General features: G+C 42.3%; 29 protein-coding genes and 1 pseudogene (1 of these 30 running past the window's edge). 18 read left to right on the forward strand and 12 right to left on the reverse strand.

The features are described 5' to 3' along the window. Positions 1 to 625, forward strand: a 625-nt coding sequence (locus V7K44_RS31145) for an acyl-CoA dehydrogenase family protein (RefSeq protein ID WP_334937639.1), incomplete at its 5' end; no start/stop codon positions are given. A gap of 221 nt (positions 626 to 846) precedes the next feature. On the opposite strand, the gene V7K44_RS31150 is transcribed toward V7K44_RS31145, so the two are convergent. From V7K44_RS31150 to V7K44_RS31165, 4 genes are all read right to left on the reverse strand, one after another. Next, on the reverse strand, positions 847 to 2,289 hold the full coding sequence (locus V7K44_RS31150; protein WP_334937641.1) for an NAD(P)/FAD-dependent oxidoreductase: 1,443 nt from the start codon (positions 2,287 to 2,289) through the stop codon (positions 847 to 849). Between the two features lie 743 nt (positions 2,290 to 3,032). Further along, positions 3,033 to 3,947: a TauD/TfdA dioxygenase family protein gene (locus V7K44_RS31155; RefSeq protein WP_334937643.1), complete on the reverse strand. Its 915-nt coding sequence runs from the start codon at positions 3,945 to 3,947 to the stop codon at positions 3,033 to 3,035. A 130-nt stretch (positions 3,948 to 4,077) separates the two neighbouring features. Continuing rightward, entirely contained in the window at positions 4,078 to 4,944 is an 867-nt protein-coding gene (locus tag V7K44_RS31160) for a CmcJ/NvfI family oxidoreductase (protein WP_334937645.1), read from the reverse strand. 48 nt (positions 4,945 to 4,992) lie between these two features. Next, on the reverse strand, positions 4,993 to 5,664 hold the full coding sequence (locus V7K44_RS31165; protein WP_334937647.1) for a glutathione S-transferase family protein: 672 nt from the start codon (positions 5,662 to 5,664) through the stop codon (positions 4,993 to 4,995). A gap of 275 nt (positions 5,665 to 5,939) precedes the next feature. Here V7K44_RS31165 and V7K44_RS31170 point away from each other — a divergent pair, with 275 nt between their 5' ends. Continuing rightward, positions 5,940 to 6,308: a hypothetical protein gene (locus tag V7K44_RS31170; RefSeq protein ID WP_334937649.1), complete on the forward strand. Its 369-nt coding sequence runs from the start codon at positions 5,940 to 5,942 to the stop codon at positions 6,306 to 6,308. An 89-nt stretch (positions 6,309 to 6,397) separates the two neighbouring features. Here V7K44_RS31170 and V7K44_RS31175 read toward each other — a convergent pair whose 3' ends face one another. Continuing rightward, positions 6,398 to 6,691 (reverse strand): hypothetical protein, encoded by a 294-nt coding sequence (locus V7K44_RS31175; RefSeq protein WP_334937651.1) that lies wholly within the window; start codon positions 6,689 to 6,691, stop codon positions 6,398 to 6,400. 807 nt (positions 6,692 to 7,498) lie between these two features. Here V7K44_RS31175 and V7K44_RS31180 point away from each other — a divergent pair. From V7K44_RS31180 to V7K44_RS31225, 10 genes and pseudogenes are all read left to right on the forward strand, one after another. Beyond that, entirely contained in the window at positions 7,499 to 8,038 is a 540-nt protein-coding gene (locus V7K44_RS31180; protein WP_334937653.1) for a chorismate--pyruvate lyase family protein, read from the forward strand. Positions 8,039 to 8,101: 63 nt separating this feature from the next. Next, positions 8,102 to 9,646, forward strand: coding sequence for a class I adenylate-forming enzyme family protein (locus V7K44_RS31185; RefSeq protein WP_334937655.1), 1,545 nt, complete (start codon positions 8,102 to 8,104; stop codon positions 9,644 to 9,646). Beyond that, positions 9,643 to 9,894, forward strand: coding sequence for an acyl carrier protein (locus tag V7K44_RS31190; RefSeq protein WP_334937657.1), 252 nt, complete (start codon positions 9,643 to 9,645; stop codon positions 9,892 to 9,894). The genes V7K44_RS31185 and V7K44_RS31190 overlap by 4 nt, the downstream gene beginning before the upstream one ends. 53 nt (positions 9,895 to 9,947) lie before the next feature. After that, the gene (locus V7K44_RS31195) at positions 9,948 to 17,717 is read left to right on the forward strand and encodes an amino acid adenylation domain-containing protein (RefSeq protein WP_334937659.1); all 7,770 of its coding nucleotides are present in this window, start codon (positions 9,948 to 9,950) and stop codon (positions 17,715 to 17,717) included. 2 nt (positions 17,718 to 17,719) lie between these two features. After that, complete coding sequence (locus V7K44_RS31200; RefSeq protein WP_334937661.1) at positions 17,720 to 36,394, forward strand: non-ribosomal peptide synthase/polyketide synthase; 18,675 nt, start codon at positions 17,720 to 17,722, stop codon at positions 36,392 to 36,394. A gap of 97 nt (positions 36,395 to 36,491) precedes the next feature. Beyond that, complete coding sequence (locus V7K44_RS31205) at positions 36,492 to 38,501, forward strand: ABC transporter ATP-binding protein/permease (protein WP_334937663.1); 2,010 nt, start codon at positions 36,492 to 36,494, stop codon at positions 38,499 to 38,501. 511 nt (positions 38,502 to 39,012) lie between these two features. After that, positions 39,013 to 39,558: pseudogene (locus V7K44_RS31210) on the forward strand (ISAs1 family transposase). A gap of 482 nt (positions 39,559 to 40,040) precedes the next feature. Beyond that, a complete protein-coding gene (locus tag V7K44_RS31215) occupies positions 40,041 to 42,473 on the forward strand; it encodes a dynamin-like GTPase family protein (RefSeq protein WP_334937666.1) in 2,433 nt (810 codons plus the stop codon). Positions 42,474 to 42,591: 118 nt separating this feature from the next. Continuing rightward, positions 42,592 to 42,972 carry a KGK domain-containing protein gene (locus tag V7K44_RS31220; protein ID WP_334937668.1) on the forward strand — a complete coding sequence of 127 codons (381 nt, stop codon included), beginning with the start codon at positions 42,592 to 42,594 and terminating at the stop codon, positions 42,970 to 42,972. Positions 42,973 to 43,586: 614 nt separating this feature from the next. Next, positions 43,587 to 44,615 carry a S66 peptidase family protein gene (locus V7K44_RS31225; protein ID WP_334937670.1) on the forward strand — a complete coding sequence of 343 codons (1,029 nt, stop codon included), beginning with the start codon at positions 43,587 to 43,589 and terminating at the stop codon, positions 44,613 to 44,615. 228 nt (positions 44,616 to 44,843) lie between these two features. Here the strand turns inward: V7K44_RS31225 and V7K44_RS31230 are convergent, their stop codons facing one another. Next, positions 44,844 to 45,497 (reverse strand): RNA ligase family protein, encoded by a 654-nt coding sequence (locus V7K44_RS31230; RefSeq protein ID WP_334937672.1) that lies wholly within the window; start codon positions 45,495 to 45,497, stop codon positions 44,844 to 44,846. 345 nt (positions 45,498 to 45,842) lie between these two features. Between V7K44_RS31230 and V7K44_RS31235 the strand changes: the two genes are divergently transcribed. Further along, positions 45,843 to 47,456, forward strand: coding sequence for an NAD(P)/FAD-dependent oxidoreductase (locus V7K44_RS31235; protein ID WP_334937674.1), 1,614 nt, complete (start codon positions 45,843 to 45,845; stop codon positions 47,454 to 47,456). A gap of 393 nt (positions 47,457 to 47,849) precedes the next feature. Here the strand turns inward: V7K44_RS31235 and V7K44_RS31240 are convergent, their stop codons facing one another. Further along, the gene (locus V7K44_RS31240; protein ID WP_334937676.1) at positions 47,850 to 48,947 is read right to left on the reverse strand and encodes an alkene reductase; all 1,098 of its coding nucleotides are present in this window, start codon (positions 48,945 to 48,947) and stop codon (positions 47,850 to 47,852) included. Positions 48,948 to 49,210: 263 nt separating this feature from the next. On the opposite strand from V7K44_RS31240, the gene V7K44_RS31245 reads away from it, so the two are divergent. Beyond that, the gene (locus tag V7K44_RS31245; RefSeq protein ID WP_334937678.1) at positions 49,211 to 49,792 is read left to right on the forward strand and encodes a thioredoxin family protein; all 582 of its coding nucleotides are present in this window, start codon (positions 49,211 to 49,213) and stop codon (positions 49,790 to 49,792) included. A gap of 108 nt (positions 49,793 to 49,900) precedes the next feature. On the opposite strand, the gene V7K44_RS31250 is transcribed toward V7K44_RS31245, so the two are convergent. Further along, positions 49,901 to 50,413, reverse strand: a complete 513-nt coding sequence (locus tag V7K44_RS31250; protein ID WP_094348271.1) for a hypothetical protein — start codon at positions 50,411 to 50,413, stop codon at positions 49,901 to 49,903. An 899-nt stretch (positions 50,414 to 51,312) separates the two neighbouring features. On the opposite strand from V7K44_RS31250, the gene V7K44_RS31255 reads away from it, so the two are divergent. Continuing rightward, a complete protein-coding gene (locus V7K44_RS31255; RefSeq protein WP_334937680.1) occupies positions 51,313 to 52,527 on the forward strand; it encodes a type I restriction endonuclease in 1,215 nt (404 codons plus the stop codon). A gap of 165 nt (positions 52,528 to 52,692) precedes the next feature. Here the strand turns inward: V7K44_RS31255 and acsF are convergent, their stop codons facing one another. Beyond that, complete coding sequence (gene acsF / locus V7K44_RS31260) at positions 52,693 to 53,769, reverse strand: magnesium-protoporphyrin IX monomethyl ester (oxidative) cyclase (protein WP_334937682.1); 1,077 nt, start codon at positions 53,767 to 53,769, stop codon at positions 52,693 to 52,695. Positions 53,770 to 53,815: 46 nt separating this feature from the next. On the opposite strand from acsF, the gene V7K44_RS31265 reads away from it, so the two are divergent. Both V7K44_RS31265 and V7K44_RS31270 read left to right on the forward strand, forming a co-directional pair. After that, the gene (locus V7K44_RS31265; RefSeq protein WP_334937684.1) at positions 53,816 to 53,953 is read left to right on the forward strand and encodes a hypothetical protein; all 138 of its coding nucleotides are present in this window, start codon (positions 53,816 to 53,818) and stop codon (positions 53,951 to 53,953) included. A 586-nt stretch (positions 53,954 to 54,539) separates the two neighbouring features. Then, positions 54,540 to 55,037 (forward strand): TM2 domain-containing protein, encoded by a 498-nt coding sequence (locus V7K44_RS31270; protein WP_334937685.1) that lies wholly within the window; start codon positions 54,540 to 54,542, stop codon positions 55,035 to 55,037. 59 nt (positions 55,038 to 55,096) lie between these two features. Here the strand turns inward: V7K44_RS31270 and V7K44_RS31275 are convergent, their stop codons facing one another. Genes V7K44_RS31275 through V7K44_RS31285 form a run of 3 tightly spaced genes read right to left on the reverse strand, consistent with a single transcriptional unit; the run spans position 55,097 to position 57,149 of the window. After that, complete coding sequence (locus tag V7K44_RS31275) at positions 55,097 to 55,792, reverse strand: DUF2996 domain-containing protein (RefSeq protein WP_334937687.1); 696 nt, start codon at positions 55,790 to 55,792, stop codon at positions 55,097 to 55,099. A gap of 21 nt (positions 55,793 to 55,813) precedes the next feature. Next, complete coding sequence (locus V7K44_RS31280) at positions 55,814 to 56,047, reverse strand: hypothetical protein (protein ID WP_334937689.1); 234 nt, start codon at positions 56,045 to 56,047, stop codon at positions 55,814 to 55,816. A gap of 28 nt (positions 56,048 to 56,075) precedes the next feature. Then, a complete protein-coding gene (locus V7K44_RS31285) occupies positions 56,076 to 57,149 on the reverse strand; it encodes a DMT family transporter (RefSeq protein WP_334937691.1) in 1,074 nt (357 codons plus the stop codon). Positions 57,150 to 57,405: 256 nt separating this feature from the next. Between V7K44_RS31285 and V7K44_RS31290 the strand changes: the two genes are divergently transcribed. Continuing rightward, on the forward strand, positions 57,406 to 57,671 hold the 5' portion of the coding sequence (locus V7K44_RS31290; protein ID WP_104906199.1) for a hypothetical protein. 97 nt of this gene lie beyond the right edge of the window; the window shows 266 of its 363 coding nt (coding positions 1-266); its start codon is at positions 57,406 to 57,408; its stop codon lies off the right edge, out of view.

Below are 57,671 nucleotides of genomic sequence, written 5' to 3' on the forward strand. Positions count from 1 at the left end.
AGATACAGATACAGATACAGATACAGATACAGATACAGATACAGATACAGATACAGATACAGATACAGATACAGATACAGATACAGATACAGATACAGATAACCTACCCTACAACATTGTGCCGCAATTGTTTCTGACTGCAATTAACGCTGGGATTATTCGCAGCGTCTTGCGCGATGCAACAAACCTTGTCCGTAAAAGACCTAGAATCTTCTACCATGCCGTAACCGAGCAAGCAGCAGATGACCCGCTATTGCAGCAGACCGTCGGTCAGATTGCCGCCAATGCCTTTGCCGCCGAAGCGATCGTGCTGGCCGCCGCTGATGCTCTCGATCGCCTCTCTGGTGCCCAAGCCCAGGGTGAAGAGTCGGAAACAGCAGCGGCGCTAGCAGCTTCTTTAAGTGCAGCCAAAGCCAAATTGATTGTCGATGACTTGGCACTACGTTCTGCTACCCTACTATTTGAAGTTGGTGGAGCTTCAACGACCAAGCAAAGCTACAACTACGATCGTCATTGGCGAAACGCCCGGACTTTGGCATCACATAACCCCAGTCACTTCAAAGCCCGTGCAATCGCAGACTACGAAATTAACGGCACGCCTCTGCCGACAAGAGGATTCTTCTAAGGTTTTGTATAGGGTATGGAGAAGATGAGGAGATGGGGCAGAAAACTCCCCACACTCCCAATACTGCTTGGGTTTTGTATTCTTAACTCGGAATTGGGTTTGGGGAAAAGGTTAAAGGTTTTTTCTTTCCCTTTTCCCCAAAACCCGACAAGTATTGCCCACACTCCGTTCGGCTACACTCACGGCAAGCCTGTCCCTGTGCTTCTTAATCCTACGCAGACTTAGCTAACTGAAGCCTTGACCGGCTGCTTCCACACTGCGGCGGCGTATAGTGAGTCCTTAAAGTCCGGTGCAATGTTGTCGCTGGTGATGCGTGCCTCGTGCTGCTCCCAGTCAGTGAAGAACAAGTCGTGACTGATGCGAGATACTATTACAGGCACGTCGCGGCGAATGCTGGGTACATCACCAATGGGTAGCCCAAAGCTGACGAAACCAGCTGGATTGAAGATGTGGATGTCTTTGAGGTAGGGCGCAGTGCCAGGTACTTTTTCTAGATATTCGTGGGCACTACCCAGGTAGGGGTGCGTTCCTAATTCATCATCGCGCTGATTGGCTGGTGGTTCGTAGCGATCGCGCCACAGGGCAATGTGTTGGGCAAAGTCGGCTAGTTCGGGGCGCTTTGTCGGGTCAACGAAATAACCAGTACCAGCGATCGCAAAATCAAACTCGAAAACATCATCTTTCACCTGGGCAACGATACGTCCACCTTTTTCCTGTGCCGATTTCCAAGGTGCAGATAAATGTAAGTGAAAATTGGGGAAGGCGATGGCTCGCTCAACCGCATCCGGTGGCGGTGTGGAACCTACTTGGCGAAAGCGCCAAGCTTGGAACCAGCGAGCTGCATCAGGCAGTTGTGGATAGTTGTAGTAAGCGCCAGGATATCCCCGCACCCGTAACACTGGTAGAGATGCGATCGCCGAACGCCGTGCGAACAAATGTACTGCCTTTGCTCCCGATTCCAGGGCTACCCCTGCTGCGTCGAAAGCTGAAGCCGCCGCACCCAACACTGCTACAGTTTTACCGCGCAGCACTTCAAAATCGATGGCATCGGCGGTATGTGCGTACAGGGTGCGTGGTAAGTCAGCCAATACTGGAGGGATGTTTGGGCCACCAGTACCCGCGACACCGTTAGCAAAGATAATCTTACGTGTGGTTTCCACCTGCGGGACACCGTTTACCTCAAGGTGCAGGCGAAAGAAACCTGCGGCTGGCTCTATCTGTACTAACTTTGTTTGGTAACGAACTGAAATGCCGAGGATCTGCCGATACCAGCTAAGGTACTCAGCCCAAGTCACTCGTGGAATCCGGTCTATAGCTGCGTATGCTTCAGCGCCGTGCCGTGCTTCGTACCATGCTTGAAAAGATAGTTCTGGGATGCCTAATTCGGGGCCGGGCAGGTTCTTTGGCGTGCGGAGCTTTTTCATCCGCGCTCGTGTCAGCCACACGCCTGCAAGGCTCTCGTCCTCGGCTGCATCGATTACTGTCACGCGACCGATACCTGCACGCCGTAGCGCAAATGCAAAGACACTACCGCTGCCACTACCACCTACTATTGCCACATTGTGGTCGATGCCTGGGCGATCGCTCACCCAGTTTTCCGGATGAGGACCGATTAGGCGTAGTGCCTCAAGAGCCTTGAAATCGGGGTTAGTTGTTGTTGTCATATTGATAGTTTTGGCGAATAGGAAGGATCGAGAAGATGAGGAAGATATTTCTCTCTCATCTCGCTTTGTATGCTACTACCAGGGCGACCGCATCATGTCAACAAGCAAAGTCTATTCTCAATAGAACTAAAATTAATGTCATTAACTCTTGCTTATTGCGAAAATTTTAGGCGATCGCTTTGGGGCTTAAAAAATAATCAAGCGCGAAATCCTGATTTTTTCGTTGGTTTTTAACCTTCGTTGCGATAAAGAGTAATTTAGATGCGTTCGCCCTAGTTGAATCTAGCCTGAAGTAGTGAGTCAGGAGGCATCTTTATTCTGGCTCCTGACTCCTCAAAACTTTAAAAGTGAAACTTAAATGCAATACCTTTGCCAAAATAAGAGCCTACAAAAATTTTGGCAAAAATGGCAAAATGACCTATACATAAGTTTTTAGCTTATCAGGTAGCAATGAAAGTTAAACCCTTGATGCTGTGGGCAGTACGTTAAAAAAAGCCTTGTGGGAAACCTTAAAGGAATTTTTAGGACAAAATGATTTTGCCAAGCATCAGCAGATATGGAAGTTCAGACATCAACTCACCCTCGTAAATTGGCGAAGGTATTGTAAAAAGTATACTATTCAAACAAAATTACATTTTTTAGATAGAAATCAGGAGTCTGAATACACAAGTCTCCTGACTTCTGAATTATCTTACTGTCTTTAAGAGCAACAGGAACTAAGAAAAACTCCGATCCAATTCCTCCTAAACTAAAGCAGGTTCACGTCGGTTATATGCAGAAGAATCTCCCTTGATAGCCTCACTCTGCTTACCATCAATACCAACAGGAATATCACCCACAAGTGTAACTCGTTGAACGTGACGAGGTTGATTACCGTAGTCTGCGATCGCATAATGTTGAGTAGCGCGATTATCCCAGAAAGCCACATCACCAACTTTCCAGCGCCACCGGACTGTGTTCTCAGGACGTGTGATGTAAGCTTGGAACAATTTCACGATTTCATCAGATTCATTCTGTGATAAACCACGCAGACGGCGCACAAACCCACCAATAAATAACCCACGTTCACCAGATTCAGGATGGATGCGGACAACTGGATGCAGGGTTTCGTATACAGTCGAGGTGAAAACAGCCCGATGCTTTAAGACTTCTTCTGGCAAGTCAATTGTAGCTGCTGCATAATCGTAGGCATTGCTGTGTACTGCCCAGAGTTGGTCAGCAAGATTACGCAGGTGAGTTGGTAAATCTTCGTAGGCAGTTACGGAGTTTGCCCAAATCGTATCACCTCCTGATGGTGGGATGACAAGGGCCCGCAAAATAGAACCAAGAGGGGGACGATCTACAAATGTCACATCAGTGTGCCAATTATTGGCACGGCTCACAGTCTTACCGTAATTGAGATCAAGAACTTCTGGGTTTTCTGGCAATGAGGGAACGGTGGGATGGGCTGTGGTGACTTCTCCAAAGCGTCGGGCGAAGGCTACTTGTCCTTGAGCGTCAAGGTTCTGCTCTCGGAAGAAGATGACTTTGTGTTTAACTAAAGCTTTACGGATATCGCTGATGATTTCATTGCTGAGGTTACTGCTCAAGTCAACACCAATGATTTTTGCACCGATACGTCCGGCGATTGGTTTGATGTCAAAGTGTTGGGAAGTCATGATATTTACTCCAAGTTGAATAAGATTGTGGATTTACCTCACGTAGAGGAGGACACTTGCGTGGGCGGCTCTGCCGACTTGAGCAAAGTGTCCGTCACGCAAAGGCGCAGAGAATAAGAATTGGAGGAATCTATGCTGGGTAAAAGACGAATGTCCTTAGTTCGATGCTTTCTCGTGGAGGAGCGTTGGCTGGGCTGGTGGGGTCTTCAAAAGCTGTATGGGCTGCAAAACGGGCGTGTCCGTCTTCTGCGGAGTCGAAGCATTTAATAAATAGTGCTTCGTCTCTGTGCATTTGCGGAAAGTAGAACCATTTATGTTTAGAGTTATACGTGACTCCGTATGTTTCACCGACGCGATCGCGGTAGACTAAATCACCAGCCACAATGTCTGTGGGTGCGATACTTTGTGCGTCACACACTGCTAAGGGTGACTCTTGAATTGGTGTTGCGATTGATCGCCAAACATTGATGATGGCGAATCGTTGTTTTAGTAGCGCATCAATATCATCTATGCCTCGTGCTGCGAGTTCCAAACGGGCGCGAGTATAGCCAGATTTGGCGGTGAAGTCGTTGTGTACGCGCAAGGCAGGTTCTTTAATGTTATTCTCACCGGGCTTTGACAGACCAGCGTTACGCAGGGTGTGATCAAATATTACTACCTTCGTTGCACCTGTCACTTCTTTTAACAATTGCTCGGCTTCTAGATAGTAGACGCGACGTACTTCGTCTTCATCGTAAAAGTTGCGGACATTAGTATTATGTCCAGTAAACGCAAAACCTTCTCTATCTAACGAGATATTCTCTGAGATAGAACGAGCATTGTAAATTGGCAGTTTATGCGTCTGATAAGTTGCATTCGTGCGGGGAATCCCTGGCGGTGGTTCATAAGTATAGTTAACAGGTTTTTCTGCCATCGGAACCAGGTAACTGAGGTTAGCCTCTACGTATGGCAGTTCTGCGGAAATTGGTTTGTCTAGAACTTGGTTATTTAAGCTCATAGGTTATCCCATTTTGGATTTTGGTTAATTTCTGTCAATCTCTGTGTCCTATTTTTGAACTGCACCAACCGGAACAGGTTCACCGAGAATTTTGGCGAATCTTTGTAAATAGAAGTCCACAGGGTTTGCTACTGCTTGAATTGAGGAGCGATCGCTTAAGCTGTTCCACCATGTCTGCAAACGAGGTGTTTCGGCCGGTAGTGTGAATTTACGGAAGTGTTCTAAGAGTGGTAAACGTTCAAACCAAGGATAGAAGCTGATATCAACAAGGCTAAACTGATCTCCTAATAAGTAATCACCTTTGCCTAATCCTTCTTGTTCAATATATAGAAGTGCTTCTGTGAACTCTTTTCGTCCTTGTTCTTGTTCGGTGCTATCTTTACCGCGCAGAAATTTGTTAAAAGCTGGGACAAGGCGAGTATTGGCGTAGTCTATCCAAATCCGAGCGATCGCTTTATTTGCGGGATCGCGGGGTAACAATGGTGGTTCGGGAAAAACCTCATCTAGATATTCATTGATGATAGCGGACTCGTAAATTTCAACATCCCCATGTTTGATAGCTGGAACTTTGCCATAGCGGGAAATCTGCGTGTACCCATCTGGTTTTTTCTGTAAGTCAATTTCTATCGGGGTGAAGTCAATACCTTTTTCCAGTAAGACGACACGAGTTCGTTGAGAGAAGGTAGAGGCTTTGGCGAAGTACAGTTGTATGTTGCTCATAAAATCTTTTCCTTGTAATAATCGTGACATGCAGACTATTTGAGATTGCACAACTCCAACTGAAGCAATAAGACAGAAGCGAGATGTGTTGATTAGTGCAGTTAAATAATTGACTGGCAGGTATCTACGTCAGTTAGATGGTATATTACAGTTTATCGGTCGACTTAGCGTATTTTTAATATTATACAGTCTTTATGAAAATATGTATACCTAATTATTAGTGTAACTAAATAAATATCTAGACATAATCAGGCTTGTCAAAAAGAGGTATCATAATGTACTCAAAAGTTGACTCTAATAGGCAGATCCGTCTTGGTTTGCTAGTACCAGCAGGTAACACCACGTTTGAGCCGGACTTTCACTCTGCTTTTTCCAGTCAAGTCAGCATTCATATTGCTCAATGCTCACACGCCTATGAAAGCTATGAATCAATGGATGACATCAATGAAGAAGCTGTTAAGGAAGTAGAAAAATTAGCTAGAGCCGGGGTACATTTTGGAGCATACGGCTTCACAACAGCAACATTTTACCGAGGGCGAGTTTTTGCCGAAAAATTAGAGCAACGTTTCACACAGATGCTAGGAGTACCCGTTATTGTGCCTACTTTAGCTCTATTAGAAGCGTTGACATACCTAAACAATTAGGAAAATTTCTGTAGTCACCCCTTATCCCGAATGGAACAACCAAACGCTAAAAACGTTTTTGAGTGAAGCGCCTTTTGAAATAGTCGGGTTTAAAGGTGATGAACGCCCAAAAGAAGTAGCGAAAAAGAATTACCTAGGCATAGTGGAATAGGACGTACACGCACTGGTAGCGACTGCAACAACGCCTCAGATAATTCCTGCGCTTGTACCCGTAATTCTGGAACAGCAATAGTTTCCCACAAGTCGCCCTTGCGCGGAGTTCCCAAGATATAAAGCAGCGTCGAAACGTTACCGTCTGCTGCATATAAAGCACCGTCGATATCTGTATCTAGTCCTAAACCGATGGCATTGGGGCGAATTAAACCGTGCGATCGCAAATTCAAACGTATTTGGAAATACAGTTTTTGAATTCAAAATAAGCTACATACAGTCACTACTCTAGAGCGATGGCTACGCCCGGCGCAGGCATCGCAAAAGTTTTCGGTCTACTGACTATCCATATCTTTCTTAAGAATTTTGAAATTATTGATTAATAAGTATCTTGAAGAGTGAAGTATTAGACATACTTGACAAACTTGCTTTTAATCTTCTCGCTAAAACTGCGTTCTTATTGAGAATTAACACCGAAGGAATCAGGGTTACACAAAACGTGAGTGAATACTCTCGCAAATGTTGATAAAAATCCGGGTAATGGATAGATCATATTGACAGATGTGTCATTCGTGAGAGTTTAAGGTCAAATACCATTTGTCAATAAGTAATAGTACTTAGGATATAGTTGGAAATGGGGTCGGAAACACAATTTTTGAGCAGGCGATCCCTTAATCTTGATACGCCTTGCCCCATAAATTAAGTACAATAGTTAACTTAATACCTGTGTTTTTCTAAATTGCCAGTATAATTTCTAATTGACAAAAGTAAAATTATCTTAATATTTCACCAATGTCGAAGTATTGATTTAGTAAATATTATTTCTTAACTTTCTTAACTTTCTTAAATGTCTACTCATAATCTCTTAAACTTCCACTTAATTGTTTATACAGGAAGTAAATATTATTTCTTATCTTTCTTAACTGCTGTTGCATTTTATTGATAAAATTGATATTGTTGTGAATTGAACATATGCAAAAAAACAATTAAATAAAACAAATTTATAAAATACAACAAAACTATATATAATTTAGGTAAAAATGTATAACACATTGAAAAAAAATCACATTGAACCATTAAATCTAAGCCCATTTCAAAGAATTTTGCTGACAAGTGATGGTACATTAACAGAAATATTAGAAGCTTATCTATTTGAAAAAATTCAATTAGTCAAATTATCAGAAGAATTAGTCCAACTTACAAAACCTGTTCCAGCTTTAGATTTAAACATTGGTACTCAAATAATTGAAAGAAAAATATTATTACAAGGAAAGATTAGCCTCAATAATTTTATTTATGCTGAATCCATAATTGTACCTGATAGACTAGATAACAGGTTGAAGTCCAGACTAATCGAATCCCAGGAACCAATAGGTAGGCTCTGGTTAGAACATAAACTTGAGACATTTAAAGAAATAATTGATTCGGCTATAGAAACATCTAATGATTTATCTAACTATTTTAATATAGCCAGAGAAGACCAAATGCTTTCTCGAACTTATCGAGTTTTTTCTAATAAAAAGCCGATAATAATGATTACTGAAAAGTTTCCAGAAAGCTATTTCCTTAGAAGCAATTAATGATTTACTCTACGAACTAAGTACAGATTTAATGAAGTTTTTATGTTTTGATAAATTAAGGTAATGATGTTAAACAAAAGACTTGCAAATCTTGCCGAAAAATATCCTGAAAAAACTGCTATTGTCTATAATAGTTTGGAAATCAGCTATGAAGAGCTTTATGCTAATATCACACATTTAAGTGAGAATTTAAACACAATTGGTATTACCCAAGGTGACTGCGTAGCTTTAATTTTACATAATAGCCCAGAATTTGCGATCGCCTTTTATGCTACTGCCAGAATAAATGCTATAGCCTTGCCAATCAATCCCCTTCTCAAAGAAAGTGAACTTGACTACTACATCATCGACAGCAATGCTAGTGCAATTATTACCAATAGCGATGGGGCAGAAATTAGTCGTAAAATTATCTCAAAAACAAACAGAAATATAGAATTAATTGTTCTTGATGATACTGCTCTACTTACCAGACAAATAGATAACTTAACAATTACAGAAAGTACCTCTAATTTTACAGGTGATGTACTTTATCAATATTCCTCTGGTTCTACAGGCAGACCTAAAAGAGTATGTAGAACCCAAAATAATTTATATCACGAAGTTGAAAACTTTACTGAAACTACTAATATATCTCCATTAGATAATATTTTATGTATAGTGCCACTGTATCACGCACACGGTTTAGGAAATTGCTTATTAGCTGCTATACATAATGGTGCAACTCTGGTGATTTTAGAACCAGTTTTACATCAAGGTAAAACCATTGAAATTCCATTTATTTTTAGATGTTTTAGGATATTAGAACTTATAGAAAAAGAGAAGATTACTATTTTACCTGGTGTTCCCTATATCTTTAATGCTTTAGCTGAAACACCAAAAGATACTCTAGTTGATGTTTCTACGCTGAGACTATGCTTTTGCGCAGGTAACTTTTTATCAAAAGATATTTTTGATAAGTTTTTTCAGAGATTTGGCATTTTTGTAAGACAACTTTATGGTTGTACAGAAGCCGGTTCTGTTGCGATTAACCTAGATGAAAACCTAGAAAATACCTACGATTCTGTAGGACTTCCTTTAAAAAATATCGATATTAGAATTATTGATGAGGCAGGACAAGAACTACCATCTGGAAGTATTGGAGAAATAGTCATCAAAAGTCAAGCACTGACTAGAGGATATAGTAATAAGCCAGAACTCAATCAACAGGTATTTCAAAAGGGTTCTTTTTTAACTGGTGATTTGGGCAAAAAAGATGAAGCCGGACGTGTTTATATTACTGGAAGAAAGCAAATCTTCATTGATACAGGAGGTCACAAAGTCGATCCACTAGAAATAGAAAATATCTTGATAACTCACAATCAAGTTAAAGAAGCAGTTGTTGTTGGCATCAAAGGCTTGTATGCGGGAGAAATTATTAAAGCGGTTATAGTCCCTCAAAACCGAGATAGTTGTGACGAAAAAGATATCTTATCTTACTGTAAAGGCAGGTTAGCTGATTTTAAATTACCAAAGATTATTGAATTTCGTGACGAAATTCCTAAAAGTCCATTAGGTAAAGTTTTAAGAAAAAATTTAATTGATAATTTCTCTGAAACCGTCAAATCATGAAAAGCATTGATTTAATTGAACAAAAAACCAGAAATGTTGTTTTGAGTGTTTTACCAAATATTAATAGAGAAGATTTATCAGACATTAGCAATCTTTTTAGCATTGGGCTGGATTCTGTCAATGCCATGACGCTTGTCCTGAAACTACAAAATACTTTTGGAATTAAATTTGCAGCTACTGATATTAATGCAGAAAATTTTCAAAGTGTAGCAACTATTGTCAAGCTAATTAATGAAAAGCAAGACTAATAATTTTTATAAACTCCAGCATATCCCTAAAAACCTGAAGTAAAAAGACTACAATGAGCTACTTTGTTGAAGTAAATTCACAAGAACCAAACAAGTCAGGAAAAACAGGAGAAGATATCTGGCAAGCGATCGCCAGCATTCTCGATCTACAGAATCAAGCTCCAGCTTTAGTAACTGTATCGCGGAATGAACACCCGCCTTTGTCTTTTTCTCAAGAAAGGTTATGGTTCCTTTACCAGTTACAGCAAGATAGCTCCACTTATAATGTCTCTTTTGCTTTTCACCTCAAGGGTTTGCTGAACTTTCCTGTATTAAAAGATAGTCTCAACGCAATTATTCAACGCCACGAAGTCTTGCGGACTAACTTTTTAGCTTCAAAAAACAACACTGTTCAAGTAATTGCTCCTAGCCTCAACTTGACCTTACCTGTAGTGAATCTTCAGGAACTTCCTGAAAGGGAAAGAGAAAATCAAGTTTTGCAACTCGTTAAAAACGAAGTGCAACAACCCTTTGATTTAACACAAGGATTGTTGCGGTCTTCCTTAGTGCATCTGGATGAAAATGAATATGTCCTACTCCTGAGCGTCCACCACATTGCCTTTGATGGTTGGTCTGAAGGTGTTTTGTGGCGCGAACTGACAGCATTATATAGAGCTTTTTCCACTGGTAAACCTTCTCCATTGCCTAAACTGCCCATTCAGTATGCAGACTTTGCTGTTTGGCAGAAACAGTGGCTTCAAGGTCAAGTAATGGACACTCAACTGGACTACTGGAAGCAACAATTAACAGGATCGCCTCCCCTGCTAGAACTTCCTACCGACAGAGTGCGCCCACCAATACAGACAAATCATGGTGGTATCAAGCACTTTGGGTTAGATGAGCATCTGACTCAAAAACTTAAAAGCCTTAGCGAAAAGTCAGACGCAACCTTATTTATGACTTTGCTGACTAGCTTTGTCATCCTACTATCACGCTACAGTAATCAACAAGATATTCTCGTCGGTTCTCCAATAGCCAACCGCAACCGTAGCGAAATAGAATCTCTCATCGGCTTTTTTGTCAATATTTTGGTGTTGCGTACTGACGTTTCTGGAAATCCTAGCTTTTGGGAGTTACTGCAAAGAGTACGCCAAGTGGCAATGGAAGCATACTCTCACCAAGATGTGCCGTTTGAGAAAGTAGTAGAAGTCTTACAGCCAGAAAGAAACCTCAGCTACTCGCCCTTGTTTCAGGTAATGTTCATTTTGCAGAATACGCCGCCTGGACAATTGGATTTGCCTGGTTTATCTCTAACTCGCCTAGAAATAGAAAACTCAACAGCTAAATATGACTTAACTTTGTCGATGACGGAGAGCGAGCAAGGGCTGAGTGCAAGTTTAGAATATAATTCTGACTTATTCGATCAAGCTACAATTACCCGGATGGTAGGGCATTTTGTCACCTTGCTAGAAGGTATTGTTGCTAACCCACAGGAGAGGATTTCCCAATTACCACTGCTAACACAACCAGAGCAACATCAGTTATTAGTGGAGTGGAACAATACTCAGGCTGATTATCCTGCCCATAAGTGTATCCATAAGTTATTTGAGGAACAGGTAGAACGTACTCCAAATGCTGTAGCAGTTGTATTTGACAATCAACAACTTACATACCGCGAATTAAACTGTCGCGCTAACTCTTTAGCGCACTACTTGCAATCTTTGGGTGTCAAATCAGATACATTGGTTGGGTTATGTATAGAGCGATCGCTCTTAATGATTATAGGAGTGTTGGGTATTCTCAAGGCAGGTGGTGCTTATGTGCCAATTGACCCAGAGTATCCCCAAGAGCGTATAAGCTTCATGCTCGAAGATGCTCAGACATCCATATTGTTGACTCAAAAGCAACTACTCGAAAGACTACCCAAGCAACAAACACAGCTTATTTGTTTAGATACCAACTGGCAACTGATTTCCCGGTCGAGTCAGGATAATCTCATCTGTGACGCGCAAGCAACTAACTTAGCTTATGTAATTTACACCTCTGGTTCTACAGGTCAACCTAAAGGTGTTGCTATGAATCAGCTTGCCCTTAACAATCTGATTCTGTGGCAACTGCAAAATAATCCAATTTCTACTGGAGCAAAAACGCTGCAATTTGCTCCTATTAGCTTTGATGTCTCCTTCCAAGAAATGTTTTCTACCTGGTTTTCGGGAGGCACATTGTTCTTAATTACGGAAGAACTACGACGAGATCCCGTAGCTTTGTTAGGTTTTATCCAAGAAAAAGCTGTTGAGAGACTGTTTGTTCCCTTCGTAGCCTTACAACAACTAGCTGAAGTTGCTATTAGCAGTGGATTAGTTAATAGCCATCTGCAAGAAATCGTCACTGCTGGGGAACAGTTGCAGATTACTGGGGCTATTTCTCAATGGTTCAACAAATTAAATGATTGTACTTTGCACAATCACTATGGGCCATCAGAAAGCCATGTAGTCACTACTTTTACACTGTCTAATTCAGTGGATACTTGGCCGTTACTTCCTCCTATTGGTCGTCCTATTGGTAACACACAAATCTACATCCTAGATAAATATTTACAGCCTGTACCTATCGGTGTACCAGGAGAATTGTACATTGGTGGTGTTTCATTAGCGCGAGGCTACCTTAACCGTCCTGAGTTGACACAAGATAAATTTATCCTCAATCCTTTTGATGAGACGGGAGAAGGTAAGTTATATAAAACAGGAGATTTAGCACGCTATTTACCGGATAGTAATATTGAATACCTGGGTCGCATCGATAATCAAGTAAAAATCCGGGGTTTCCGCATTGAGTTAGGAGAAATTGAAACCTTACTTAATCATCATCATGATGTGCAAGTGTCTACCGTCATCGTCCGCGAGGATCGCCCTGGGCAAAAGCAGTTAGTCGCCTACATAGTGCCGCAAAAAGAGGTCATACCTTCAAGCAACGAACTGCGGCAATTTATGAAAGCCAAATTGCCAGATTACATGATACCCAGTGCTTTTGTGATTCTAGAAGCCTTACCCCTGACTCCTAGTGGTAAGGTAAACCGCCGCACCTTACCTGCACCGGATGTACGCAGTGAAATCGCAGACAAATTTATTGCACCCCGCAACCCCGTTGAAGAAAAATTAGCCCTGATTTGGTCGCAAGTGCTGCGGTTAGAGAAAGTAGGCATTCACGATAATTTCTTTGAGCTAGGGGGGCATTCCCTACTAGCTACGCAAGTAATTTCTCGTTTACCAGAATCTTTTGGAATTTCATTACCGTTGCGTTCTTTATTTGCATCACCAACAGTTGCCTCCTTAAGTGAGGCGATCGCCAGTGAACTTAAAACAGGTTCTGGTCTAAAGCTACCAGCGATCGCACCTGTTTCCTCCAAAAAAGACATACCCCTATCTTGGGCGCAGGAGCGCCTGTGGTTTCTCCATCAGTTAGAGGGCGAAAGCGGTGCTTATACAATGCCTTTCGCTATGCGTTTGGTAGGGAACCTCAATATCAAAGCTTTAGAAAGCGCAATTGGAGCGATGGTGCAACGGCATGAAGTTCTGCGGACTCGCTTTGAAATTAAGAACGATCAGCCAGTACAAGTAATAGACTCCAACATCAACATAACGTTAGCAGTGGTGGATCTACAAAATGTGGCAGACTCCACCAAACAAGCGAAGCAACTAGCAATTAAAGAAGCCTACAAACCATTCGATCTGGCTAAAGACCCAGTGTTGCGTGTCAAGATGTGGCAAGTTGCAGCTAACGAGTACATACTACTGATAGCCATTCACCATATTGCTTCTGATGGCTGGTCTATAGGTGTTTTAAACCGTGAACTTTCTGCTCATTATCGAGCCATTACCATAGATAGCGCGGTTGAATTACCAGAGTTACCTGTACAGTATGCTGACTTTACCTTATGGCAACGCCAATGGCTGACAATTGGGGTATTAGAACGTCAGTTAAGTTACTGGAAGCAACAGTTAGCGGGTGCGCCACCTTTGCTGGAATTGCCTACAGACCGCCCCCGTCCCGCTATCCAGACTTTCCGAGGGGGTACAGAGCGGTTTCAGTTAGATGCTTCCCTAACTTCTGCACTTAGACAACTGAGCAACAAGTCGGGAACCACGCTGTTTATGACACTGCTGGCGGGATTCGTTGTCTTAATGTCTCGCTACAGTGGTCAAAAGGATCTTGTAGTTGGCTCCCCGATCGCTAATCGTAACCGCAAAGAAATAGAAGGGTTAATTGGCTTTTTTGTCAATACACTGGCACTGAGGTTTGATTTGTCCCCAGAAATGACCTTGCAAGTATTGCTGGAGCAGGTGCGACAGGTGACTCAAAACGCCTACGAGCATCAAGATTTACCCTTCGAGATGTTAGTTGAGCAGTTGCAACTGGAGCGTAACCTAGATCGCAACCCACTGGTGCAAGTGATGTTTGCCCTTCAGAATGCGCCGACCAACCCTTGGGATCTGCCTGGTTTAAGCGTTGAAAAAATGCCTTGGGGACTTGATGCAGTGCGGTTTGACCTAGAAGTTCACCTCTGGGAAGTTCCCGAAGGTCTTGAGGGCTTTTGCTATTACAGCACTGATTTATTTGATGCGGCGGCGATCGCCCGCATGATGCAGCATTTCCAGAATTTATTAACTGCAATTATCGCCAACCCAGAACAACCAGTCAGCCAATTACCTCTACTGACACCACAAGAAAGGCAGCAATTGTTAGTAGAGTGGAACGCCACACAAACGGATTATCCCAGTGACCAATGTATCCATCATTTGTTTGCAGCCCAAGTCGAACGGAACAGTAATGCGATCGCTGTAGTATTTGGAGAACAAAAGCTCACCTATCAGGAGTTGAATGCACAGGCAAATCAATTAGCACATTATTTGCAAAAACTGGGCGTAAAACCGGGCGTGCTGGTGGGTATTTGTGTTGAGCGTTCTGTATCTGTGATTATCGGGTTGTTGGCAATTCTCAAGGCAGGCGGAGCGTATGTGCCTCTGGATACAGAGTATCCCAAAGAACGTTTAGCCTTCATCATAGAAGACACCCAGCTATCAGTGCTGTTGACAACACAGAAATTAGCTCATGTTATTCCTCAACACCAAGCGCGTGTTGTCTGTTTTGATACCGATGCAGCAGCGATCGCTCTCTCAAGCAAACAAGACCCCGCAACGAAAGTAACACCTGACAATCTTGCTTACGTCATCTACACTTCAGGTTCCACAGGGAAACCCAAAGGTGTTGCTGTTCATCACCGAGCAGTTAACCGCTTGGTAATCAACACAAACTACATTGACATAGAACCAACAGATGTCATTGCCCAAGCCTCAAATTATGCCTTTGATGCTGCGACCTTTGAAATTTGGGGTGCGCTACTGAATGGGGCGCGGTTGGTAGGGCTGAGTAAAGAATTGGCACTTTCACCCAGAGAGTTTGCAGGTTTTCTGCGATCGCAAGGTATCACCGTTTTATTCTTAACGACTGCCTTGTTCAATCAAATCGCTCAAGAAGTACCCTATGCTTTGGGTTCATTACGGCATCTTCTATTTGGTGGCGAAGCAGTTGATGTTAAATGGGTCAAAGAAGTACTCAAAAATGGTGCGCCGCAGCGACTACTCCATGTTTACGGGCCCACAGAGAATACTACATTTAGTTCCTGGTACTTGGTGCAGGAAGTAAACGAAGACGCTACAACTATTCCCATCGGGCAACCAATTGCCAACACGCAAATCTATTTATTAGATCCCCAACTACAACCAGTTGGTGTGGGCGTACCAGGAGAAATTTATATTGGCGGTGATGGTCTAGCCAAAGAATATCTCAATCAAAGCGAGTTAACTGCTCAAAAGTTCATTCCCAGTTCCTTTAACAATTCAAAACTATATAAAACTGGGGATAAGGCACGTTATTTAAGTGATGGGAATATTGAATTTCTTGGTCGGATTGATTATCAGGTGAAGATTCGCGGTTTCCGTATCGAATTAGGAGAAATTGAAACCGTTTTGAGTCAACACCCCTTACTACAAGAAAGTGTTGTGGTAGTAAGAGAAGATACCCCTGGTGATAAACGTCTGGTAGCTTACTTAGTGCCTGCACTTCATCGTCAAACATTACCCCAGCAAGTTTCTCAATGGCAGAGTGAGTATGTTAGTGATTGGCAAACTCTCTATGAACAACTCTACAGCCAAAATCAAACTACAGACGATCTGACATTTAATATTGCTGGTTGGAACAGTTCGTACACAAAGCTTCCCATCCCAGATCGGGAAATGCAGGAGTGGGTTGAGAGTACAGTCAGCCGAATTAAAGCTAACTTTCCCCAGCGTGTATTAGAAATTGGTTGTGGAACAGGTTTACTGTTATCTCGTCTTGCCAAACACTGTCAGCAATATTGGGGAACCGATTATTCGATCGCCGCCATACAGCACGTTGAGCAGGTATGCAGTACTGTTGAGGGTCTAACTCATGTACGGCTACTGCATCAACTGGCGGATAACTTTGATGGCATCCCACAAGGAAACTTCGACACTATAGTTTTGAACTCAATCATCCAATATTTCCCCAGCATTGAGTATCTATTGCAGGTGATCGAGGGTGCAATTACAGCAATTACCCAACAAGGAACAATCTTCGTGGGTGATGTCCGCAGCTTACCGTTACTGGAGCAATACCATGCAGCCGTGCAGTTATCCCAAGCGGCTGTTGATAGAACTATTGAGCAATGGCAACAGCAAGTACATCAGAGTATGGCTACCGAAGAAGAATTAGTCATCGATCCGGGTTTCTTTATTGCCCTTCAGACACGTTTTCCCCAGATTGCTTGGGTAGAGATTCAACCAAAACGCGGTTACGCGCAAAATGAGCTAACTCAATTCCGCTATGATGTCACCCTCCATGTTGGGACTCATGTTCAGGTAAATACCGTTGATTGGTTAAATTGGCAACTAGACAAGCTCTCGTTCACACAAATTCAACATCAACTGCAAAAAGAGCAGCCAGAACTGTTGGGAATTAGGCGCGTACCGAATCAACGATTACAGCAGGCATTGCAGATTTGGCAGTGGTTAGAAAATCCCCCGGCGGTAGAAACAGTAGGGCAACTGCGGCAATTCCTAGCACAACAGCCAACAGTCGGGGTAAATCCAGAGCAGTTTTACCAGTTGGGACAGCAACTCGGTTACACTGTCCACCTGAGTTGGTGGGAGAGTAGCCAGGATGGTTGCTATGATGTGGTGTTCTACCGCAATAGTTCAACGCAGACATCTGAGGTACAAGGCACAATCCCCTTTTGGGATAGTTCAGCCATCACAACTAAACCCTGGACTGAATACACTAACAATCCTCTATACGGCAAGCTAGTCCAAAAACTGGTGCCACAAGTCCGAGAATATATCCAACAGAAGCTACCCGATTACATGGTTCCGCAAGCTTTTGTTGTCCTCAATGCCCTACCCTTAACCCCCAATGGCAAGATTGATCGGCGCGCTTTGCCAACACCTGATACAGCAACTAGAAACCTTTCTACTGGCTTTGTTTTACCGCGATCGCCTATTGAAGCTCAACTTGCTCAAATCTGGAGCCAAGTCTTAGGGGTTGAACGCATTGGCGTTAATGACAACTTCTTTGAACTAGGGGGACATTCCTTACTCGCTACCCAAGTCCTGTCAGAAATCAACTCAACTTTTGAACTTGATTTATCTATACAGATGATGTTTGAGTATCCCACAGTAGCGGGGATAGCAGCCTATATAGAAGTAACGGATTTAGTAACGCAGAATTTATCAGTTAAAGAAGCTAGTAGCGAAGTAGTGGAGTTTTAAGCATGACTAAGAGCATTGTTGAGTTCGTTCGTCACCTATCAAACTTAAGTATAGAACTAGAAGCAGATGGCGTTAGCAGAGCGCCTCTGGAAGAGGTTCGCTTGCGCTGTCATGCACCAGAAGGTGTCTTAACTCCCGCCCTACGCCAGGAAATAGCTGCACGAAAAACAGAAATCATACTGTTTTTACAGCAAGTAAAGCAGGTGAAAACATCTCATCAATCCCCCATTCAAAGAGTGCCACGGGATAGCGATCTGCCACTGTCTTTTGCTCAACAGCGACTCTGGTTTCTCCACTACTTGTTACCAGACAGTAAGTCTTATAATTTACTAGATTTTCAAAAGCTAAATGGCTCGTTGAATATAGTTGCACTGGAACAGAGTCTTAGTGAACTCATCAGTCGCCATGAAATCTGGAGAACGACTTTTCCGACCGTAGACGGGCAACCTGTACAGGTGATTGCTTCACCCAGTCCCTTAACTTTGCCAATCCATAACTTGCAGGGGTTGTCAGCCCAAGAGCAAACTAACCGGATTCAACAAATAGCGCAGTCTCTTGCATCCCAGTCCTTTGACCTAGCTGTTGGGCCATTAGTACAGTTCACTCTACTTCAACTTAGTAGCCAAGAATACATACTGATATCAAAGATGCACCACATCATTTATGATGGCTGGTCTTTAAACATCTTCAAAAATGAGTTATCTCAACTATATGTAGCTTTCACTAAAGGATTACCTAACCCATTACCAGAATTATCCATCCAATATGCTGACTTTGCAGTTTGGCAACGCCAGTGGTTGACAGGCGAAGTTCTAGAACGCCAAATGAATTATTGGGAACAAAAGTTAACTGATGCCCCAGTTGCACTAGAACTGCCTACTGATAAACCACGTCCCCCAGTTCAGACCTTTCGGGGTGGGGTTGAGCGGTTTAAACTGGATAGCAACCTCACACAACGCCTCAAGCAGTTGAGCCAAGAGTCAGACGCAACTTTATTTATGACTCTACTGGCAGCTTTTTTAGTATTAATTTCTCGTTATAGTAATCAATTAGATATTGTTGTTGGCTCTCCCATTGCTAACCGCAATAACAAAAGCGTCGAGCAGCTTATAGGTTTTTTTGCTAATACCCTAGCATTAAGGGGCGATCTCTCTGAAAATCCCAGCTTTACTGACTTCTTAGCGCAAGTACGACAAACAACTTTGTCAGCATACGCTCATCAAGACTTGCCCTTTGAAATGTTGGTTGAAAAGCTTCAGCCAGAGCGAGATTTGAGCCGTAATCCTCTGGTACAGGTGATGTTTTCCCTCCAGAGTGCCTCACAGTCCTTCTGGGATTTACCAGGTTTAACTACCCAAAAAATGTCTTTGCCAGTTGATGAAATGGTCAGGTTTGACCTAGAAGTGAACTACTGGGAAGTTTCAGGAGGACTAGAAGGCGTATGGTCTTACAGTGCTGATTTATTTGATGCAGCTACAATTACACGTATAGCCCAAAATTTTCAAACTTTACTACAAGCAATTGTTGCCAATCCCAAAGCGCGAATTGCAGAAATACCACTGTTGACTACAGCAGAACGTCATCAATTGTTAGTAGAGTGGAACAACACTCAAGTAAACTATCCGCATGATAAGTGTATTCATCAGCTGTTTGAGGAACAGGTTGAACGTACACCTAATGCTATCGCAGTTGTGTTTGAAGGCGAACAACTGACCTACCAGCAGTTGAACACTCGCGCTAATCAATTAGCTCATCATTTGCGTTCAGCGTTCGCGGAGCGTCTCGTTCGCGCAGCGTCTCCGACAGGAGAAGAGAAGCTGTCGCGTAGCGATTCGCTAGGTGTAGGATCTGATGTACTAGTTGGTTTGTGCGTGGAACGCTCACTAGAAATGATTGTGGGCATACTTGGTATTCTCAAAGCAGGTGGGGCTTATGTACCGCTCGATCCAGACTATCCCCAAGAGCGTTTAAGCTTTACGCTAGAAGATGCTCAAGTGAAGGTGCTACTTACCCAACAGCAATTATTAGAGTTTCTGCCTAAACATCAAGCTTGTGTCATTTGCTTAGATACCAATTGGGAAGAAATAGCGCAAAATAGCCTCTCAAACCTGGAAAACACCGCAACGCCCGATAACCTGGCTTATGTCATCTACACTTCCGGTTCTACAGGTAAGCCCAAGGGCGTTTTAGTCAATCACAAGAATGTAACTCGTCTGTTTGCAGCCACAGACTCTTGGTATAAATTCAATCAAGATGACGTGTGGACAATGTTCCACTCTTACGCCTTCGACTTCTCTGTCTGGGAAATTTGGGGCGCATTGCTGTATGGTGGGCGACTGGTAGTAGTGCCTTACTTGGTGACGCGATCGCCTGAATCTTTCTACCAGTTATTAGCTCAAGAAAAAGTTACAGTTCTTAATCAAACACCTTCAGCCTTCCGCCAGTTAATTCAAGCCGAACAGTCAATAACAACTACTGGTGAATTGAACTTACGCTTAGTCATTTTCGGTGGCGAAGCCTTAGAACTTAAGAGTTTACAGCCTTGGTTTGAGCGACATGGCGACAAGTCGCCCCAATTGGTGAATATGTACGGGATTACAGAAACTACCGTACACGTCACCTATCGTCCATTGAACAAAGCCGATTTGCATGGCGCGGCAAGTGTGATTGGTCGTCCTATACCCGATTTACAGGTGTATGTGCTAGATGAATATCAACAGGTAGTGCCAATTGGTGTTGAGGGTGAGATGTATGTTGGTGGCGCTGGGGTAACAAATGGTTATCTCAATCGTCCCGAACTGACACAACAACGTTTTATCTCTCATCCTTTTAGCCAGAATCCCCAAGCGCGACTATATAAAACAGGGGATAAAGCGCGTTATTTGCCCAATGGCGAGTTAGAGTATTTAGGACGCATCGATAATCAAGTAAAAATTCGTGGCTTCCGCATTGAATTGGGAGAAATTGATGCATTAATGGTGCAACACCCAGATGTGTGGGAAAGCGTGGTCGTAGTCAGAGAAGATGAACCAGGGGACAAACGTTTAGTTGCTTATATAGTGCCGCACGTATACAAATCTCCCACAGTCCAACAACTGCGAGATTTTCTTAAGACAAAGTTGCCAGAGTACATGATGCCAAGTGCTTTTGTGCTGCTAGAATGCTTACCCCTAACTGCCAACGGCAAAGTAGACCGTCGCGCCCTGCCAAAACCAGACTTAGACACCACACTGCGAGAATTGTATGTCGCTCCGCGCACACCTGCTGAGGAAATACTAACGCAAATTTGGGCGCAAATCCTCAAAATAGAGCAAGTTGGCATTTATAACAACTTCTTTGAATTGGGTGGACATTCCCTATTAGCAACGCAACTGGTTTCACGCATCCGCAACATTTTCAAAGTAGAACTACCATTGCGTGAGTTGTTTACCGGTGCTACAGTTGCCGAATTAGCGCAATCGATTGGGCAATTACAGCAACAAGATTTAAAACTTCATGCACCACCCATCGTACCCAGGGCAGAAGATGCAGAATTACCACTATCTTATGCTCAACAGCGTTTGTGGTTTTTAGACCAGTTACAACCAAATAGTTCTTTTTATAACATACCTGTAGCTTTGCGTATTCTGGGAACACTTAATCAAGCCGCCTTAGAACAAAGCTTAGTTGAAATTATTAATCGCCATGAAGCTTTACGCACCAACTTTTTCGCAATTAATGGACAACCAACTCAAATCATTCAACAACAGACAAATTGGACAGTCGATGTTATTCAGTTGCAACATTTAGCAAGCAGTGAAAAAGAAATTGCCACACAGCAATTAGCTCAACAACAAGCTATTCAACCGTTTGACTTAGCACAGGGAGCATTAGTTAGGGCAACATTAGCGGTTCTGTCGGAAACAGAACACGTATTATTACTGTGTATGCACCATGTTGTCTCTGATGGCTGGTCAATGGGTGTGCTTATTGAAGAATTAGCAGCGCTCTACAATGCTTATTCAATAGATCAGCCTTCTCTGCGAGACGCTACGCGAACACCCTTAGCACCGCTACCTGTACAGTACGCAGATTTCGCCTTATGGCAGAGACAGTGGTTGCAAGGGAATGTATTGCAAAGTCAACTTTCCTACTGGCAACAACAACTAGCAAATGCACCAACTTTGTTGCCCTTGCCCACAGACAGGCCCAGACCTGCTGTGCAGACTTTCTCTGGGGCATATCAAGAATTTCCCCTCTCAGTTGAGTTAACGAATAGATTGGTAAAACTGAGTCAGGAGCAAGGAACTACCTTGTTCATGACGTTGTTAGCAGCATTTGATACCCTACTTTATCGTTACACAGGACAAGAAGACATGTTGGTGGGTTCTCCCATCGCTAACCGCGATCGCTCTGAGATAGAAGAGTTAATTGGCTTTTTTGTCAATACCTTGGTCATGCGTACTGATTTGGCAGGCAATCCGAGCTTTAGCGAATTATTGGGTCGTGTTCGAGACATGGCAATGCAGGCATACACCCATCAGGACTTGCCTTTTGAAATGCTGCTCGAAGCATTGCAGCCGGAACGGGATCTCAGCTATACACCACTGTTCCAGGTGATGTTTTCACTCCAGAACAGTTCCCTATCTGAATTGGAGTTAAGTGGGTTAACTGTCAATCACCTGAAAGTAAAAGGTATAACTGCCAAGTTCGATTTAACTTTATTAATGCAGAATACCTCTACTGGATTGGTAGGTGTGTGGGAGTACAACACTGACTTATTTGATGCTAGTACCATTGAGCGCATGACAAATCATTTTGTGACATTGCTTGAAGGTATTATCGCTAACCCAGAACAGCCAATCTCACAATTACCCCTGTTAACACAAACTGAGCAACAGCAATTACTTGTCGAGTGGAACGATACAAGTGTTGATTATCCCTTAGATAAGTGTATTCATGAGTTGTTTGAGGAACAGGTAGAGCGTAGCCCGAATGCAGTAGCAGTTGTATTTGAAAATCAACAACTCACTTATCACCAGTTAAATTGCCGTGCTAACCAGTTAGCCCACTACCTCAAGTCTTTGGGAGTGGGAGCAGATGTGCTGGTAGGCATTTGTGTGGAACGCTCAATAGAAATGGTAGTGGGACTACTAGGCATTCTCAAGGCGGGTGGAGCTTATATACCACTTGACCCTGAGTATCCAACTGAGCGTTTGCACTTTATGCTCGAAGATACTCAAGTTAAGGTATTGTTGACCCAGCAGCGACTCGTTGATAGATTGGCACAGCAGCAAGTACATCTTCACTTCGGCTTCCCTACGGAACGCTGCGCGAACGCTCAGTACAAGGTTTGTTTGGATACTGACGCTCTTGTAATTTCTCAGTTCAGTCAGGACAATATAATTACTGAAACACAAGCTACTAATTTAGCTTATATAATTTATACGTCTGGTTCTACAGGTCAACCCAAGGGAGTGCTGATTGCTCATCAAGGGTTATTAAATTTGGTGTTCTGGCATCAACGAGCTTTTAAAGTCACTTCATCAGATAAAGCTACTCAATTAGCAGGAACAGCATTCGACGCTGCGGTATGGGAATTATGGCCTTACCTCACCGCAGGAGCAAGTATCTACTTAGTCAAATCTCAACTACTTAGCTCCTTAGAGAATCTACGAGATTGGTTAATTTCAAACAAGATTACTATCAGTTTCTTGCCAACACCACTAGCACAGGAATTATTGTCTTTAGCATGGCCGACTGAAGGTTTGGCTTTACGAACCATCTTGACTGGAGGAGATAAGCTTCATCAGTATCCATCAGAGTTAATCCCCTTCCAAGTAGTGAATAATTATGGCCCAACCGAGAATACTGTTGTTACAACTTCTGGATTGGTAGTTGCCAAAGAACAAGAGCAGATATCACCAAGCATTGGGAAAGCGATCGCTAACACACAAGTCTACATTCTAGATCGCAATTTGCAACCAGTACCTGTGGGTGTGCCTGGAGAGTTGCATATTGGTGGCGTGGGGTTAGCAAAAGGCTATCTCAACCGTGACGAACTAACGGCTGAAAGATTCATTAACAATCCCTTTGACAACTCAAAATTATATAAAACAGGTGATTTAGCCCGTTATTTACCAAATGGCAACATTGAATACCTGGGACGTATTGACAATCAAGTAAAAATACGCGGATTCCGGATCGAGTTGGGAGAAATTGAAGCCGCACTCAGTCAAAATAGCCATGTGCAAGCATCTTGTGTCATCCCCCTCGAAGATACCAGGGGCGATACTTGTACTGAGCGGAGTCGAAGTAAACGCCTAGTCGCCTACATAGTGCCACATCAAGACTCTACACCTACAATCAGCGAACTACGGCAATACCTGAAAGCAAAGATTCCAGATTACATGGTGCCAAATAACTTTGTCATCTTGGAGTCCTTACCGCTAACTCCTAACGGCAAAGTAGATCGCCGTGCCTTGCCAAAACCAGACTTAGACGGCACACTACGAGAATTGTATGTTGCCCCGCGCACACCCGTTGAAGAAATGCTGGCACAAATTTGGGCGCAAGTGCTGAAAGTTGAGCAAGTGGGCATTCATGATAACTTCTTTGAACTTGGCGGACATTCGCTACTAGCAACACAAGTGCTTTCACGTATCCGCAACATTTTCAAAGTCGAACTACCATTACGCGAACTGTTTGCCACAGCAACACTAATCGAATTGGCGCATCTGATTGGGCAGTTACAGCAACAAGATTTAGAACTGACTTCCCCACCTATCTTGAGGCGGGCAAAAGATGCAGAATTACCACTATCTTATGCCCAAACACGGCTATGGTTTTTAGACCAGTTCGAGCCAAATACTGCCTTATACAACATCCCCATAGCTTTACGTATTGTTGGGACTCTCAATCGATCTGCCTTAGAACAAAGCTTACAAGAAATAATTGCTCGTCACGAAGCCTTGCACACCAACTTCATCGTAGTTGATGGAAAACCAACTCAAATCATTCAAACACAAACGAATTGGACAGTATCAGTTATTGACTTACAGCATTTATCTATCGCCGAACAAGAAATAGCGGCACAACAATTAGCGCAACAACAAGCTACTCAACCGTTTGAATTGGCAACACAAGCATTAGTTCGAGCAACATTAATAGTGCTGTCCAAGACAGAACATGCCTTATTAGTATGTATGCACCACATTGTCTCGGATGGCTGGTCAATGGGTGTATTTGTCCAAGAACTCGCATTGCTTTACAATGCTTATTCTCAAGGTCAGCCAACACCCCTAACGCCACTACCAATTCAGTATGCAGACTTTGCACTGTGGCAAAGAGATTGGTTGCAAGGTGATGTACTCCAAAGTCAGTTGGATTACTGGCAAAAACAATTGACAGGTGCATCAACTTTATTAGCACTGCCCACAGACCGACCTAGACCTGCTGTGCAAACCTTTGCTGGCACATATCAAAAGTTTGCACTCTCTATTGAGTTAACTGAAAAACTGAAAAAACTTAGCCAGGAGCAAGGTTGTACCCTCTTTATGACCCTGTTGGCAGCGTTTGATACTCTACTTTATCGCTACACAGGACAAGAAGATATTTTAGTTGGCTCGCCGATCGCCAACCGCGATCGCTCTGAGTTAGAAGGGTTAATTGGCTTTTTTGTCAATACCTTAGTTTGGCGTACTAATGTCTCAGGCAATCCTAGCTTTAGCAAGTTACTAGCTCGTGTTCGGGAAATGGCTATAGATGCATACACCCATCAGGATTTACCTTTTGAAATGCTAATAGAGGCGTTGCAGCCAGAACGGGATCTCAGCCATGCGCCCTTATTTCAAGTGATGTTTGTGCTTGAGAACTCGTCTAAGTCTCAATTAGAGTTGGCTGGGTTAACTGTCAGTCCACTGGTGGTAGAAAGTGCAACAGCTAAATTTGATTTGACTTTAGGAATGGAGAACACCCCCACTGGACTGGCGGGTGCATGGGAATACAACACTGATTTATTTGATGCTTCCACCATTGAGCGATTGACTGGTCATTTTGTCACATTGCTCGAAGGTATTGTTGCTAACCCCCAAGAGCCGATTTCGCAATTACCTTTGCTGACAGAAGTTGAGCAACGACAGTTACTTGTTGAGTGGAATCATACTCAGGCAGATTATCCCTCTGATAAGTGTATCCATCAGTTATTTGAGGAGCAGTATTTGAGTACCCCGGATGCAGTAGCAGTTGTGTTTGAAGGCGAACAACTGACCTACCAGCAGCTAAACACTCGCGCTAATCAACTGGCGCATTACTTGCGCTCATTGGGTGTGAAAGCAGATGTGCTAGTAGGTATTTGTATCAATCGCTCCATAGAAATGGTTGTGGGGCTACTGGGTATTCTCAAGGCGGGTGGAGCTTATGTGCCACTCGATCCTGATTATCCTACTGAGCGTCTGCGCTTCATGTTAGAAGATGCTCAAGTTCCAGTATTGCTGACGCAACAGCATCTCGCCCTGAAGCTACCTGAGCATAAAGCTCACATTGTCTATTTGGATACTGATGGTTATCAACTTGACCAAGCCAGCGAAATTCCTAACATTAGCGAAGTCAAAGCATCAAACCTAGCTTATGTACTTTATACCTCCGGTTCTACAGGTAGACCAAAGGCAGTTGCCATTGAGCATCACAGTCCAGTTGCTTTAGTAAGTTGGGCAAAAGAGGTTTTTACAAAAGAAGAACTTGCTGGTGTCTTAGCTTCTACCTCTATTTGTTTTGACCTCTCAGTTTTTGAGTTGTTTGTAACTCTGTGCGTGGGTGGAAAAGTCATCTTAGCTGAAAATGCTTTGCACTTATCCACCATGAGTGCTGCCAACCAAGTTACTCTGATTAATACTGTTCCTTCTGCGATCGCACAGTTAATTCGAGATGATAATTTACCACAGCAGGTATGCACAGTTAATTTAGCTGGTGAACCTCTGCAAAATCAACTTGTGCAGCAAATTTATCAGCGCAGTCAAGTCAAGCGTGTATTCAATCTCTATGGCCCTTCAGAAGACACCACTTACTCGACATTTAGCTTGATAGAAAAAGGGGCAACCACTTCACCAACCATCGGTCGCCCAATCTCTAACACGCAAATTTACATTCTTGACCAATATCTACAGCCAGTTGCCGTAGGTATCCCAGGAGAGTTACATATCGGTGGTGCGGGATTGGCTCGCGGCTACCTCAACCGACCAGAATTAACACAAGAGAAATTTATTCTTAACCCGTTTGGTAGCGTTCGTCTCTACAAAACCGGAGATTTAGTACGCTATTTACCAGATGGTAATATTGAATACCTGGGACGCATCGATAATCAAGTAAAAATTCGTGGCTTCCGCATTGAGTTAGGGGAAATTGAAGCGGTATTGAGCCAGCATAGCGATTTGCAAGCATCCTGTATTATCGCTCGTGAAGATAACCCTGGGGATAAACGCCTCGTCGCCTACGTAGTACCGAAGCAGGGTTTTGAACTCTCGATTAGCCAGTTGCGATCCTTCCTCTCTGGGCATCTGCCACAGTACATGGTGCCACATACTTTCGTTATCCTGGAGTCTTTACCTTTAACTCCCAACGGCAAGATAGACCGTCGCGCTTTGCCTGAACCAAACTCACTTGGATTATCAGAAGACAGTTTTGTAGCTCCACGTAATCAAATTGAAGAAATACTAACGCAGATTTGGGCAGAAGTTCTGAGAGTAAAGGAAGTAAGTATTCACGATAACTTTTTTGCACTCGGTGGAGATTCCATTCTCAGTATTCAAATTCTGACAAAAGCAAAGCAAGCAGGGCTGCAACTCAGTCTCAAGCAATTGTTTGGTAATCAGACGATCGCTCAATTGGCAGCAGTAGCAGATACAATCAAGGCGATCGAGGTAGAACAAGGATTAGTCACAGGAACATTACCTCTAACACCAATTCAACACTGGTTCTTTGAGCAAAATCTCTCCCAGCCGCACCACTTTAATCAAGCATTTCTCCTCTCAGTATCATCTGACCTCAAAGCAGAGTTATTAAAGCAAGCATTACAGCAATTGCTGGTACATCATGATGCTCTGCGCTTGCGTTTTACACAGTCTAACTCTACTTGGCAACAGATTTACTCTGCTCCGAATGATAGTGTTGCTTTCTCTTACATAGACTTATCGACACTTCCAGAAAGTGAGCAACAAGCCGCAATTGAAGATAAAGCCGCTTCTCTTCAAGCGAGTTTAAATCTGTCAGCAAATTTAGTGCAAGTTGCCTTTTTCCATCTAGGTATTGACAAAAGAACGCGAGTACTCATTGTCATTCACCACTTGGTAATTGACGGCGTTTCTTGGCGGATTTTATTAGAGGATTTGCAAACAGCTTACCAGCAACTTGCCCAAGGTAAAGCAGTTGTGCTGCCTGCCAAGACAACTTCTTTCAAGGATTGGTCTGAGAAATTAACTCAATATGCACAGTCAGAAATTCTCAAATCTGAAGTAGGTTATTGGTTAAATGGCTCTCGCTCCGCCGTTCTTTCCATTCCGGTTGACTATATAAAAGGGGCAAACACGGTTGCATCTGCCAATACAGTATTAGTGTCTTTAAATGAGGCTGAAACTCGTGCTTTACTGCAAGATGTGCCAAAGGCTTACAACACTCAAATTAACGATATATTACTAACTGTCTTGGCGTTAGTTTTGAGCAGATGGAATCAATCAAGCTCTGTACTTTTTAACTTAGAAGGTCATGGGCGGGAAGATATTGTTGATGGTGTCGATTTATCACGCACTGTCGGTTGGTTTACAACCATCTTCCCTGTGCTTGTGGAAATGGGAGCAGCAGAAAATCCAGCAGATGCTTTAAAATCTGTCAAAGAACAACTACGCGCTATTCCTAACAAAGGAATTGGCTACGGCTTATTGCATTATCTGAGCCAAGATGCAGAAATCTTTACTAAACTACAGGCATTGCCGCAAGCCCAAATCAGCTTTAATTATTTGGGTCAATTCGATCAAGTTCTGAATACATCTGCTTGGATGCAGTTAGCTAGTGAGTCGGCTGGAGTTGATCATAGTTTAGATAATAACCGCGCTCATCTCCTAGACATCAACAGCATTATTGCTGGAAAAAGGCTGCAAATAAATTGGATTTACAGTACAAATGTCCATCAGCAAACGACAATAGAGAATTTAGCACAAGAATTTGTCAAAACATTACGAGAACTAATTGCCCATTGTTTAGATCCACAAAACGGCGGTTATACACCTTCAGATTTTCCATTAGTTAAGCTTGAACAACAAAAACTAGACCAACTCTTAGCCAGCCCAGCATTGAAACAAGGACTACAAACTAACTGGCAAAATATTGAGGATATTTATCCGCTCTCTCCCATGCAACAGGGTATGCTGTTTGAGAGTTTATATGCTCCAGACTCAGGAGTATATTTTGAGCAAGTAATTTGCACTTTGACCGGAAATTTGGATATTACAGCATTTGAAAAAGCTTGGCAGCAGGTAGTATCAAAGTATTCAATCTTGCGGACTGGTTTTGTTTGGGAGCAACTAGCCCAGCACCTACAAGTTGTATATCGCCAGGTCAAAGTTAATGTAGAGGTCTATAACTGGCAAAAGCTATCAGCACAAGAACAGCAACAGCAATTAGAGTTTTTCTTACAGTCACAGCGACAGCAAGGTTTTCAATTGTCTCAAGCGCCACTAATGCGCCTTCATCTAATTCAGTTGAGTGCTAATAGTTATCAGTTTGTTTGGAGTCATCATCATTTATTGCTTGATGGCTGGTCGTTACCTTTGGTTTTCAAAGACCTGCTGTATTTTTATAAAGCAATTTCTCAGGGTGAAGGTTTACACTATCAATCAACTGCAAACTACCGCAACTATATCGCTTGGCTACAGAAGCAAGACTTAGCTCTAGCTGAAAAATACTGGAAGCAAAAACTCCAAGGTTTTACCGCTCCCACCCCCTTAACGGTGGATAAACTGCTGCCAAATCAGGAAAATGGCAAAGTTAGCTATAGCGAACAGCAATTTCAATTAACCGTCCCAGCCACAGCCGCAATTGGGTCTTTTGCACGACAGCATCAATTAACAATTAGTAATTTGGTACAGGCAACTTGGGCAATACTGTTGTGTCGCTACAGCCAAGAAACAGATGTAGTGTTTGGGGCTACTGTATCTGGTCGTCCGCCATCTTTAGTGGGTGTTGAGTCGATGGTGGGGCTATTTATCAACACGTTGCCAGTGCGAGTTCAAGTTTCAGCAGACACCCAACTGCTAGATTTGTTGAAGGATTTACAGGCGCAGCAAGTTGAGTCTGAGCAATACTCATATAGTTCCTTGGCAGATATTCAGGGTCTTAGTGAAGTTAAGAGGGGAATGTCTTTGTTCGAGAGTATTGTTGTCTTCGAGAATTATCCAGTTGATGCGACAATGCAATCGCACAATTACGGTTTTGATCTAGATAATATTCATGGCATTGAACAAACCAATTATCCTTTAACTGTAGTGGCGATCGCTCGTGAGCAATTGTTGGTGAAGATTAGCTACGATACTAGCCGATTTGATGATGCAGCGATCGCTCGAATGTTAGGTCATTTCCAAACATTGCTAGAAGGTATTGTTAGTAGTCCAGAAGCACAGATTTCCCAATTGCCCCTGCTGACACCATCTGAGAAACAACAGTTAATTGTCGAGTGGAACGATACAAACGTCGATTATTCAGTAGATAAGTGCATCCATCAGTTATTTGAGGAGCAAGTAGAGCGTACACCGGATGCTGTAGCAGTTGTATTTGAAAATCAACAACTTACATACTGGGAATTAAACACTCGTGCTAACCAAGTAGCGCATTACCTCAAGTCTTTGGGCGTGGGAGCCGATGTACTGGTCGGTTTGTGCGTGGAACGCTCACTGGAAATGGTGGTAGGACTCTTGGCAATTCTCAAAGCGGGTGGGGCTTATGTACCTTTAGATCCAACATATCCCCAAGAACGCTTGGCTTATATGCTGAATGATTCACAAGTGCCGATACTGTTGAGTCAAGAGAAATTGCTTGCTGGACTGCCAGAACATGGGGCGCGTGTAGTCTGCTTAGATACGAACTGGGAAAATATATATACTGAAAGTCAAGATAATCCCATTAGTGATTTGACAACTGATAACTTAGCTTATGTCATTTACACATCAGGCTCTACAGGTCAACCAAAAGGCACTTTAGTTAACCACAATAATGTAGTTCGTCTATTTGCAGCGACAGACGCTTGGTATAAATTCAATTCTGATGATGTGTGGACATTATTCCACTCTTACGCCTTCGATTTCTCCGTCTGGGAAATTTGGGGTGCATTGCTATATGGTGGGCGATTGATAATCGTACCGTATTTAGTGACGCGATCGCCTGAATCTTTCTACCAGTTATTAGCTCAAGAAAAAGTTACCGTTCTTAATCAAACACCTTCCGCCTTCCGTCAATTAATTCAAGCCGAACAGTCAATGGTAACTGCTGGAGACTTAAGCTTACGCTTTGTCATTTTCGGCGGAGAAGCGTTAGAACTGGGGAGTTTGCAACCTTGGTTTGAGCGCCACGGTGACACCTTACCTCAATTAGTAAATATGTACGGGATTACAGAAACCACCGTACACGTCACTTATCGCCCGTTGAGTAAAGCTGATTTGCAAAGTACGGCAAGTGTTATTGGTCGTCCCATACCCGATTTACAGGTGTATGTACTAGATGAACATCTTCATCCAGTACCAATTGGTGTCGGGGGCGAGATGTATGTTGGCGGTGCTGGGGTAACGTGTGGCTATCTCAATCGTTCTGAACTGACGCAACAAAGGTTTATCTCTAACCCCTTTGAGAAGGCAGGAGGCAGGAGGCAGGAGGCAGAAGGCAGAGGAGAAAACTATACTCAGCACTCAGCACGGGCTAAACGCCCCGCTACCGCTAACAGCACTCAGCACTTATATAAAACAGGGGATAAGGCACGTTATTTGCCCAATGGCGAGTTAGAGTATTTAGGGCGCATAGATAACCAAGTCAAAATTCGCGGTTTCCGCATCGAGTTGGGAGAAATTGAGGCATTATTGGCTTCTCATCCAGACGTATGGGAAAGCGTTGTGGTGGTGCGAGAGGATGAACCGGGTGACAAACGTTTAGTTGCTTATGTAGTACCGCAGGCGGAACAATCTCTCACAACCGCAGAACTACGTCGCTTCCTCAGCAATCAACTGCCAAGCTACATGGTGCCAAGTGCTTTTGTACAATTGGAAGCCCTACCACTGACAGCAAATGGTAAAGTAGACCGTCGCGCTTTGCCTGTACCTGACAGCGCTAGACCAGAACTAGAAGATGTTCTTGTCGCGCCCAGCACAAGAGAAGAAAAAATCTTAGCCGCTATTTGGGCTAAGGTTCTCGGCGTTGAGCAAGTTGGTATTAATGATAATTTCTTCGCTTTAAGTGGAGATTCTATTCGTAGCATTCAAGTACTGTCGGAAGCTAAAGAACAAGGTTTAAGCTTCTCAGTACAACAGCTATTCCAACATCAAACAATTTCCCAGTTAGTTCAAGAACTCAAAACCCAAGAGCAGAATCTTACACAAGTATCATCAACTCAACCATTTAGCCTGATTTCAACGGCAGACAAACAAAGCTTACCTGATGGTGTAGAAGATGCCTATCCCCTGGCTATGCTGCAAATGGGAATGCTCTACTATAGTGAGTACAACAAAGATAGCGAATTATATCACGAAATTAGCAGCTTCCATCTCAAAACCTATCTTGATGTCCAACTGTTGCAAGTCGCTGTCCAAGATTTAATCAATCATCATGCTGTACTGCGAACTTCATTCGATCTGAGTAACTTCAGTATTCCGTTGCAACTGGTGCATCAACAAGTTGAGCTTCCCTTACAGGTGGAAGATTGGTGTCATTTGAATCATTCCCAGCAAGAAGTTGCCTTAGCTGCTTGGTTTGAAGCCGAAAAGAAACGGCATTTCGATTGGAATAATCCTCCCTTATTACGCTTTTTTGTTTTTCGCCGTACACAGGAGACATTTAATCTCACTTTGAGTTGCCACCACGCTATTCTGGACGGGTGGAGTGTTTCTTCAATGATGACTGAGTTGTTTAGCCGTTATTTATCACTTTTAAGCAAACAAGTCGATTATGTATCGCCAAAATTAAGTATTGCATATCGGGATTTTGTTGCCTTGGAGCAACAAGCGATCGCTTCATCGACAACTCAGCAATACTGGAGTGAAAAGTTACATGATAGTACTTTCACTAAAATGCCTCGCTGGTCTTTTAAATCAACAGATACCGATGTTCGAGAAGTTGGTATACAAGATGTAACTTTATCTCCGCAAATTTCTGAAGCCTTAAAACAATTGGCTCAATCCGCAGAAGTTCCCCTCAAGAGTGTGCTGTTGGCTGCTCATTTGCGAGTTTTAAATCTTCTGGGTGGTCAGTCAGACGTACTCACGGGTTTAGTAGCCAACGGGCGACCAGAACAAAGCGATGGTGAGCGAGTCCTGGGACTATTCCTCAATACTCTGCCATTCCGCCTGGAATTGACTGGGGGCAGATGGATAGATTTAGTACGGCAAGTGTTTGCCGCCGAACGAGAAATGTTGCCCCACCGTCGCTATCCACTGGCCCAAATCCAAAGGAATTTGGGTGGTGAGCCTCTGTTTGAGACTGCGTTTAACTTTGTGCATTTTCATGTCTACCAGCAGGTGTTGGGACTGGATAATTTGCAACTACTGGGTGTCAAGTTTTTTGAACAAACCAATTTCACTTTTGCTGCTCAATTCAGTGTAAATCCTAAGTCATCTGAAGTAGAACTGCGACTTCAGTACGATGCGTTAAAGTTATGCCCTGAACAAATTAATAGAATTGGTGAATACTATCTCAACGCTTTGGTGGCAATGGCAAAGCAGCCACAAGCAAGCTATGAGTTGCACTCTCTTGTTTCTAAACAAGAGCAACACCAGTTATTAGTGGAGTGGAACCATACTCAAGCAGATTACTCTCCAGATAAGTGTATCCATGAGTTGTTTGCAGCCCAGGTTGAGCGTACCCCGGATGCAGTAGCAGTGGTATGTGACAATCAACAACTGACTTACCAGCAGTTAAATTATCGGGCTAACCAGTTGGCGCATTACTTGCGCTCATTGGGTGTGAGAGCAGATGTGCTGGTCGGTTTGTGTGTGGAACGTTCATTAGATATGCTGGTGGGATTACTTGGCATTCTCAAAGCGGGTGGAGCTTATGTGCCACTTGATCCAAGCTATCCCCAAGACCGCTTGAGCTTTATGTTAGAAGATGCTCAAGTGAGGGTGCTAATAACTCAGCAGCATCTTGTGGAAAGACTACCTTACCATCAAACGCAGCTTGTTTGCTTGGATACTGACTGGCATCTAATCTCTGAGCATACCCAGGAAAATCCCATTAGCGGTGTGCAAGTAACTAACTTGGCTTATGTAATTTATACCTCTGGTTCTACAGGCAGACCCAAAGGGGTGATGATCCAGCATAGTGCGATCGCCAACCACTGCTGTATTATGCAAGAGGCTTTTGAACTTGTGCCGAGCGATCGTGTACTCCAGTTTTCCTCAATCAACTTCGATCCTTCATTAGAGCAGATATTTCTTCCCCTAATGGTTGGCGCTACCTTGCTAGTGCGAGGTTCAGATGTGTGGACTCCGACAGAGTTACATAAAATAATTTTGGATTTTGGACTTACCGTTATTAATCTCCCGACAGCCTATTGGCAACAATTGGTTAAAGAGTGGGTGACAACAGAAGTACCAAATGAAAATAGTCAACTAAGACTTGTTCCTGTTGGTGGAGAAGCAATGCTACCCGAATATGTTTCGCTTTGGCAACAACTTCCTATGTCTGGTGTTCGGCTGCTCAATGCTTATGGCCCCACGGAAGCAACTATCACAGCTACCATGTTTGACATTCCTCCCCGCTTTAATGGGGACACCAATCTGACAACAGTTCCTATCGGTCGTCCTGTAATTAACAAAACTGTCTACATTCTTGACTCCCACCTACAACCAGTACCCGTGGGTGTACCAGGAGAGTTATACATTGGTGGTAACTGTTTGGCACAAGGCTACCTGAATCGTCCAGAATTGACCAACGAGAAATTTCTTCCCAACCCGTTTAGCGCTGACCCAAATTCCCGCTTATACAAAACTGGAGACTTAGCCTGCTACTTAAGTGATGGTAATATCGAATACTTAGGACGCATTGACAATCAGGTTAAGGTACGGGGTTTCCGAATCGAGTTGGGTGAGATTGAAGCAGTACTAAGCCAACATGATGAAGTGCAAGTATGTTGTGTCATCGTTCGTGAAGATACCCCAGGTGATAAACTCTTAGTTGCCTACATTGTGCTGCAAAAAGAGGTGATACTAACAAGCAACGAACTGCGACAATGCCTGAAAACAAAGCTGCCAGACTATATGATACCCAACGCTTTTGTTTTCCTAGAATCACTACTACTAACTCCTAACGGCAAAATAGACCGTCGTGCTTTAAAAGCACCTTCTAGTACCAGTAATTCAGATACATTTGTTGCACCTCGTAACCATTTAGAACTGCAACTAGCTCAACTGTGGTTAAAGATTCTCAAAATTGACAAGGCAGGAGTACAAGATAACTTTTTTGACCTTGGTGGTCATTCCCTTGTAGCTCTCTACTTAATGGCTCAAATTAAACAGCAGTTTGGTAAAGATATTTCCTTAGCAACCTTTTTGCAAAATCCCACTATTGAACAGTTGGCAACAGTTGTACAAAAGGATTCGGATTACTCTAGTGAATCTTGTTTAATAGCAATTCAACCGAATGGTTCTAAACAACCTTTGTTTTGCCTTCCAGGAGCCGGTGGAACTCCTTTCTACTTGTATAATTTAGCCCGTTATCTGGGACAAGACCAACCATTTTACAGTTTCCAAGCAAATAGTTTTGTAGCCCTGAACCAAGTTGAGGATATAGCTGCCCAGTACATTCAAGCACTACAGGTTGTGCAACCACAAGGGCCGTATCTTTTAGCAGGGCATTCTTTTGGAGGTAAAGTAGCCTTTGAAATGGCTCAACAGTTACTTCACAAGGGACATGAGGTTGCTTTGGTTGCCATTCTTGATAGTACAGCACCTTTCGATCAGCAAAAGCCAATAGGTTTTGATTGGGATGATGCTAGATGGCTGGCTGAGTTTGCCAGATCAATAGAACGTTTCTTAGGAAAGAACTTGGATTTTTCTGAAGATACTCTTCAATCTTTCGTTTGGGAGGAGCAACTAGAACACGTTTTACAGCGTTTAAAAATGGTTGATATCCTGCCTCCCGATGCTGATAGTACGCAGCTTAACAATCTAGTGCAAGTTCTTAAGACTAACTCTCTTATGACTTATGTGCCACAACAGGTTTATCCAACCCGAATTGCTCTGTTGCGCTCCAGCAAAGCTTCTGTTGAAGAACCTATCAGTGAATTACCTTCTGAAATTTTGCAGGATTCGGCTTGGGGCTGGAACAAGTTTTCTGCCGAACCTGTGGATGTCCAATTTGTCCCAGGGAACCATACCACAATGATGATTCAACCTCATGTTCAGGTTTTAGCCGAACGGTTAAAAGCTTTGATAGAGCAAGCCGACATCTAATTGCAAATATGCTTCCTAGTACCGAGTGCTGAATTTTTTGACTCAATGCTCAGTACTTAATTATTTAGCGCAAAAAAATTTATTTTGTTTCCAAAATATGCAAACTCAAGTTGTCCAAAATCAACCTTCAACAAATTCTTTTTCAGCTTTTATTCAATTTTGGGAAGATGTAAAAGCGATCGCAGGAGCTTACTGGTATCCAACCTCGCCAGGAGAAAGAGCATTTTCAGATGTGATTCGCGCATGGGGGATGCTAATTCTCCTAATTTTATTAATCATCACTCTCGTAAGTTTAAGTGTTTTTAATAGTTTTATTAGCCGTGATTTAATCGATATCATCACTAAAGAAAAAGATTTTACTAAATTTTTTAATACATTATGGATTTACAGTATAGCTCTTGTCTTTGTAACATTCTTGGTAGGGTTTACCAAATTTGTCAGAAAACAAATCGCTCTAGATTGGTATCAATGGCTCAATAATCACGTCTTAGCAAAATATTTCAGCAACCGAGCTTATTATAAAATAAATTTTACATCTGACATAGATAATCCAGATCAACGTTTATCTCAAGAAATCGAACCTATTGCCAATAGCGCGCTCAATTTTTCAGCTACTTTTTTAGAGAAAATACTAGAAATGATAGCTTTTTTAATAATTCTTTGGTCGATTTCTCAGCAAGTAGCAATCATTTTAGTGGCTTATACAATCATAGGTAATTTAATTGCCGTTTACTTGACTCAAGAATTTAATAAAATTAATCAAGAAGAACTCGAATTGAAAGCTGACTACAATTATGCGCTGACTCATGTTCGCACTCATGCTGAATCAATAGCTTTCTTTCAAGGAGAAAACCAAGAATCAAATATCATTCAACGCCGATTTAATAATTTGATAAAAACTGTCAAACGTAAGATAGTTTGGGAAAGAAATAAAGACATCTTTAATAGAGGTTATCAAGCTGTAATCCAAATATTTCCCATTATTATATTTGGTCCTTTAGATATTAGAGGTGAAATGGGATTTGGAGAAATTAGCCAAGCTTCTTTAGCCTGTAGCTTGTTTGCTAATGCTTTGGCAGAATTGATTAATGAATTTGGAACTTCTGGACGTTTTTCTAGTTACGTTAAACGGTTATCTGATTTTTCAGATGCGCTACAAGAAGTAACTGAAGAACCAGAAAATGTCAGTACAATTAAGACAATAGAAGAAAACCATCTCGCTTTTGAAAATGTCACTTTACAAACACCCAACTATGAACAGGTGATTGTCGAAGACTTATCACTTGCTGTTCAGCCTGGAGAAGGTTTATTGATTGTGGGGCCTAGTGGTCGAGGTAAAAGTTCTTTGTTAAGAGCGATCGCAGGTTTGTGGAATGCGGGGAAAGGTCGTCTGGTGCGACCTCCCCTAGAAGAAGTGTTGTTTTTGCCCCAACGTCCTTATATCATTTTGGGTACTTTGCGCGAACAGTTACTCTATCCTAAAACTAATCGCCAAATGACTGACGCAGAACTCAAAGAAGTTTTGCGACAAGTTAATCTGCAAAATTTGCTAAGTCGAGTTGAAGGCTTTGATACAGAAGTTCCTTGGGAGAATATATTGTCATTGGGAGAACAACAACGCCTTGCTTTCGCACGCTTATTAGTTACTCATCCAAGGTTCACCATATTAGATGAAGCAACAAGTGCTTTAGATTTAAAAAATGAAGGAAGTTTATATCAACAGTTACAAGCAACGAAAACAACATTTATTAGCGTTGGGCATAGAGAAAGTCTATTTAATTATCATCAATGGGTTCTGGAACTTTCACAAGATTCCAGTTGGCAACTTTTGACAGTGCAAGATTATCAAAATCAAAAAATAATTACCCAGAACTCTACTGAAAATACTCGCCTTCCTATAGACAGTTTGCCTAATAATGAATCCCAAAATCAATCAGAGATATTGACTCAAAAATCTAAAAGTGTAGAACTTTCTCATAAAGAAATCACTGAATTAACCTTCTATTCCATTAAGACGATTAGAAGTAAGGCAAGTAAAGGTGAGTCTATCACTACTAGGAACGGCTTGACCTACCACTATGATAAAGACTTAAAGGTGTGGAAATAAATTAAGCTCTAGCAGGCACTTATACTTTTTAGAACTGTAAATTACTCTAATTTGGAACCTAAAATAGCTCAGAAGAAATCAAAAAATTAGGGGAATTACAGCCAAATTCAAGTATAAAATACTTGCCGTTAATGAAGGTAGTATTCAAGATATTACACCAGTGTTTCTATTCGCACAAATTAAAAGAAGAATATAAAGCACAACATTTAGTTTGTTCAATTATCCCTCTTTCAAGAAACAAGGCAGGAGGCAGAAAGCAAGAGGATTTGACTTGTTTCTTCCATCCATAACCAGGGCAAACGCATCTAAATATTGATGAGCATAGATAAAAGTAGAAAGCACCAGAAGCTAGACCCCATAGTACTTTTAGAAAGTTAAACATCAATTAGCAAAGGAATGATAATCATTATGATGGGGGTGGGTGGGTTAGAGGCAACCGACCGTTGCCATTAAAGAACGTGATATTCTCATAAAAGCTCCAAAGAAGAATTACGCTCTTATTCTCCTCTCTATGAAGCTGAAGCCAAAAATCACAATTGCTGACCATTTTTTGGGAATAGAAGACCCACGAATAGATCGAACGAAGCGGCATAACTTAATGGATATCATAACGACAGAAGAAACAGGGCATGGTCGTCATGAAATTCGCAATTACGTAATGTTAGCTGGAATTGGGTTACAACTTGATCCAGATTCAGTGTGGTCAAAGTTTAGCAGTGTTGGGATGGTAGAGTCCATCTGCTTATCGGATGGTAAAACAACAGTCGAAACTCGTTATTTCATTAGTAGCCTTATCAAGAATGCTGAAGAATTTTCTAATGCTGTTCGTAGCCATTGGGGTATAGAAAACTCATTACATTGGGTGTTGGATGTTGCTTTAAAAGAAGATGACTGCCGGATTAGGAAAGACAATGCTCCACAGAATTTTGCAGTATTACGGTAAATTGCAGTCAATCTTTTAGGTAAAGAGAAGCGAGTCAAACGAGGAATCAAAAATAAACAGTTTCTCGCCGCGATGGATAACAACTATTTATTAAGTGTTTTAGCGTTAGCTTAAAACAGTATATCAAAACTTGAATTGAATGTTTTATATGAAAGGTTTATTTATTCTCTCGATAAATATGCTTTTATTTACCCCATAATTGAATATTTTTAGTATTAATGAATAGCCGTTCAGTTCAAGATAAGCTAATTCACAACTTGAGAAAATATTTGATTTATTTTGTTTATTATTCACTCAATTTCTACAATTATTTATGTCATTTTGAAATCTTTCTTAGTTTTTATTAGTAAATAAGATGCGTTCGCCCTGGAGGTTAAGCAGGTTGAATGATGAATTAGCCATAATTTTATCCTGTGTTTATTTGTTGTTAGTCAGCGAGTGGGCTTTAAGGTTTTATGCTTGAAGTTCCGTGTTCTAAGTAGGGGCGTAGAGATTATCCAGCAGCTAAAGCATAGTGAAATTCTCAGGGATTTTACTGAACCATCAAAATAATAAATATTACTAAGATATACATAAATATTGTCAGGATGCTGAATATGTCAGATTTACCGCTTCAGTGCCAAAGTTTGAAAGATCGGGTTGAATCTATATTACAACTTTTACAACAAGAACCAACGCTACGTTCCCAAGATATTACACATATACGAACTTCTTTAAGTAAGGCGATTTCTCCGAAGTTTGAAATTGTATTTGCAGGTGCTTTTAGTGCTGGGAAATCAATGCTAATCAATGCACTATTAGAAAGGGAATTACTCTACAGTGCAGAGGGACACGCTACAGGTACAGAATGCAAAATCGAGTATGCAGAAGTAGATAAAGAACGTGTTGTTTTGACGTTTTTAAGTGAAGCCGAAATTCGAGAACAAGCAGTTTCTTTGTGTCAGCAACTAGGATTTCAGACAGTCACTAATATTAACCAAGCCGAGGTAATTAACCTGCTACGTCAAGGTTCTGAAGCGATTATTCAACAGGAGGGTGGTGAGAGTAAATCAGAACGTGCAAAACAGGCGAAGGCGTTAATGTTGTTGCTAGAGGGATATATGGCAAACCGCGATCGCATCTACACGGTTAATAATGCTACATATTCAATGGAGCAATTTAACTTTTCTAACCTTAAGGAAGCGGCTGGATATGCCCGCCGTGGTAGTAATAGTGCCGTGTTGAAGCGAATAGAATATTACTGTAATCATCCTTTGCTACAAGATGGTAATGTAATTATTGACACACCTGGGATAGATGCGCCAGTAGAGAAAGATGCCCAACTAACTTATGCCAAAATTCAACATCCTGATACTTCGGCGGTGGTGTGTGTGCTAAAATCTGCTTCGGCGGGTGACATGACAAAAGAAGAAACCGAACTTTTAGAATTAATGCGCGAGAATGGGGGAGTACGCGATCGCGTTTTCTATGTCTTCAACCGGATCGATGAAACTTGGTATAATACCCAGCTACGGCAACGATTAGACGATTTAATTAGTGGGCAATTTGCCAATTCCAGGAAGGTTTATAAAACCAGTGGATTATTAGGATTTTATGGTAGTCAGATTAGACAGACAAACCCACAAGATAGATTTGGTTTAGATTCTGTTTTTGCAGAAAGTATTAAAGGTTTAGATGGTAAAGAAGAAACTCCACAATTTGTCTATGCGTTTAACAACTACTGTGTAAATTCAGAAAAGCTATCTTCCAGTAGATTCCGTGTTTCTGTGAACGGCTTTGAAACTCCAAATCAAAATTATGTGCGGATTCTGGGAGAGTGGGGAAATGAACTGATAGAACAGTTAATTCAAGATAGTGGAACTGAAGAATTTCGTACAGCTATTACTCGCTATCTTACCGAAGAAAAGCGTCCACAATTATTTAAAAATCTTGCTGATGATTTGGAAGATGTTTGTATTAAGCTCAAAAAACATTATCAGAGTATCCAACGCGATTTAGATAGTCAGCCCCAAGAAATTGAGACAATGAAGGCGCAAGAGTTACAACGTCTAAATCAGCAACTCCAGCAAATTGGGAGAGAATTTAGCGAGCATATAAAAGAAGAAGTTAATCATGTAATTAATAATTCTTGTGATGCTTTTGAAGCAGATTTTAAGCAATTGCAATCACGAATGATTCGCCGCTTAGATGAATTGCTAGATACATTTTCTGTAGCTTCTGCTTATCGACGTGCAACCATTAGCCATCCTCGCAACGCTACCGCACCTTTAATTGCTATTTTAGTAGAGGCATTTTATTACTTAGCAAATCAATTAGAAGATATTTTGGTTGAATCTTCTCAGCAAGTAGTTGCAAATTATTTTCAGCGGTTGGTTGAAAAGATTCGCAAGTCAGAATATTATCGCCAACTGTATCGTTTATTAGATAATGATGGTGGAATTGAACAAGAGATCAGAAATTTAGAAAAAGTAGTTACTCAAGCATTAGTAAGTGCAGCTAGTGTAGAGTGCGATCGCTTTGTGCGAGAAAGCCCTAGATTTTACGATGAAGGCACTTTTTCTATATATCAATTTCGCCAAACTTTATCACAAACTTCTCAAGGTTACGACGCTGAAAGTATCGTGGAAGCAGAACCAGCAATTAGGCAGTTATTGAAGTTAGATTTTGAACCAAAAGTTTCTCATACTATTCGTAAATCTTTCCGTCAAACCATTAATCAAACATTGAAAACTCAATTGATACCAATGGCAAATCAGCAAGCAGATGAGATTTTGCAGCAATACCCACAGGCACGTGCTTATTTAGAGAAAACATTGGAACAAGAAGCTGAAGAAAAAATTGCGAATAATCGGCGATTGTTGAATGTTGTTGAAGAAAATATTGCAGCATATAATTCAGCAGCTTCTAGTATCAATAGTTGTTTACAGGCGATGCAATTATACGATCGTCTTTTACCTGTCATTGGTGATTCATTTGATACTGTTGGTAAGTTTGCTAAGAATGAGTTTTTGGTTTTAGATGTGGTATAAGAGGTTTAATTTTAATCTCAAGTCATATTTGAGATAATTGTAGCTTTTAGTGAGTGCTAAAACGCTCACTAACTACAGTTTTGTGTAAAGTAGAAAAATTTCAAAAATTGAGGTTGATATGCAAGATGAATTTAAGCAAATAGAGTGTAACGATGGTGATGTTTTGGACTTTGGAGGCAACACATATAAAATTGCTAAATTTAAACAAGCAATGGATACCTCATTTAACTCCACGTTAGAATCTATATTGAATCAAGAATTAAGTAGGCAAGGAATAAATAGAAAACAGTCTCCGAATGGAAATTGGTTTCAGAAAGGCACAGATTGCGAAATTTTAACACTAGGTTCTCCAAGCTGGAAAAAGGGGAAAGTGAAAATTAAAATAAGCGTTGAATTTTATCTTGAAGAGGAAGATTTACAAATAACTAACAGCAACAATTCAGAAATCACTGAACCAGAATCACCTCTTGACGATCTTCGCCGCATGATTCACGAGTGAAATTAGTCAATCCAAATTTACATATAGCAATCCTATTTGATTTGTGAAAATCTAAAGGCTTAGATTCCTGGCTTCTTTAATAAGCCAGGAATTTTGTTGTAGACGAATGATTTACGCTTGCCATGACTCAATACACTTGGGTTAGGAAAAATTGTAGGTTGGGTTAAGAGGATGTTTGAAAAGTCCTCTTGTCGGTATCAAAAGTTTTAGATCCCCCTAAATCCCCCGATAAATTGGGGGACTTTGACTCCGGTTCCCCCCTTTTTAAGGGGAGCCAGCGCGGTCTTCTCCCAAGGGGAGACGCCAAGGGCGATAGCGCAGCGTTAGCGAGTGCGCGAGCGTCTGGGGGTTTCCCCCATGAGCGACTGGCGTGGGTTAGGGGGGATCTAAAGTGCCTAAAGTCACAGCGAAACACTTTTCAAACAACCTCTAAGCAAAGCGCAACCCAACAAAGCCTGACTTATTTAATAAGCCAGGAATTTTGTTGTAGACGAATGATTTACGCTTGCTATAACTCAATACACTTGGGTTAGGAAAAATTGTAGGTTGGGTTAAGCAAAGCGCAACCCAACCCGGGGCTACTATCCCAATCCCTAATCCCCAACTGAATGGTTATGACTATCAAACGTCGGGAATTTCTTGCAGCCTGTGGACTCGCCACCTTAGCTACCCAAATACCAACACTTACCGCCCAAGGTAAGCCATCTCAGAACATCACCCGTAAGCCGCCCCGTTTGCAAGCTGGCGATACCGTAGGATTGATTTCCCCTGCGGGTATCGTTGACGCTAAAGACATCGAAGCAGCGCGGAAATCAATTTCACAGTTAGGGTTAAAAGTCAAGCTGGGGAAGCATATTTTAGACCGTTATGGCTATTTAGCGGGAAAAGATAGCGATCGCGCCGATGATGTAAACTTGATGTTTAGCGATCGCACCATCAAAGCAATTATTCCTATGCGTGGTGGTTGGGGCTGCAATCGCATTTTACCCTTACTCAACTATTCGCTGATCCGTTCCCATCCAAAAATTATCATCGGGTACAGCGATATTACTACCCTGTTGTTGGCAATTAATGCCCGTAGTCAAATGATTACTTTTCATGGGCCAGTTGCTACGTCTACCTGGAATCAATTTACAGTAGATTACTTTAAACGCATCCTATTTAATGGTGAAGCGGTAACTATGCAAAATCTCAATTCTAGCGAAGTACGGTTGGAGACAATCGCACCAGGAAAGGCAAGGGGTAAACTTGTAGGTGGAAACTTATCAGTACTATCAGCAATGGTAGGTTCACCTTATCTACCTCCTTGGAACAAAAGCATCCTATTTGTGGAAGAAGTTGGCGAGGATGTTTACCGGATAGATAGAATGCTGACGCAGTTAAAAACTGCTGGGATACTAAATCAAATTGCTGGCTTTATCTTTGGGCAATGTACTAAATGTAGTCTTGGAGATGAACCGTCATTTACGTTAATGCAAGTATTGCAACAACACATACTTCCTTTGGGTATTCCTGCTTGGTATGGTTCCATGATTGGTCATATTAAAGATAAATTTACCTTGCCAATTGGTGTAGAAGTGGAAATAAATGCTGAACTTGGGACAATACAAATGTTAGAGGCGGCTGTCAGCCCCTTTGGGTAAGTCAAAAGTCAAATAATTTTGGATTTTAGCAATACCTTCGCCAAAAAAAGAGTATGAAGAGATAGGGCTACCGTAGTTGTTTTGCGATCGCAGTATCAACAGGACGAAACCCTATTTGGCTCTTGGGTGCAGAGGAGCAGGGGGGAAAGAAGAAGTTTTATGCATACGGACGGAAGCAATAGAAATTCACCGTTGCACGAATAGGGAAAATGGATAGTGCAATTTGCTTTATTCCCAATATGTCTTCCAATCATCCTTAAAAGCTTGCTGTAATTTTTTCATATAAGCATATGTTTTAATTTTCACCATCCATACGTTATTACTATCGCTCCCACCTCCTTTACAAATAACACCTTCTGATACACCATATTTGCCTTCTCGAATATCATCAATAAATTGACCTGTTAGCTTACCGCGATAAACAACCTGTGCAATGTTTAGGTAACTAAAATCTCGGAGAAATTGTTCGGGAGCAATAATACATTTCTCAGTTTGTACATCAAAGAGAATCAGTTGTTTCGGGTCATCCTTTCGATGCATCCCTGCAAAGGAGTTAGTCCCAAAAAACTCTGTAAATACGGTAATTTCTGGATAGTGATAATTTAAATTTTCTTGAAATAGTGTTTGTAAAGGATTAGCAAAGTCTCTGTTAAAAATCTCAGTAGCTTCTTCTAAACCTGGATGCGCTTTGTTAAATTGTGCAATTCCCATATCATCTAAATCAAACCGATCCCGACGCGTACCAAAGGCATACCACCCAAGTTCCAATTCCCAAACCCAGTGAAGATTTGTACCATCATATTTCTCAAAAGCTATGCAGCGTTCCCAAGGACAATTTTTGCTATCTGGAATTTTTGGATAAACAAGTTGCACTCGTGTCATTGCGATCAAAAGAGGTCTGTAACGCTTGCATTATAGAATCCATTAGACCAAAAGTGTTGAATGTTAAGAAAAATCCGATAAAAATAGCCCAAAATATGTTAAATTTTGGGCTAAAGATTAAAGTATATCTATATTTCTGATTTTATTTTGCGTAGCTTGCTTATTGCGGAGCGAGTATAAATTCAGGGCAACTATTGGAGATGCTGTGTTTCGACTCCGCTCAACATAAATTCGCACTCAGATATTCTTAAATTTTGAATTTTCAATCCAAAATCCAAAATTTAAAATCTAAAATAAGATGGTTTTGATTAAGATTTTGATAGACAGTATGAATTTCTCGTCGCTATGTTACGCCTAACAGAAGTAAAGCTCCCGCTCGATCATCCTGAAGATGAGATCGAGACTGCCATCCTCAAAAAGCTGCAAATCAGGGACGAAGAATTGATCGGTTATTCCATCTTCAAGCGTAGCTACGATGCTCGTAAGAAAGGAGAGATCGCTCTTGTCTATATTCTGGATGTAGAAACAACTCAGGAAACCCATCTACTCAAGCGCCTGAAAAAAGATCCTCATGTGATAGCCACGCCAGACATGAGCTATCGCCCAGTAGCAAAAGCACCAAGCAATTTGGCGATTCGCCCCATCGTGATTGGTACTGGGCCTTGTGGCTTGTTTGCGGGTTTGATGCTGGCGCAAATGGGGTTCCGTCCCATCATTTTAGAACGTGGCAAAAAAGTTCGCGATCGCACTGCTGATACTTTTGGCTTTTGGAAGAAAAAATCAGACTTCAACCCCGAATCTAATGCCCAGTTTGGTGAAGGCGGGGCGGGTACATTTTCCGATGGCAAACTCTACAGTCAAGTTAAAGATCCTCAGCATTATGGACGCAAGGTACTAACCGAACTCGTCAATGCCGGAGCCTCACCAGAAATTCTCTATATCAACAAACCGCATATCGGCACTTTCAAACTGGTGGGAATCGTCCAAAGTATGCGTGCCAAAATCGAATCCCTCGGCGGCGAAATTCGCTTTGAAAGCCGGGTGGAAGATATCAACATCGAAAATGGACAAGTGCGGGGAGTTACCCTCGCCAATGGGGAATATATCGCCAGCAATCATGTAGTTCTGGCAGTAGGGCACAGCGCGCGTGATACCTTTCAAATGCTATTTGAACGCGGGGTTTACATTGAGCCGAAACCATTTTCCATCGGCTTTCGGGTCGAACATCCCCAGACTCTCATCGACCAATGTCGTTTTGGCGCTCAAGCTGGTCATAAGCTTTTAGGTGCTGCCGATTACAAACTAGTTCACCACTGCCAAAATGGTCGTTCCGTATATAGTTTTTGTATGTGTCCGGGGGGCTTGGTAGTTGCAGCTGCATCAGAACCGGGGCGACTTGTCACCAATGGGATGAGCCAATACTCTCGCAATGAGCGTAATGCCAACAGTGCGATCGTTGTGGGCATCACACCCGAAGATTATCCGGGAAATGCCTTAGCAGGGATTGACTTTCAACGGCGCTTGGAAGAACGGGCTTTTGAATTAGGCGGTGGGACTTATGAAGCTCCAGGGCAGTTGGTGGGTGACTTTCTCAACCATCGCCCCTCTATAGCATTGGGTACGGTTAAACCGTCTTATACACCTGGGGTACACTTGGGCGATTTGAGTCAGAGTTTACCAGATTATGCGATCGCCGCCATCCGCGAAGCACTTCCCGCTTTTGACAAACAAATCAAAGGATTTGCGATGGATGATGCCGTGTTGACTGGAGTGGAAACCCGCACGTCATCACCGATTCGGATTAAACGCAAAGAGGATTATCAGAGTTTAAATACAGTAGGTCTTTACCCGGCTGGTGAAGGCGCGGGATATGCAGGGGGAATTCTCTCGGCTGGTATCGATGGTATCAAGGTAGCGGAGGCGGTGGCTTTAAGTATTTTGAAGGTGGTTTCTAAGTGAACTACTCAGACCTGCCTACGGCTGAAGTCTGAGCTTCCCAATTCATCGGGAATAGCCTCTAAAACTCTGTAGTTTTTTTGGTCTGACATTCCCTCCAAGGGCAGGAGTCCTGGTCCCCAAGACCCAAATCTTTCTCTTGCAACATATACCTATTAGCTTGGTTTTCGCTTACGGCATTGATGGTCAAGACAGCGTATATCTTACCAGAAAATTTTAGGGATTCGTCATACATCCAGTATTTGTTTTTACTGCGTAAAAAATCAATCCCAGATGCAATCCTCATCCCCCGCTCACAATCCCCACCTTATGAGTACATTGAAGGTGGGGACTTCCGCGACACGTTAAATTTAAAAAGTTTTTGCAACACAACTCGCATTGGCATTGTGATGCCACTCAATAGAGTTGCGACAGGGTTTGATAGTCTGTGTAGCCATGTTCGCTACCACCATAGAACGTTCTGACATCACCTTCGCTCAGGGGGGCATTGAGCCGTAGCCGATCCACTAAGTCAGGGTTAGAGATGAACAGTCGCCCGAAAACTATGGCATCAGCCCGCCCGCTTGTAATTGCTTCATCACCTCGTTGTCGATCAAACCCACCCACAGCTATCAGTGTTCCTTGGTAAACGGAACGTAGGAGATCGATGGGGTTAAAGCTCGGTGCAGTTCCTCTGGCGTAACCTCGGTCATACCCCACGTGCAAGTATGCCAAACCCAATGGACTGAGTGCTTTTGCGACATAGGTGTAAGTTTCGGCAGGATCGTCATCAAATGTGTCATTAACTGTGAAGCCGGGGGCAATCTTGACCCCAATCCGCTCCGCTCCCCGGACGCTACACAGAGCATTGACTACTTCGAGCGTGAAGCGAGTTCGATTCTCCAATGTGCCACCATAGGCATCCGTGCGTTTGTTGGAGCTGCTGACTTGGAACTGGTTGGGTAGATATCCAGTTGCTGCATGAAGTTCCACACCATCAAAACCTGCTTCAATAGAGAGTTCCGCAGAGCGGCGGTACTCCTCTACTATTTCGGGTATTTCGGACAACTCTAACGGACGGGGTATCTCGAAAGGGACTTTGCCATCCCAAACGTGAACTTCTTCGGACTCCACCGGGACAGCCGAAGGTGCGATCGGTCGGGCATGGTTAGGTAATAGGGAGGAGTGCGACACCCGTCCAGCGTGCATCAGTTGCACAAATATCCGACCTCCAGCAGCATGAACTGCATCTGTCACTTTTCGCCAACCTGCAACCTGCTCCTCGTTGTGCAACCCAGGACAGTTTGTGTAACCTCGCCCCATTGGACTTGGATGCGTGCCTTCGGTAATAATGAGTCCCGCCGAAGCTCGCTGGGTGTAGTATTCGACCATTAGGGGGGTAGGTACACATTCAGTAGTTGCCCGGAGACGGGACATCGGAGACATGATGATGCGGTTGGGAAGGTCAAGCGAACCCAGTTTAACTGGCGTGAACAGCCCTGATTTTTCTGGCATTGGCATTTTTCCTCTTCTAGAACCAGGGCGATAGCGTAGCGGTAGCGAGTCCACGTGCGTCTACCTGCGGCGGTAAACTACGCTCCACCGACAACCTCAATAATACTGCCCTACAGATAACTTCAAGATAACTGAATCTGGAACGCTGACAAATAGCTCTGATTAATTGCCCTCAGAGATCGGCTTGCTGCATCACTATTTATTCTATGGAATATACTGATAACTAACGGCTTTGTTATCAGCGTAAAAATATTGGGTGAACTATGGCTTTAGCTACTTCAACTATGTTGCCGCTAGGCACTAAAGCGCCAGATTTTAATCTACCGGAAGTAGTATCTGGAAAGGCAACCTCACTTTCCACATTTGCAGATAAAAAAGCACTATTGGTAATGTTTATTTGTCGGCATTGCCCGTTTGTAAAACACGTCCAAAACGAATTAGTGCAGTTAGGAAGAGATTATTTTACAGGTGATTTAGCGATCGTTGCTATTAGTGCTAACGATGCAAAAAATTACCCAGATGATGCGCCAGAGTCGTTACAAGCATTTGCAACAGAACAAGGGTTTAATTTTACCTTATGTTATGACGAGAGCCAGGAAACGGCGAAGGCTTACACAGCAGCTTGCACACCAGATTTTTTTGTATTTGACGATCAACGCCAACTTGTTTATCGGGGACAATTAGATGATAGCCGCCCCAGTAACGGTAAACCTGTAACAGGTGCAGATTTACGCGCAGCCATTAAAGCAGTGCTAGCGGGTAAACCTGTTACGAGCGAGCAAAAGCCGAGTGTTGGTTGCAATATTAAATGGAAACCAGGAAACCAACCCAGTTATTTTGGTTAAGAGGGATTGGGCATTGAGATTAGGGGAGAGGTGACAGGTGACAGGTTATAGGGAATAATCTATACCCTGTAAGCTCTGCCCTGTTCTCTTCTTCACTCTCCACGCCTATCAATGTTTAATTTCCAAATTCAGTATGTAGCATCCTAATTGGACTTTTTCTGCCCACAATTCATATTCCAGCCGCAAATTCTCTGGTAAAGGATGTCCGTTGAGAGTTAGGCTACGAGTAAAATTTCGTAAACGAATCGGATCGTTAGGTTGCAATGACTCAGTTGGCAACCAATAGCGACTGATACCATAAACACCCTGTTCCCAAAAGTGACGGTAACTCACTTGAGCGTTACCTTGCATAGTCATGATGACTCGGTAAGGGGAAATCTCCAGCCACAAAATTCTGGGACTGTTAGGAGCGTAAGCTTTGCTCTTGCTTTGAGGAAGTGTGTCTTCTGGACTTATGACACTCTCCACTTCGCAGCTAATTAAAGGCGGTGCGGTCATCAGTAAATGAAATCGATCGGTATCTTTTTGATACAGTGTCGCGGCAGTTTCGACAACAGACCAGATCGGTAGGTCAGTGGAAATCAGTGATAAGCACACGGGCTTGCGGTGATGGGTCAGCATGGGAGCGATAAGGGCTAAAAGCTATTGAACAAAGTGAAATGAACACTCTAGCTGTCTTAATAGGTCTGGCTAAGAAACTAAATAGTAAAGCAGGCTTAATATTAATGAATCCGTTGATTTGTTAATAAGCTACACAAATCTGGATGAAACAGGTAGAATGTCAGCTTACACAGTAAAAATGGTACTTTTATCTAGAGAGAGCTAATTCGTAAGTAAAGCTTGTAAATATTCTAAGGCTATAGCCTCAAAACAGTGGCAGTCGTTTTAGATGCTAAAAAACCTTCTTCAGGGAGACTTACCGTAGATTGGAGTAAGTTTCATACAGCCAAAAGCAATAAGATACTAGGAAGGAAGTCACCAGAAGCGACAAACTAAGTCGCTGATGAACTTCCGGTGTATTTAAATGCCAGTGTATCCTAATGTCGGCTTCTGTTATATCCGTAGAAACTCACGAAAAGCTTTCTCACCAAAATATTGCTGAGTAAAAAGTAAAATTCATTCACTCAGCAATATTTTGATGTGCCTATTGCGTGTCTCGCAGAAAAGAAAGAGCAAAGATTTCCATTTCAAAGCAGCAACGGCAAGTTAGCTTGTATTAAAAAGCCCGCGAATTCATCCGTGGGCTTTATAGCTTGAGCATTTTTTTGAGAATCGCTATAGGCTGAAGCTTCATAAAAAATCATTCTGATTTATTTTTATTCATTACCCATGTCCTTGTACCTGTGAACAAGTCATGAGTGTTACAGGCTGGTACTTATTTGGGAATACTTTTATTAGGAGTGATAAAAAAGGCGATCGCACTAACACTTTCAATTCAAATGTACTACGTCACCTTAAAATCACTCTTATTTTACAAAAAAGACGTATAAATACTCACTAATCTACCAGGAGGAAACAAGATGGCATTCACTGAAGATATTACCAAGCTATCTGAACAAGTGCGTAAGCGGGCTGACCAAGTTGTTGGTGAAGAATCTACTAAGATGGCACTGATTGTTCCTTTTTTGAGTGTTCTTGGCTACGATGTCTACGATCCTAGTGAAGTAATACCGGAATACGTGGCAGATTTTGCTATTAAAAAAGCAGGGCAGTTTGAAAAGGTAGATTACGCCTTAGCTATTAACGGTACTAAAGTTATGCTCGTAGAAGCAAAAGCCCGTGGTCAAAAAGCTGAGGCACATGATGGACAATTGAGCAGATATTTTAATGCACTTTCGACAACAAAAGTAGCTATCGTCACTAACGGTATTGAATACCGTTTTTTTACAGACTTGCGTGAAACAAATGTCATGGACAAGGAGCCATTTTTTACTTTTAACATCCTGGAATATGATACCAAAGATATTGATAACCTCAAATTCTTTCACCGCGATAATTTTGAGGTTACAGCTATTACCAACCATGCTGAGGAAATGGTTTATGTAAAAGGCATGACTCAACTTCTAGGAAATCTTTTACGTTCTCCTTCTGAAGAATTTGTTCGCTTTTTAGTGACTGAACTTGGTACAGTTGCTCCTAGTTATGAAATTAAAGGTCGAATTACTGGTAAAATTATTGATAAATTCAAACCAATTGTTAAAAAGTCGATTCAGGGAAGTTTAGTAGAGTTAATGACTCGCTCACTTACTCCAGTAATAGATCAGCCTGTTGAACCTCCAATAGACATAGATATTGAAGCAGGGGATATACAACCAGATCCTCAAGAATCAAAAGTAGTAACAACTGCTGAAGAAATCGAAGCTTTTGAAAAAATTAAAGCAATTACGCAAACCTCAACGAGTTACAATTATCAACTCCAATACAAAGATACTGTTTCATACTTTGGTATCAATCTTGTTGGCAAAAGTACTTGGTGGTTTCTGCGGTTGTATCTGTCTTCGCAGAAAAAAAGTTTTGTTACTCGACTAAGTGTAGATGAAGTAAAGTCGCTAGCTTCAAACTCTGAAGTGCAGGAAGTAACAGCTTCTCTGGGAGATGCCGCATCAAAAGTAATTATTTCCTCTGTCGATGATTTAGATAAGCTGACATCACTGATTCTCAGATGTTACGAGGCAGAAGCAGCCAAGCATCAAACACTGACTCCAGACGTAATCAGAATGGAAAAATCAGCTTAACTCAAGGTATTTTTATTACCAAACTACACCTAACCAACTATCTCCGATTTTTGCCTAACAGGAAATTAGCGATCGCAGTACTAATTACTTGACATCCTAGTAAGGACAAAAAAAGTGGCTCTGCAATCAGCAGAACCACCAAAGCTTTCGCAAATCTGTTATGACTTAACGAACTGCCCCTTGAGCAGAAACAGTATCAATCGGTTTCATCAGGTACAGGCGTAATAACTGCCAGCCATGGGAGATGTAAAGCGGCAGTTTTTGGAAGAATTGCAGGAATTTAGGAGTGTTGGAGTTAGCGATCGCACCCAACTTTTCATTATTGCTTATACAAACATCCAACCGCTCATAAAACTCTGGATTCTCTACATCCAGCATCAGTGGGAATACCCGACCTGCGTTTTCGTTAGTCTTCTGAATTACATGGATATCGTATTCTCGTGCATCCAATCCGAGGGTGGCATAAAAGTCCTTGCGTTGGATGTCATTGAGATACATGGTCGCAAACACTGATAATAAAAAGAACCGACTCCATAGCCGTGCTTTCCAATCATTCAACATTTGCGGCTGAGATTTCATGATCGCATCAAAGAAATCGCCGTGACGGTTTTCATCCTGACACCAATTCTCAAAGAACCGGAAGATTGGATAAACCCGATCTTCGGGATGTGCTTCTAAATGGCGATAAATGGTGATATAGCGCCAATAACCGATCTTCTCAGAAAGATAAGTAGCGTAGAAGATGAATTTTGGTTTAAAGAAGGTATAACTGCGGCTCTTAGTCAAAAACCCTAAATCTAGGGACATATTAAAGTCCGACAAAGCTTTGTTCAAAAAGCCAGCGTGACGCGCTTCATCCCGTGACATCAGGTTAAAACACTCTGCCAAAACAGGGCTTTTTCCTTTCAAGCGACGACCAAGTTCTTTATACAGCAAAAAGCCGGAAAACTCTGCCGTACAAGAACGTTCTAGAAATTCAACGAACAACTTGCGAGTTTCCCCGTCAATATGATCCCAGGATTGTTCAAACTCGGCATCCCGAACAAAGTGATGGCGGTTGTAGTCAGTGCGGAACTCTTCGAGAATGGCTTGTAACTCGTCTTCGTTGACGGAGATATCCATCCGGGCCATTTCATCAAAATCGGTAGTATAAAACCGAGGTGTTAACAAGGTTTCTTTTGCCGGGACTTTAATCCCTGGCCGGATTTCTTCAAAGCCTGGTTTTTTGAGGGAATCTACCATGTCTTGATTTCTCTTTCGTCTTTATTATCTTAAGTAGACCTTTCGGGTGACGCTCTTACGTCTCTACCGCCACGGTAACGGCAGTTCCTCATGGGGAGCCAGTGCGTTGGGCGGCTGTGCCGACTTGTTCGCGCAGCGTCTCCCGTTGGGAGAAGCAACTGGCGTGGAAACCCTGTTGGTGTGAGCCTCTCTCTTTGGGAGAAGACCGGACTGCCTCACCAGAAATGCTCTGGCAAACCGTAACAGCCCACAATAATCCAATTGTATAAAGTTCAGTCTACCAAGGTGCGGGTGAGAAATTTATAAGCAAAACATTAAGAGTTGCAACAATCATTCAATATTTGCGGAATCAAAAATCGCAGATTGGTAGTCAAATAAATATAGTTCGGCAAGCAGCATTATCTCGTTCAAGTGGAGTAGCACTCACCTCTTGATTCTCAAAGCACTACTATCTCAGTAATTTTCTCTGGTTGTTACTACAATAAATTCATGGGGTTCTATTAATACGTTGGGCATCTTAAAATTAAAAATCCATGAGTAGCATAATTACTGAAAAAATCTGAGTATTTTAGTTATTTTTTGCACATTTCTCGCTAACTGGAGATTAGACAGTGCCCACAACTTCAAATAAGAACAGCATTGTCTATTACGAAAATTGTTAGAAAGCAACTGGTGCAAGATGTAAGTCTAGCTATTAGGACTTAGTATAAAAAACAGTCCGAAAAAACCATCTTAAACAACAAGAGTAAATCCAAAAGGTTGAAAACAAGATGAATCTTGAAAACAATCAGCAGCAGAAAGACCGACTTCTTGTCTCTTATATCTTGTGTGCAGTCGGATTTATGGGGGTGGGAGGATTGCAGCGTTTCTACAATGGCAAGATCGGAACTGGTTTGTTATGGCTGTTGACTGGTGGTGTGTTTGGTATAGGGCAGTTCGTGGATTTATTCTTTATCCCCAATATGGTTAACGAATACGAACACAACTTGAGATTAAAAGCGGGTGTATCTCCCTTTGGTGTGCCGTTGAATCAAGCAGTAGTTGCTTCTCAAGTCCACCGATCAACAGGCAACCAACTCATGATGAAACTGATTGAAGCGGCGGAAAGCAAGGGTGGTTTTTTAACTGTCACTCAAGGCGTGAAGTTTACGGGAGCCAGCTTTGCTGAAGTGGAAGCTACTCTCAAAGAGATGTACAAATCAGGTTATGTAAAAATCGATAACGACCCCAATACTGGAGCCGTTACCTACCATTTCCACGAACTTTAATTATTATTAGTCATTTGTCATTTGTCCTTTGTTAAAAACTAATGACCAATGACCAATGACTAATTTCTACCTAACCACTTTTGACCATCTAAGCGCTGAACTAAGCCATATACCAACAAATCGAGGGTAATTTTGCGCTCATCGATTAAGAATGACTCAAGAGTGCTAGGTTTTTTGCCTTCATTACAAGAAAATCCCTTTTTTCCTTGAATATCTTCATCGGGGAAATACAGGTTAAACTGACGCTTACCAATTTCTGACCAACTGCCGATAATTTGCCAGCATTCTTCGGTGGATTCAAAGCCAGTGATTGGCATCTTTTGCTTGGCAAAAGACACCTGTAAATCTTGCACACCTTTTTGAGCGATCGCTTTTTGTAAAGCTGGCAAGTAGTCTTGCTCAATGAACTCTACAAATGGCTTATCTTCAACAGATGGGGCTTTTTCCTTTTTGGCGGCTTTAGCTGCGGCGGGTTTTTCTTCTGTTGCTTCGCCAGCAGCTGGTTTTTCTCCTGTTGCGGCTTTAGCTGCGGCTGCGGGTTTTTCTCGCTTGGGTGGTACAGCAGTTGGTTTAGCAGCTTTGGGACTATCTTCGGAGTTTGCGGCTTTAGGATCTGGCGCGTTGGCAGTAGGAAGATCTGTGGCTTCGGGTGAGTCTGTACTAGGAGCGTGTTCTTCAGCCACACTGGGAGCTTGCTTGTCAACAGTGCTGGGAGCTACTTCTCCCGCTTGATTGTGATTGGTTGGGTCTGCCATTGCTCAGGTCAATCCTTTAATCTAGCTTTGGGAGCGATCGCTCACCTTGATGTATCGGGTATTTTTATTTTGACATACTACTACCCCTGTGCAGAATTCGTAATTTGTATTTGTAATTTGTAATTTATATACCACAAGGGTTTCATTTATTTGGGATGGGTGGTTTTCTTGCAATACTGCTCGGTTAAGGTAAGAGACGCGATGAATCGCCGTCTCTACAATATTCAGTCTTTTGTCTTGACGGCGATAAATCACATCTTTAGCTATCTAGAATTTTCATCCTTCAAATCCCCTTGAATCCCATACCAGTTTCTACCTGTTGCTGTGCTGGAGTAGAACTCACTTTGTCAGACGCAATGTTAGAAGTCTGATGCTTGGTGCCAACTTGGCTCAAGAATATACCTCCTAAAATCAAGCTACCGCCAATATATTGAGGTCGGGTAGGGGCTTCACCCAAAATTAAATAGGCTGCTATGATTCCCACAATTGGGCCAAATGAGCTAATTAGGGAAGCTGTAGATACAGTGGTAGTTTTCAAGCCTTTAACCCAAAAAGACTGGCCTACCACCACAATCAACCCGCCATAGAGAAACATCCACTGCCACAAGAATGGTGAGAGAACATCAGCAAAATGATCCTTGCCATAGAGGACTAAAGCAATGAAGAAAAAGATTACAGTCCCAAGTGCAGTCCGAAAAATGCTATAGATTCCCAAAGGAATCTGCGAAAGGTGTTTTTTGCTAATAATCGTAGAAGCGGCTATGGCCACAGATGCGGCTGCGGCCAAAAATTCCCCTATACCTAAACCGAAACCTCCCATGTTCATCATGGTTTCTGTAGGAGGTTGAAGGATAATAGTTAGGATAACGCCAATAAAAGCTGCGATCGCACCAATAAATTCCCAAATATTTACCCGTTCTCTCAATAACCAGACTGATAAAGCCAGAGTTAGAGGCGGTTCCAAACGTCCCACCAAGATGACATTGTTCACCCCTGTGAGTGCCAGTGCCTGGAAAACTAAACCAGGGGCTAACGCTCCTGATAAAATAGCCACTGCTGTTAGACTGACCCAATCCTTCCTTGAGAGTTGCTTCAAAGTAGCTTTGTTCCACTGTCGCCCATAGATTAGGATCAGAAGTATCAAGGCGCAAAGGTTTCCCACAAATAAAACATTACACAAAGAAATCGGATTGCGTAGCTTGCCGCCGTAGGCATTACCGATAAAATGTTGAGCACCAATTTCTGTTAGCTTCCGAGTAACGGCGCTAGATGCTCCAAAAATTAGCATTGCTAGCCAAAGATATGTTTGTCCTGAAATTCTATGGATTTGGCGATGTAGTCTTTTGGGTCTAGTCACAATAACATCACTGCAATGAAAGCATTGCTCATCATATTAAGTTACCCTCACGCACTTAAAAATGAGGTTTTGTTGAGAAAATACTTAAATTATCCTGTGACTTTGAGTAACCATAATTACCTGAGAAAATCCTGAGAATTAACTAAATTTTCTCAAAGGATAAATTCATGAAAATAGTGGCTTAGTTTCAATAAGCTCTCACTGCCGCCTGAGATGCTTGGGATGTTCAGGATAAAACAAAGAAGAGAAGAAACAAATGAAACTTGCACCCTTACTTACAAGCGTAGCCTTGGTTGGTTTTTTCACAGTTTGGGACGTACCATTAAAGGCGATCAATCCTTCATTAGTCCAGGCATCAGCAGCCGAAGAAATGTCTGTAGCACAAAAATTAGACTTGCTTACTAAAAGTAAGGGTCAAATTGGTAGTGGCGATCAACTGCGTCGTTTCTTCTTTGGTGACTTGGAACCAATCGGTATCCAAGTAGGTGGTGCAGGTCATGTAGTTAATCTTTATAACAAAGC

The organism is Nostoc sp., from assembly GCF_036917235.1.
In the GTDB taxonomy this organism is placed as follows: Bacteria; Cyanobacteriota; Cyanobacteriia; order Cyanobacteriales; family Nostocaceae; genus Nostoc.

What these genes read in the sequence shown, in the direction of transcription:
- V7K44_RS31220 (WP_334937668.1), top strand. Translation starts at nt 42,592, where the DNA reads ATGCAAGATGAATTTAAGCAAATAGAGTGTAACGATGGTGATGTTTTG.
- V7K44_RS31200 (WP_334937661.1), top strand. Translation starts at nt 17,720, where the DNA reads ATGACTAAGAGCATTGTTGAGTTCGTTCGTCACCTATCAAACTTAAGT.
- V7K44_RS31185 (WP_334937655.1), top strand. Translation starts at nt 8,102, where the DNA reads ATGATGTTAAACAAAAGACTTGCAAATCTTGCCGAAAAATATCCTGAA.
- V7K44_RS31150 (WP_334937641.1), bottom strand. Translation starts at nt 2,289, where the DNA reads ATGACAACAACAACTAACCCCGATTTCAAGGCTCTTGAGGCACTACGC.
- acsF (WP_334937682.1), bottom strand. Translation starts at nt 53,769, where the DNA reads ATGGTAGATTCCCTCAAAAAACCAGGCTTTGAAGAAATCCGGCCAGGG.
- V7K44_RS31235 (WP_334937674.1), top strand. Translation starts at nt 45,843, where the DNA reads ATGTTACGCCTAACAGAAGTAAAGCTCCCGCTCGATCATCCTGAAGAT.
- V7K44_RS31240 (WP_334937676.1), bottom strand. Translation starts at nt 48,947, where the DNA reads ATGCCAGAAAAATCAGGGCTGTTCACGCCAGTTAAACTGGGTTCGCTT.
- V7K44_RS31155 (WP_334937643.1), bottom strand. Translation starts at nt 3,947, where the DNA reads ATGACTTCCCAACACTTTGACATCAAACCAATCGCCGGACGTATCGGT.
- V7K44_RS31205 (WP_334937663.1), top strand. Translation starts at nt 36,492, where the DNA reads ATGCAAACTCAAGTTGTCCAAAATCAACCTTCAACAAATTCTTTTTCA.
- V7K44_RS31225 (WP_334937670.1), top strand. Translation starts at nt 43,587, where the DNA reads ATGACTATCAAACGTCGGGAATTTCTTGCAGCCTGTGGACTCGCCACC.
- V7K44_RS31190 (WP_334937657.1), top strand. Translation starts at nt 9,643, where the DNA reads ATGAAAAGCATTGATTTAATTGAACAAAAAACCAGAAATGTTGTTTTG.
- V7K44_RS31230 (WP_334937672.1), bottom strand. Translation starts at nt 45,497, where the DNA reads ATGACACGAGTGCAACTTGTTTATCCAAAAATTCCAGATAGCAAAAAT.
- V7K44_RS31250 (WP_094348271.1), bottom strand. Translation starts at nt 50,413, where the DNA reads ATGCTGACCCATCACCGCAAGCCCGTGTGCTTATCACTGATTTCCACT.
- V7K44_RS31255 (WP_334937680.1), top strand. Translation starts at nt 51,313, where the DNA reads ATGGCATTCACTGAAGATATTACCAAGCTATCTGAACAAGTGCGTAAG.
- V7K44_RS31180 (WP_334937653.1), top strand. Translation starts at nt 7,499, where the DNA reads ATGTATAACACATTGAAAAAAAATCACATTGAACCATTAAATCTAAGC.
- V7K44_RS31275 (WP_334937687.1), bottom strand. Translation starts at nt 55,792, where the DNA reads ATGGCAGACCCAACCAATCACAATCAAGCGGGAGAAGTAGCTCCCAGC.
- V7K44_RS31270 (WP_334937685.1), top strand. Translation starts at nt 54,540, where the DNA reads ATGAATCTTGAAAACAATCAGCAGCAGAAAGACCGACTTCTTGTCTCT.
- V7K44_RS31165 (WP_334937647.1), bottom strand. Translation starts at nt 5,664, where the DNA reads ATGAGCAACATACAACTGTACTTCGCCAAAGCCTCTACCTTCTCTCAA.
- V7K44_RS31160 (WP_334937645.1), bottom strand. Translation starts at nt 4,944, where the DNA reads ATGAGCTTAAATAACCAAGTTCTAGACAAACCAATTTCCGCAGAACTG.
- V7K44_RS31245 (WP_334937678.1), top strand. Translation starts at nt 49,211, where the DNA reads ATGGCTTTAGCTACTTCAACTATGTTGCCGCTAGGCACTAAAGCGCCA.
- V7K44_RS31170 (WP_334937649.1), top strand. Translation starts at nt 5,940, where the DNA reads ATGTACTCAAAAGTTGACTCTAATAGGCAGATCCGTCTTGGTTTGCTA.
- V7K44_RS31215 (WP_334937666.1), top strand. Translation starts at nt 40,041, where the DNA reads ATGTCAGATTTACCGCTTCAGTGCCAAAGTTTGAAAGATCGGGTTGAA.
- V7K44_RS31195 (WP_334937659.1), top strand. Translation starts at nt 9,948, where the DNA reads ATGAGCTACTTTGTTGAAGTAAATTCACAAGAACCAAACAAGTCAGGA.